Source organism: Virgibacillus sp. M23, assembly GCF_034190895.1.
Taxonomy (GTDB): Bacteria; Bacillota; Bacilli; order Bacillales; family Amphibacillaceae; genus Virgibacillus; species Virgibacillus salarius.
In genome coordinates this window covers 57,672-111,382 of sequence record NZ_JAWDHA010000010.1, presented here as the reverse complement: position 1 = coordinate 111,382, position 53,711 = coordinate 57,672, and the positions used below count along the sequence as shown (strand labels likewise).

The 53,711-nt window shown below is 36.4% G+C and carries 51 protein-coding genes, 1 tRNA gene and 2 riboswitches (1 of these 54 only partly in view); of the genes, 18 read left to right on the top strand and 34 right to left on the bottom strand.

The features are described 5' to 3' along the window. Positions 1–423: 423 nt before the first annotated feature. The 7 genes from panF to RVS70_RS06455 all read right to left on the bottom strand — a co-directional run bounded on the left by panF (position 424) and on the right by RVS70_RS06455 (position 6,742). Positions 424–1,857: a sodium/pantothenate symporter gene (gene panF / locus RVS70_RS06485; protein ID WP_321132762.1), complete on the bottom strand. Its 1,434-nt coding sequence runs from the start codon at positions 1,855–1,857 to the stop codon at positions 424–426. Further along, a complete protein-coding gene (locus RVS70_RS06480) occupies positions 1,854–2,120 on the bottom strand; it encodes a YhdT family protein (protein ID WP_026682494.1) in 267 nt (88 codons plus the stop codon). Before RVS70_RS06480 ends, panF begins: the two co-directional genes overlap by 4 nt. Positions 2,121–2,376: 256 nt before the next feature. Further along, positions 2,377–2,574, bottom strand: a complete 198-nt coding sequence (locus tag RVS70_RS06475; protein ID WP_121603754.1) for a hypothetical protein — start codon at positions 2,572–2,574, stop codon at positions 2,377–2,379. A gap of 327 nt (positions 2,575–2,901) precedes the next feature. Continuing rightward, the gene (locus RVS70_RS06470; protein ID WP_121604447.1) at positions 2,902–4,395 is read right to left on the bottom strand and encodes a peptide MFS transporter; all 1,494 of its coding nucleotides are present in this window, start codon (positions 4,393–4,395) and stop codon (positions 2,902–2,904) included. Positions 4,396–4,692: 297 nt separating this feature from the next. After that, the gene (locus tag RVS70_RS06465) at positions 4,693–4,827 is read right to left on the bottom strand and encodes a hypothetical protein (RefSeq protein WP_255637704.1); all 135 of its coding nucleotides are present in this window, start codon (positions 4,825–4,827) and stop codon (positions 4,693–4,695) included. A 203-nt stretch (positions 4,828–5,030) separates the two neighbouring features. Beyond that, positions 5,031–5,570 carry a transcription repressor NadR gene (locus tag RVS70_RS06460; protein WP_026682492.1) on the bottom strand — a complete coding sequence of 180 codons (540 nt, stop codon included), beginning with the start codon at positions 5,568–5,570 and terminating at the stop codon, positions 5,031–5,033. Between the two features lie 53 nt (positions 5,571–5,623). After that, positions 5,624–6,742 (bottom strand): IscS subfamily cysteine desulfurase, encoded by a 1,119-nt coding sequence (locus tag RVS70_RS06455; protein WP_121604446.1) that lies wholly within the window; start codon positions 6,740–6,742, stop codon positions 5,624–5,626. 112 nt (positions 6,743–6,854) lie between these two features. Here RVS70_RS06455 and nadB point away from each other — a divergent pair, with 112 nt between their 5' ends. The 3 genes from nadB (at position 6,855) to nadA (ending at position 10,496) form a co-directional block, all read left to right on the top strand. Further along, positions 6,855–8,393 carry an L-aspartate oxidase gene (nadB, locus tag RVS70_RS06450; protein WP_121604445.1) on the top strand — a complete coding sequence of 513 codons (1,539 nt, stop codon included), beginning with the start codon at positions 6,855–6,857 and terminating at the stop codon, positions 8,391–8,393. A gap of 137 nt (positions 8,394–8,530) precedes the next feature. Continuing rightward, the gene (gene nadC / locus RVS70_RS06445; RefSeq protein ID WP_026682490.1) at positions 8,531–9,373 is read left to right on the top strand and encodes a carboxylating nicotinate-nucleotide diphosphorylase; all 843 of its coding nucleotides are present in this window, start codon (positions 8,531–8,533) and stop codon (positions 9,371–9,373) included. A gap of 19 nt (positions 9,374–9,392) precedes the next feature. Then, the gene (nadA, locus tag RVS70_RS06440; RefSeq protein ID WP_026682489.1) at positions 9,393–10,496 is read left to right on the top strand and encodes a quinolinate synthase NadA; all 1,104 of its coding nucleotides are present in this window, start codon (positions 9,393–9,395) and stop codon (positions 10,494–10,496) included. A 432-nt stretch (positions 10,497–10,928) separates the two neighbouring features. Here the strand turns inward: nadA and RVS70_RS06435 are convergent, their stop codons facing one another. Continuing rightward, entirely contained in the window at positions 10,929–14,624 is a 3,696-nt protein-coding gene (locus RVS70_RS06435; RefSeq protein WP_321132761.1) for a 5'-nucleotidase C-terminal domain-containing protein, read from the bottom strand. 235 nt (positions 14,625–14,859) lie between these two features. Between RVS70_RS06435 and RVS70_RS06430 the strand changes: the two genes are divergently transcribed. The 3 genes from RVS70_RS06430 to RVS70_RS06420 all read left to right on the top strand — a co-directional run bounded on the left by RVS70_RS06430 (position 14,860) and on the right by RVS70_RS06420 (position 16,352). Then, positions 14,860–14,932, top strand: a tRNA-Ala gene (locus RVS70_RS06430). Positions 14,933–15,295: 363 nt separating this feature from the next. After that, positions 15,296–15,511 (top strand): hypothetical protein, encoded by a 216-nt coding sequence (locus RVS70_RS06425; protein ID WP_026682488.1) that lies wholly within the window; start codon positions 15,296–15,298, stop codon positions 15,509–15,511. 445 nt (positions 15,512–15,956) lie between these two features. Next, complete coding sequence (locus tag RVS70_RS06420) at positions 15,957–16,352, top strand: spore coat protein (RefSeq protein WP_051388425.1); 396 nt, start codon at positions 15,957–15,959, stop codon at positions 16,350–16,352. A 277-nt stretch (positions 16,353–16,629) separates the two neighbouring features. Here RVS70_RS06420 and RVS70_RS06415 read toward each other — a convergent pair whose 3' ends face one another. The 3 genes from RVS70_RS06415 to RVS70_RS06405 form a co-directional block, all read right to left on the bottom strand. Next, positions 16,630–17,340 (bottom strand): ABC transporter permease, encoded by a 711-nt coding sequence (locus tag RVS70_RS06415; RefSeq protein ID WP_026682487.1) that lies wholly within the window; start codon positions 17,338–17,340, stop codon positions 16,630–16,632. After that, a complete protein-coding gene (locus RVS70_RS06410) occupies positions 17,337–18,185 on the bottom strand; it encodes an ABC transporter ATP-binding protein (protein WP_321132760.1) in 849 nt (282 codons plus the stop codon). Before RVS70_RS06410 ends, RVS70_RS06415 begins: the two co-directional genes overlap by 4 nt. Before the next feature lie 111 nt (positions 18,186–18,296). Next, complete coding sequence (locus RVS70_RS06405; protein ID WP_205389504.1) at positions 18,297–19,334, bottom strand: LytTR family transcriptional regulator DNA-binding domain-containing protein; 1,038 nt, start codon at positions 19,332–19,334, stop codon at positions 18,297–18,299. 370 nt (positions 19,335–19,704) lie between these two features. Here RVS70_RS06405 and RVS70_RS06400 point away from each other — a divergent pair, with 370 nt between their 5' ends. Then, positions 19,705–21,024, top strand: coding sequence for a glycosyltransferase family 2 protein (locus RVS70_RS06400; RefSeq protein ID WP_051388420.1), 1,320 nt, complete (start codon positions 19,705–19,707; stop codon positions 21,022–21,024). A gap of 188 nt (positions 21,025–21,212) precedes the next feature. On the opposite strand, the gene RVS70_RS06395 is transcribed toward RVS70_RS06400, so the two are convergent. The 5 genes from RVS70_RS06395 to RVS70_RS06375 all read right to left on the bottom strand — a co-directional run bounded on the left by RVS70_RS06395 (position 21,213) and on the right by RVS70_RS06375 (position 27,378). After that, the gene (locus RVS70_RS06395; RefSeq protein ID WP_034679479.1) at positions 21,213–22,340 is read right to left on the bottom strand and encodes a DegT/DnrJ/EryC1/StrS family aminotransferase; all 1,128 of its coding nucleotides are present in this window, start codon (positions 22,338–22,340) and stop codon (positions 21,213–21,215) included. After that, positions 22,340–23,662, bottom strand: coding sequence for a nucleotide sugar dehydrogenase (locus RVS70_RS06390; protein ID WP_121604441.1), 1,323 nt, complete (start codon positions 23,660–23,662; stop codon positions 22,340–22,342). The genes RVS70_RS06395 and RVS70_RS06390 overlap by 1 nt, the downstream gene beginning before the upstream one ends. Positions 23,663–23,772: 110 nt before the next feature. Beyond that, positions 23,773–24,780: a glycosyltransferase family 4 protein gene (locus RVS70_RS06385; protein ID WP_121604440.1), complete on the bottom strand. Its 1,008-nt coding sequence runs from the start codon at positions 24,778–24,780 to the stop codon at positions 23,773–23,775. 154 nt (positions 24,781–24,934) lie between these two features. Beyond that, positions 24,935–26,152 carry a glycosyltransferase gene (locus tag RVS70_RS06380; protein ID WP_121604439.1) on the bottom strand — a complete coding sequence of 406 codons (1,218 nt, stop codon included), beginning with the start codon at positions 26,150–26,152 and terminating at the stop codon, positions 24,935–24,937. Positions 26,153–26,184: 32 nt separating this feature from the next. Beyond that, positions 26,185–27,378, bottom strand: coding sequence for a glycosyltransferase (locus tag RVS70_RS06375; RefSeq protein WP_121604438.1), 1,194 nt, complete (start codon positions 27,376–27,378; stop codon positions 26,185–26,187). Positions 27,379–27,527: 149 nt separating this feature from the next. On the opposite strand from RVS70_RS06375, the gene RVS70_RS06370 reads away from it, so the two are divergent. Together RVS70_RS06370 and RVS70_RS06365 are read left to right on the top strand one after the other, a co-directional pair. After that, complete coding sequence (locus RVS70_RS06370) at positions 27,528–28,283, top strand: SDR family NAD(P)-dependent oxidoreductase (protein ID WP_121604437.1); 756 nt, start codon at positions 27,528–27,530, stop codon at positions 28,281–28,283. A 25-nt stretch (positions 28,284–28,308) separates the two neighbouring features. Beyond that, positions 28,309–29,286: a dTDP-glucose 4,6-dehydratase gene (locus RVS70_RS06365; protein WP_121604436.1), complete on the top strand. Its 978-nt coding sequence runs from the start codon at positions 28,309–28,311 to the stop codon at positions 29,284–29,286. Between the two features lie 14 nt (positions 29,287–29,300). Here the strand turns inward: RVS70_RS06365 and RVS70_RS06360 are convergent, their stop codons facing one another. Continuing rightward, positions 29,301–30,518, bottom strand: coding sequence for a glycosyltransferase (locus RVS70_RS06360; protein WP_240455823.1), 1,218 nt, complete (start codon positions 30,516–30,518; stop codon positions 29,301–29,303). A 150-nt stretch (positions 30,519–30,668) separates the two neighbouring features. On the opposite strand from RVS70_RS06360, the gene wecB reads away from it, so the two are divergent. Continuing rightward, positions 30,669–31,742, top strand: a complete 1,074-nt coding sequence (gene wecB / locus RVS70_RS06355; protein WP_121604435.1) for a non-hydrolyzing UDP-N-acetylglucosamine 2-epimerase — start codon at positions 30,669–30,671, stop codon at positions 31,740–31,742. Between the two features lie 419 nt (positions 31,743–32,161). Here wecB and RVS70_RS06350 read toward each other — a convergent pair whose 3' ends face one another. Genes RVS70_RS06350 through RVS70_RS06340 form a run of 3 tightly spaced genes read right to left on the bottom strand, consistent with a single transcriptional unit; the run spans position 32,162 to position 34,820 of the window. Then, positions 32,162–33,187 carry a D-glucuronyl C5-epimerase family protein gene (locus RVS70_RS06350; protein WP_321132759.1) on the bottom strand — a complete coding sequence of 342 codons (1,026 nt, stop codon included), beginning with the start codon at positions 33,185–33,187 and terminating at the stop codon, positions 32,162–32,164. Positions 33,188–33,192: 5 nt separating this feature from the next. After that, the gene (locus tag RVS70_RS06345; RefSeq protein WP_240455822.1) at positions 33,193–33,882 is read right to left on the bottom strand and encodes an acyltransferase; all 690 of its coding nucleotides are present in this window, start codon (positions 33,880–33,882) and stop codon (positions 33,193–33,195) included. Between the two features lie 14 nt (positions 33,883–33,896). Continuing rightward, the gene (locus tag RVS70_RS06340) at positions 33,897–34,820 is read right to left on the bottom strand and encodes a glycosyltransferase (protein ID WP_121604432.1); all 924 of its coding nucleotides are present in this window, start codon (positions 34,818–34,820) and stop codon (positions 33,897–33,899) included. 132 nt (positions 34,821–34,952) lie between these two features. Between RVS70_RS06340 and RVS70_RS06335 the strand changes: the two genes are divergently transcribed. Next, positions 34,953–35,879 carry a Gfo/Idh/MocA family oxidoreductase gene (locus RVS70_RS06335; protein ID WP_321132758.1) on the top strand — a complete coding sequence of 309 codons (927 nt, stop codon included), beginning with the start codon at positions 34,953–34,955 and terminating at the stop codon, positions 35,877–35,879. 1,303 nt (positions 35,880–37,182) lie between these two features. Here RVS70_RS06335 and RVS70_RS06330 read toward each other — a convergent pair. Continuing rightward, the gene (locus RVS70_RS06330; protein WP_121604430.1) at positions 37,183–37,380 is read right to left on the bottom strand and encodes a hypothetical protein; all 198 of its coding nucleotides are present in this window, start codon (positions 37,378–37,380) and stop codon (positions 37,183–37,185) included. A 13-nt stretch (positions 37,381–37,393) separates the two neighbouring features. Then, positions 37,394–37,588: a DUF2642 domain-containing protein gene (locus RVS70_RS06325; RefSeq protein ID WP_121604429.1), complete on the bottom strand. Its 195-nt coding sequence runs from the start codon at positions 37,586–37,588 to the stop codon at positions 37,394–37,396. A 268-nt stretch (positions 37,589–37,856) separates the two neighbouring features. Beyond that, positions 37,857–37,968, top strand: a riboswitch (TPP riboswitch). A 204-nt stretch (positions 37,969–38,172) separates the two neighbouring features. On the opposite strand from RVS70_RS06325, the gene thiW reads away from it, so the two are divergent. The 5 genes from thiW to thiE all read left to right on the top strand — a co-directional run bounded on the left by thiW (position 38,173) and on the right by thiE (position 41,709). Further along, complete coding sequence (thiW, locus tag RVS70_RS06320; RefSeq protein ID WP_026682469.1) at positions 38,173–38,670, top strand: energy coupling factor transporter S component ThiW; 498 nt, start codon at positions 38,173–38,175, stop codon at positions 38,668–38,670. Further along, positions 38,659–38,761: riboswitch (TPP riboswitch) on the top strand. (Overlaps the previous gene by 12 nt.) 64 nt (positions 38,762–38,825) lie before the next feature. Beyond that, a complete protein-coding gene (tenA, locus tag RVS70_RS06315) occupies positions 38,826–39,512 on the top strand; it encodes a thiaminase II (protein WP_026682468.1) in 687 nt (228 codons plus the stop codon). Next, complete coding sequence (thiD, locus tag RVS70_RS06310; protein WP_121604428.1) at positions 39,512–40,318, top strand: bifunctional hydroxymethylpyrimidine kinase/phosphomethylpyrimidine kinase; 807 nt, start codon at positions 39,512–39,514, stop codon at positions 40,316–40,318. The genes tenA and thiD overlap by 1 nt, the downstream gene beginning before the upstream one ends. Next, entirely contained in the window at positions 40,315–41,088 is a 774-nt protein-coding gene (gene thiM, locus RVS70_RS06305; RefSeq protein WP_026682466.1) for a hydroxyethylthiazole kinase, read from the top strand. The genes thiD and thiM overlap by 4 nt, the downstream gene beginning before the upstream one ends. Positions 41,089–41,091: 3 nt before the next feature. Continuing rightward, positions 41,092–41,709 carry a thiamine phosphate synthase gene (gene thiE / locus RVS70_RS06300; RefSeq protein ID WP_318279843.1) on the top strand — a complete coding sequence of 206 codons (618 nt, stop codon included), beginning with the start codon at positions 41,092–41,094 and terminating at the stop codon, positions 41,707–41,709. 341 nt (positions 41,710–42,050) lie between these two features. Here thiE and RVS70_RS06295 read toward each other — a convergent pair whose 3' ends face one another. The 6 genes from RVS70_RS06295 to RVS70_RS06270 all read right to left on the bottom strand — a co-directional run bounded on the left by RVS70_RS06295 (position 42,051) and on the right by RVS70_RS06270 (position 46,655). Next, positions 42,051–42,194, bottom strand: a complete 144-nt coding sequence (locus RVS70_RS06295) for a hypothetical protein (RefSeq protein ID WP_161629286.1) — start codon at positions 42,192–42,194, stop codon at positions 42,051–42,053. 244 nt (positions 42,195–42,438) lie between these two features. Continuing rightward, positions 42,439–43,176, bottom strand: a complete 738-nt coding sequence (locus RVS70_RS06290) for a MerR family transcriptional regulator (protein WP_121604426.1) — start codon at positions 43,174–43,176, stop codon at positions 42,439–42,441. A 269-nt stretch (positions 43,177–43,445) separates the two neighbouring features. Beyond that, entirely contained in the window at positions 43,446–44,084 is a 639-nt protein-coding gene (locus tag RVS70_RS06285) for a hypothetical protein (protein ID WP_240455821.1), read from the bottom strand. Between the two features lie 13 nt (positions 44,085–44,097). Continuing rightward, positions 44,098–44,496, bottom strand: a complete 399-nt coding sequence (locus tag RVS70_RS06280; RefSeq protein WP_321132757.1) for a permease prefix domain 1-containing protein — start codon at positions 44,494–44,496, stop codon at positions 44,098–44,100. Then, a complete protein-coding gene (locus RVS70_RS06275) occupies positions 44,493–44,822 on the bottom strand; it encodes a PadR family transcriptional regulator (protein ID WP_026682462.1) in 330 nt (109 codons plus the stop codon). Before RVS70_RS06275 ends, RVS70_RS06280 begins: the two co-directional genes overlap by 4 nt. Before the next feature lie 402 nt (positions 44,823–45,224). Continuing rightward, complete coding sequence (locus tag RVS70_RS06270) at positions 45,225–46,655, bottom strand: MDR family MFS transporter (protein WP_121605845.1); 1,431 nt, start codon at positions 46,653–46,655, stop codon at positions 45,225–45,227. Between the two features lie 120 nt (positions 46,656–46,775). Between RVS70_RS06270 and RVS70_RS06265 the strand changes: the two genes are divergently transcribed. Together RVS70_RS06265 and RVS70_RS06260 are read left to right on the top strand one after the other, a co-directional pair. Beyond that, on the top strand, positions 46,776–46,931 hold the full coding sequence (locus RVS70_RS06265; protein WP_321132756.1) for a hypothetical protein: 156 nt from the start codon (positions 46,776–46,778) through the stop codon (positions 46,929–46,931). 239 nt (positions 46,932–47,170) lie between these two features. Next, a complete protein-coding gene (locus tag RVS70_RS06260; RefSeq protein ID WP_321132755.1) occupies positions 47,171–47,653 on the top strand; it encodes a hypothetical protein in 483 nt (160 codons plus the stop codon). A gap of 298 nt (positions 47,654–47,951) precedes the next feature. Here the strand turns inward: RVS70_RS06260 and RVS70_RS06255 are convergent, their stop codons facing one another. The 6 genes from RVS70_RS06255 to RVS70_RS06230 form a co-directional block, all read right to left on the bottom strand. Beyond that, on the bottom strand, positions 47,952–48,653 hold the full coding sequence (locus tag RVS70_RS06255; protein WP_026682459.1) for a LutC/YkgG family protein: 702 nt from the start codon (positions 48,651–48,653) through the stop codon (positions 47,952–47,954). Next, complete coding sequence (locus RVS70_RS06250) at positions 48,653–50,077, bottom strand: LutB/LldF family L-lactate oxidation iron-sulfur protein (protein ID WP_321132754.1); 1,425 nt, start codon at positions 50,075–50,077, stop codon at positions 48,653–48,655. The genes RVS70_RS06255 and RVS70_RS06250 overlap by 1 nt, the downstream gene beginning before the upstream one ends. Beyond that, positions 50,074–50,811, bottom strand: a complete 738-nt coding sequence (locus RVS70_RS06245; RefSeq protein WP_026682457.1) for a (Fe-S)-binding protein — start codon at positions 50,809–50,811, stop codon at positions 50,074–50,076. Before RVS70_RS06245 ends, RVS70_RS06250 begins: the two co-directional genes overlap by 4 nt. A gap of 43 nt (positions 50,812–50,854) precedes the next feature. After that, entirely contained in the window at positions 50,855–51,568 is a 714-nt protein-coding gene (locus RVS70_RS06240) for a FadR/GntR family transcriptional regulator (RefSeq protein ID WP_321132753.1), read from the bottom strand. Between the two features lie 83 nt (positions 51,569–51,651). Next, complete coding sequence (locus tag RVS70_RS06235; protein ID WP_121604422.1) at positions 51,652–53,238, bottom strand: L-lactate permease; 1,587 nt, start codon at positions 53,236–53,238, stop codon at positions 51,652–51,654. Positions 53,239–53,467: 229 nt separating this feature from the next. After that, a protein-coding gene (locus RVS70_RS06230; RefSeq protein ID WP_205389488.1) for a citrate synthase/methylcitrate synthase crosses the window boundary here: on the bottom strand, positions 53,468–53,711 show its 3' portion. Its footprint extends 851 nt past the window's final position; 244 of the gene's 1,095 nt are visible here — the last part of the coding sequence; its start codon lies beyond the right edge, outside the window; it ends in the stop codon at positions 53,468–53,470.

The window sequence follows — 53,711 nt, the reverse complement described above, 5'->3', positions numbered from 1 at the left end:
GGCCGTGCCCGCGGAAAGCGAAGTAATTAGTCGGAGCATTGCCAATATACATCAAACATTTCAAAATAACTACTTGGCTTAACGCAGTCATTGCACTGATTTTATACTTTCTTAACTTAGAACAAAAACGCAAGCGCCAATTAGAAATGTAGTAACTGGAGCGAGTCCAACGGAGTTAAACGAATCACGGTGAGCTTACGAGCCAATAATGACTTAGATGAGGGAGATTCGTGAAGACACCTAGTTTCTGGGCCTAGGAGCTAGACGTAGCTCAACACGTCCATATTTATACACAGGCTCAAATTTTATCATTTCTTAGACTACAAAAAAGGAGCGCTTCGTTACTCGTCGATTCGCTCCTTTATCTTATACCTCTATAATTACCTTTCCGATTCAGGCTTTAGCAATGAAAAGAGCAGGGCATCATGTGACGTTTGTTTTTGATTGCGTTTGTAAGCTTATCGTTACATAGACTATTAGCGAGACAACAACTGGAAGGACGACAGAATGGAGTCCAAACGGCTTAGGAAAAAAACTGTCTGATAAAATATATAAGCCTACTCCTGCTATCATGGAGGAAATCGCCCCATATTTATTTCCTTTCTTCCAATATAGACCTAGTACAATCGGCCAAATAAAAGCAGCTTCCAAACCACCAAATGCAAAAAGGTTTAGCCAAATGATAAGATCAGGCGGGTTGAGTGCCATCATAAATACAATGATGCCTAACAATGCTGTTATTCCAATACTTAAGCGTTTAATAGTTTGATGGGAGGCGTCAGGTTTTACATAGTTTAAATAAACATCCTTTACAATGGTCGAGCTGACTAGTAATAATAACGAATCCACCGTAGACATAATAGCTGCCATCGGTGCAGCAAGTACTATCCCTGTCAACCAATTCGGCATGACTTCCAAAGCAATTAACGGCATGACCTTATCACCAACTTCGATACCTGGGAGAATAGGTCGCGCGAAAACACCAATTAAATGCATATTTAACATAATAAAACCTACAACAACCGTTCCAATAATGATAGCTCGATGCATTGCTTGTGAACTTTTATATGACATTGCCCGTACTGCAATTTGTGGTAATGCAACCACACCGACTCCAACTAATATCCAGAAGGATGATACATAAGTTGGCGTCAGCTGTCCTTCAGATCCATAAGGGGTAATTAGATTCGGGTTCTCTGCAGTTAAATCAGCAATAATCTTAGGTATACCACCACCAGCTATGATCACAGCAATAAGAAGAATTAATGTGCCAACGAACATGATGCTTCCTTGGATAGCATCCGTTAAAGCAACTGCACGAAATCCTCCTACAGTAACATAGATTAAAACAGAAACAGCAAATATAAATAGTGCAGTTGTGTAATTGATTCCAATCAACGATTCAATTAATCTTGCTCCACCAATCCATTGAGCAGCCATTGCTGAAAATAAAAAGATAATAATACTGACTGAAGAAAAGATAACAACCCATTTTGATTGATATCTTTCTTTCAAAAAATCCACCATCGTTAGTGCATTATATTCCCTAGTTACGATAGCAAATTTCTTCCCTAGGATCATTAGAACAAAATAGCCAGTAGCAACCTGAGACATGGCTAATAAAACCCAGCCTAGCCCTTCATTATAAGCTGTCCCTGGTCCCCCTATAAAACTACTAGCACTTCCATAGGTTGCTGTCATTGTCATAGCTAGCACAAAACCACCGAGGCTCCTACCGCCTAAAAAATAATCCTGAACAAAGTTGGTAGAATTCTTTAAATAGCCACCGGCCCAGATTCCTGCTCCAAATATAATACATAATATTGCTATTAACGGTATTAGCGATTCCCAATTCATTCTATTTCCTTCTCCTCATCAAATGGAATAGCAACAAAAAACTTTTTCACTACAATTGCCACCAATATGGCCATTACGATAAATCCCACTACACAGCTGTAGAAAAACCACGCAGGTAATCCGACAATATATGTATACTCTTGAGGGTCCTTACCTCCTAAACCGTAGGCAAATGCAAACCACCATAAGAAATTAAAGATTACCAGACCAACACCAATGAGCGCTTCACGATGAGCAACCTTATATTTATGTCCGTACTTCACAGACTCACCTCACTTCATAATGGAGATTTTGCTTAACAACAATATATCGTAAGAACTTCTTCACTGTAAAGAACCAAAGCGCAAGCGCCCGAATAGCAACGTAATACTGGAGTTGAACGTGGCTCAATACGCCCCATAATTATATAGGCTCAAATTTCATCATTTCCTAGACTAAAAAAAACTGAGCAAAATTCGCAGTCCTTATCACTAAATGCTCAGATTTACGCTTCCTCTAGTAGCTATTATGGAATAATAGCTACTGCTTGACCACCACTCCGGCTGCCCACTTCCCTTTCCGTGGGGTTTGTCCTTCAGCTAACTTTTTTAGCAAAACCCGCTCAAAAAAGTGGATCTTCAGGTCAAACATTTCCCACAGGAGTTGAAGTGGCCGGCCTTCGCTATTATCAGGCTCTACAACGCTAGCATGAAGTAACACAGCTGCTTTTATACTCACGGATAGCGATTTTTTGTAAAAAAAGTCAACCTATTACTTATGACAAGAATTGTTGCACCTTCTCATAGCGGAGACTAATTACGTAGACTCCTGCGGGAATTGCGCGAGCCGAAAATCCACTTTGCAACGTGTTCTTCTTTGCAAAGTTAGTTGAGGCCGTGCCCGTGGAAAGCGAAGTAATTAGTCGGAGCATTACCAATATACATCAAACATTTCAAATAACTACTTGGTCTTAACGCAGTCATTGCACTGATTTTATACTTTCTTAACTTATAAAAAAATTCGGCAAATCGTTGACTTTGCCGAATTTTCGTTAAAGTGCTCATTCTAACGAACACCTTTCATAAAGTGCTGAATTTTCGATGAAAGCATAAACAACATAGCACCTAATAGAATCGCAATTCCACCAATAACACCAAAATAAATGATTTCCGTTTCCGGTGTATATAGTTTTACAATTTGCGCATTAATTGCCTGTGCTGATGCATTGGATAAGAACCAAAGGCTCATAGTTTGGGCTGAAAATGCTTCAGGTGCTAATTTGGTTGTAGCTGATAAACCAACTGGAGATAAGCAAAGTTCTCCTATAACAACAAGTAAAAAGCTTAGCACTAACCAAACCGGACTAACTAGACTTTCTGTTCCATTCATTGACGCAGGTATGATCATTACTAAGAATGATAGACCGGCGAAAAGTAAGCCTAAAGAGAATTTTTTCGAAGTAGATGGTTGTCGTTCACCCATCTTTACCCACAATCCAGCAAAAAAAGGAGCGAGTACGACAATAAATAATGGATTTAAGGATTGGAACCAGGAGGACTGAAGTTCGATTCCTAAAAAGCTAAGATCTGTTCGTTTATCTGCGTATTCTGCTAAAATAATGGAACCTTGCTCTTGGATAGCCCAGAACATAATTGCCGCAATAAATAATGGAATATAAGCTAATAAACGTGATTTCTCATCCGCATCTGTTTTCGGACTCCGATACATCACAATAAAGTATAATGTAGGAATGATAATACCTAGAAAGCTGACCAAGTACGTAAATCGATTAATCGTTAGTATACCTGCAGGAATTGTAATGGCACCAACGATGATAATAGCTACTGCACCTAAGCCAATACGTGTAAAAACTTTTTTCTTCTCGTCTCTTTCTAATGGATTTGGAACATACGTACCGGCTAGCCCAAGATACTTTCTTTTCGTGGCTAAAAATACAGCTAGCCCAAGAAGCATACCAACAGCTGCTACACCAAATCCTAAATGATAATTATATTCTTGACCTAATGTTCCAACAATTAAAGGTGCTATTAACGCTCCCATATTAATTCCCATATAGAATATACTGAATCCAGAGTCACGACGCACATCTGAAGGGCTGTATAAATCACCAACAACACTAGATACGTTTGGTTTTAATAATCCTGTACCGACAACAATTAGAAACATAGAAATAAATAATGCAGTAGTTCCAGCCGGAAGCGCTAATACAAGGTGACCGGCCATGATTAACACACCACCATAGAACACGGTTTGCTGCGTACCAAGCAAGCGGTCCGCAATCCATCCACCTATTATCCCAGACATATACACTAAGGAGCCGTATATTGCCATTATTGATTTAGCTGTTCCATCATCAATACCAAGACCACCACTGGCCACCTCTGTATACATATAATAGAGTAATAGCGCTCGCATTCCATAATAGGAAAAGCGTTCCCAAAATTCAGTGAAGAACAGGGTAAATAAACCCTTGGGATGTCCAAAAAATCCCTTTTGCGGGACACTTTGTACAATTTCTTCTTTGCTATATCTTGACATGATAGTAAAAACTCCTTCGTCTTCCTTCAGAATAAACTGACAATTGTTTTTTTCGACAGAATTATGTTACTCCTCTTATTACCATTCGTCAAACGTCATAATTTAACAAATTTTAAGAAGTATTTCAGTATATACAGTATATGTCAGTCTTATGTAAAATTAAAGTAATAAAATGGAAATATTTCTTGATTATTATAATAATAAACAATACTCCATGACCCCTTAAGTAGATATAGTTAAAGGGAATAATGAAATAAGGGCGATATAGTTATAATGTTACACTTTATTAACATTTCATTATTTGTCTGAGAATTTGTTCATTTCCATGATAAATTCCAGCAATCCCTTTATCCCTTCCATATTCGCAAACAAAAGCATCAAAGCAACCGCATTTACTGCTAATCCAATAAATAACCACTTTAAGAAATACATATTCCCTCTCCTCTCTATTCTAAAAAACATAAAAACCTGACCGTTTACACCAAATAACAACGTGTACATGTCAGGAGAATATAATTGTGAGAAAGATATGGAATCCTCACACTTTATTAGTTTATGAATCACTATTTTTCAATTATGACAATTCTTGAGGATATATGTATTTCTAGCTTATTTGCTAAAGGATGAGATGCTATTCATTTATTTTCAATCAGAAAGCCTGCTTCTTTCAATGCATTTTCTGCTTCAACTAATTGTTGTTCGTTAGCTGCTATTAACGTATGAATATGAACCCCGTCAGTAAGTTCGGAAAGATATGCTGCACCAGTTGTTGAGATTTTTTCAATAAATTGGGCTACTTCTTTCCGATTTGATACCATAATAGATGCTGTTAAATCACCATAAACACTATGTTCAATCTTTACATCTTTAACGGTAATACCATGGTCAACAAGTAAGTGAAGCTCTTCTTCTGTTCTTTCGGGAGTATGTTGACACGCAACAGTTCGTTCTACACCACCAATAGAACTATGTGGAATATATACGTATCCTTGACTTGTTGCAATAATTGGTTCATTCCTTGCTTTTAATAATGTGATATCACTAACGATTACTTGACGGCTTACATTTGCTAATTTTGCTAGTTCCCCACCAGTCGTTGGTTCATTATTTGCTTTTAGCTTTGCTAGGATAGCTTTTCTTCTTTCATCACCAAGCATTTTTTTCTTTTCATTCAATCTGATCACCGTCCATTATCTCATTCATCCATGTTAACGATTCATTGAAAACACTATTTCGCCAACTTTCTTAATAGCTGCGCAAGTTGAATCACATCATCCAACGTAGTATCTTGTCCAAACGAGATTCGAATAAATTCTCTTTGCTTCTCTTCCATAACCCCCATAGCAATTATTGTCCTTGCTGGAGATTGAAGTTCCTGATGACAAGCACTTCCCGTTGATATATGAAACCCTCTACGATTACATTCTAACATAACCCACTGACCCTCACGTCCATTAACCGTTAGACCAATTACATGCGGAAGTTGAACATCAGAGGGTGACTCAAATATCGTAAACCGTTTCTCCCAATTGCTACCTAAGTGTTCAAAAAAGGTAGTTCTCAACTGATACATCTTTTTCCAATCTTTATTCGTTAATTTTAATGCTGCTGCTACAAAAGCAGCAATCCCTGGTGTATTAACGGTGCCTCCCCTGATTCCACGTTCATGCGTTTCGTTTGGAAATATTCCTGTAACTCGATATTCAGGTCGTATAAATACTGCTCCCACACCCTTTGGACCATATATTTTATGCGAGGAAAGAGACATTGCATCAACAAATGGACTAATGGATGCTATGTCTATCTTACCAAATGACTGAACACAATCACTATGTAAAAGAATGTTCTGTCCTCTTACCTGCTTAGATATTGCTTCAATTGGCTGAATGGAACCAATTTCACTATTAGCATGCCCAACTGAAATTAGAATCGTATCATTCTGAATGGCATCTGTTAAAGCATAAAAATCTAGTTGCCCATTTTGCAAGAAGGGAATTTCGGTTATTTTGAATCCCGCTTTCCTTAGATATGCTGTACTTGAAAAAACAGAGGAATGCTCCGCCATTGTTGTTATAATATGTTTCCCCCTATCTTGTCGGCTCAATGCTAGCGTAATAATAGCTATGTGATTGGCTTCTGTACCGCCTGAAGTAAAATAAATACCATCTGAAGAAACATGTAGTATAGACGCCAGTTTATCTCTACAGCTTTCCAATAGCCCTTTAGCTTTTGTTCCTTGATCATGAAGACTACTTGTGTTGCCCCAATAACTTAAGGCTGTCTCTTGGTATATTGCTAACACCTCTGGATCGATAGGTGTTGTAGCTGCATAATCGAAGTATTTCACATGAATCTCTCCCTTCTGTACGAAGTCCTACTATTCTATAACACTTGTAATTATTTTAATTATGTGTAATCATATATGTCAAGACACCTGTAAATTAACAGGAGGAAAGACAATGAATAAAATCGATGTCATTATTGTAGGGAGCGGGATTGCTGCATTGCAATTAGCTTATAAACTCAGTAATCACAAACATGTGATGATTATCACAAAAGGTCAAGTTAAGGACAGTAATTCTTTCATGGCACAAGGTGGGATTGCCGCCGCTATCGCAAAAACGGATTCTCCGCAGCAACATTTTCATGACACAATGACAGCTGGGGAGGGGCATGGAAATGAGTATCGTGTAAACGATCTTGTTGAAGAAGGTAAAAAAGTTATTGAAGAATTAATTGACGCCGGTGCTCCTTTTGATTTAGAGGCTGATGGATCATTGTCATTAGGTGTTGAGGGTGCACACCGAGTCCCTAGAATACTACATTCAGGTGGAGATCAAACAGGAAAGAAGCTTGTGAATTTCTTACTAGAATCATTACAAGCTTCTGATCACATCACATGGATGGAGAATGTAATGGTAATGGATTTGATTTTAAATAGGGATGGTAAATGTATTGGCATAAAAGCCAAGAACAGCAATGAGGAATTGCTGGAATTTTACGCTCCACATGTTGTATTAGCTTCCGGTGGTGCAGGTGGCTTATTCACGCAATCCTCAAACCACCCAACCATCTTAGGAGATGGAATTGCTTTAGCCTATCGAGCAGGTGCAAGCGTAGGTGACTTAGAATTTTTACAATTCCACCCAACACTTTTATCGGCAAATGGTAAAACAGTAGGACTTATTTCAGAAGCTGTTAGAGGGGCAGGTGCCATATTAGTTAATGATCGAGGCGAGCGAATAATGGAGGGAATCCATGACCAGCAAGATTTAGGGCCAAGACATGTTGTGGCCCATGAAATATTTAAACAGGTAACATCTGGGAAATACGTATTTTTAGATATAACTACTATTCATAATTTCAAAAAACGATTCCCTTCTATTTCGCAGTTATGTAAAGCACATCATGTTGATTTGAGTAAAGGAAAAATACCAGTGTTACCAGGGTCTCACTTCATGATGGGCGGTGTTGTTACAGATAGATGGGGATGCACATCAATAAAAGGGCTTTATGCGATAGGTGAAGTAGCATGCAGTGGCGTTCATGGTGCCAACCGCCTAGCGAGTAACTCACTACTAGAGGGCTTTGTATACGGAAGTCGACTCTCTATGTTTCTATTAAAAACGAAAGTAGAAGAATATCCTAAAGATTTTGTTCCTGCCCCAGATAACAAGAACCCACTTGAATCACTTCCTTTTACAAGGAAAGAGCTGCAGGAAAAACTGACACATTATGTTGGCATAATTCGAAATAATGATAGCCTTCAACACCATTTCGCTTGGTTAAATTCCTTTTCAATCGACCCTTTTGCAAATATTGATCAGTGTAGAAGAGCGGATATACAGACTTATTTCATGTGGATTAATTCCGTATTAATGACCCAGTCAGCTCTTATCAGAACCGAAAGCAGAGGTGGTCATATCCGTTCCGATTTTCCGAATAAAGACTACAAACGCTGGCTAAGAAAAAGTATTATCCATTACCGAAAAAAGTGAAACTTCAATCCATGGAGGTTTTGTTTATCCCCCACGGATTGTTAGTACCACAAGGGTATAACCTAAGGACTTTGAACCCATCGGACATTAATTGGCGGTTATATGCGAGATAAACGAAAACATGGAGGTTAATTATAGTGAACACCATGAAGCTAAAATCTATGCTTGAAAGCTTTTTTTTAGAGGATATTGGTAATGGAGATATATCGTCACAAGCTTTGTTTCAACCTAACAAAGAGGGGGATTTACATCTTGTGGCAAAACGCGCAGGAACATTTTGTGGAGAAGCGGTTATTGAAATAGGGTTCTCCATCATAAATCCTTTGATTAACTGCAACATTCACATAAAGGACGGAGAATTTATTACCGCAGGAACCGAAATTGCACACATTAGCGGTCCAATTATTGAACTGCTTCAAGCGGAAAGAGTTGTACTTAATCTGATTCAGCGCATGAGTGGCGTTGCTACCATGACAGCAAATGCTGTGAAATTAATAGAAGGAACAGAAGCAAAAATTTGTGATACGAGAAAAACCACTCCTGGATTACGCATGTTAGAAAAATATGCAGTTCAATGTGGTGGTGGTTATAATCATCGTTTTGGCCTGTATGATGCGGTAATGCTAAAAGATAATCACATAGCATTTGCTGGAACGATTACCGATGCAGTACAAACAGTTAAAAAGCGATTAGGACACACCACAAAAATTGAAGTGGAGATAGAAACAGAGAAACAGTTAATGGAAGCTATTACAAATAAAGTAGATATTATTATGTTTGACAATTGTTCACCGGAAATAATTAAAGATTGGCTACAATATGTTCCTGAAGGTATCATCACAGAAGCTTCAGGAGGAATACAAATAGAGCAATTACATGACTATGCAACAAGCGGAATTGATTATATTTCTTTAGGCTATCTAACTCACTCTGTCAAAGCGTTAGATATAAGTGCAACTGTAAAAATTAGAAACGTATAAATCGGAAGGGGAATTTTAAATGGAATTACTCCAAACGTTAATAGGTTCTCATACTATTCCAGAGAAGTACCTTCATTTATCTAAAGCAGAAATGGAGGAAAGCGTACAACATATTAAAAAAGACCTCGGGGATTCGCTATTTATCCCTGGTCATCATTATCAAAAGGATGAGGTCATTCAATTTGCGGATGCTGTTGGCGATTCACTTCAGTTAGCACAGGTATCCGCTAAAAATTCCAATGCAAACTATATTGTATTTTGTGGTGTACATTTTATGGCGGAAACCGCTGATATTCTTACAACTGCTAATCAAACTGTTTACTTGCCAGACATGCGAGCAGGTTGTTCGATGGCTGATATGGCTGATATTTACCAAACAGAAAGAGCATGGTCAAAGCTAACTGATTTATTTGGGGAATCTATTTTGCCATTAACATATGTTAATTCAACAGCTGCTATTAAAGCATTCGTCGGCAAAAATGATGGTGCTACCGTTACTTCTTCTAATGCGCATAAAATGGTACAGTGGGCATTTTCCCAAAAGGAAAGAATACTTTTTCTTCCAGACCAACATTTAGGAAGAAATACAGCAGCTGATATTGGCATCGAACCTCATGAAATGGCAGTTTGGGATCCTATTAAAGACGAATTGCAATTTACGGAAAATGTAGATGATATTAAAGTTATTTTGTGGAAGGGCCATTGCTCTGTACACGAAAATTTTACGTTAACAAACATTGAACAAGTAAGGAATTCCTATCCAGATATGAATATTATTGTTCATCCTGAATGTCGAAAAGAGGTCGTAGACGCCTCCGATTTTAATGGTAGCACGAAATCGATTATTGAAATCATAGAACGGGCCAAGTCTGGTACTTCATGGGCAATTGGTACAGAAATGAATCTTGTACAACGGATTATTCATCAACATCCTGATAAGCGTATTATTTCTTTAAATCCTCACATGTGTCCCTGCTTAACCATGAACAGAATAGATTTACCACATCTACTTTGGTCGCTAGAAGCTATTATCGAGGGACAGCCAATAAATAAAATAATTGTTCCGCAAGATGTGTCAACATATGCAACATTTGCGCTTCAACGAATGCTGGATCGTGCATAATGTTAAATAAGAAAGCGTGAACCTAGCAACGCATATGGTCTACAGGCGAATAATATTGTATGCTTTTAAATCAATCTGAAATATGGGTTGCTTTCCGCGAACCTAGCTAAAACTGTTAACCAAAAATCGCTTAGCAGTGTTGATCTTAGGACTTTCTGACTACGTAGGTATCACACATGATTTTTCTGCTAGGATAACTGTACGGCGATATGCGTTCCTTTTTGTAGGAATCAAAAGACAAAACTCTGAACTACGATCCACTTATAGCTTCACCCGATTATAGTTCAGAGTTCTCTTATCTCTACTTTCTTTTACTTCGACCTTCTTCTAGCATAACTAGAAAACATACTTTATCGGTTCAACCTCTTAATGAGCAAAAACACTCATTTTAGCGACTTCCGAGTATACTAGTTGCTTTATCTATACAAAGATTTACATTTCATTGTTTTTCACACAAACAAATAAAAATAGTTTGTGGTATGAAGCCATATCAAAGGTTGCTGAACCTGAACCATTCGTAACCACTAAGGTTACTTCTTTCTCCCGAAGTAAGTCAACCTGTCTTTTGGTTAAGAATAAGACTCGATATTTCCAACCATTTTCAATATTTATTGTTAAACGGACGCCATCGTCTAGCTCTCTTATCTCTCTCGTATAGACCGTAGCAACGCCAAAATCTCGCTTCGGTTCAATTTCTATCTCTGGTTGCTCTCCAGGATCGCCCGGTTCTTTATCTGTTTCCGAAATTCTCCCCTCAGAGGTATACGTAAACGGATGATCTGGATTACTGTTTAAGCTTTTTACAAAATCAACGGTTGCATCAATATCTGCCGGACCAGTAACAGGATTTTGTCCTAAATCTTTAATTGGCCCCTCAGAAGTCCCCATGAAATTATTTACTGTTAGTGTATATACTTCATCTCTGTCAATTTGGGTACCATCTGGTAAGGTTACTTTCACTACTTCATTTAATGTTGAATTCCATGTATAATGCAAGCCACTCACACTATAATCTGGTCCATACTGCGAAGAAATCTGTTCATTCAATATCGTGTAAATATCATCTCCGGTTACTTCAACAGTCATCAACGTATTCCCAAATGGCTGAATATTATATAAATCTCCCCATGTCACTTCACCAGCAAGAAGATCATCACGGATTCCTCCGCCATTCATCATTGCAAAGTCACTATCCATGGCCCAATTCATAGCATCAGCGAGTAAATTCCCTAATCCATGATCTCCATCAACAATGTAATCACCAGTTAAATCAGTGGCATTATATCCGATTACGTCATTCAAAATTGGCCCAATTTGATTTTGATACTTCTCCAATATCGCGGTAACATCTTCATCTGGCGTATATTTACTTTGATCAACAAATACTATCTCCGCCTCTTTTTGAATAATATCGCCAGTTTTACGATCGATTTCTAAATCAATATCAGCAAACGCCTTTCCATATTCTGAAGCTTGGACAATTAACTTATTATCTACCATACCATCAACAACTTGATGGTTATGAGCTGCAAGAATTACGTCCACAGCATCATCCACATTTCTGGCTAAATCAGCAGCCTCTCCTGTCGCACCGTCACCATCTTGCTCTGCTGGAATATGTGCGAGGATAACAATTGATTCGACTCCTTGTCGTTGCAACTCCGCAACCGCATCATTTACAGCAATCATCGGATCAGTAAATTCAATATCTTGGATTCCTTCAGGCATGACAATATTAGCTGTCTCCTCTGTCGTAACACCGATAAAGCCAATATCTACACCATCTACTTTTTCAATGTAGTATGGAGATAACATAGGATCACCACTTCCTTTATACACACAATTTGCACAAAGCAGTGGAAAATCCATACCGTCATATTCAGGAGTACCTTTTCCTTCAGGATGCTCTCCGCCATTTACCATTCTCAGCAGTTCCTCTGTTCCTTCATCGAACTCGTGATTTCCAACAGAGCCAACGTCAAACCCGATCGTCTCCATAACTTCAACGGTTGGTTCATCCTGTAATAAACCTGATACAGGTGAACTACCGCCTATCATATCACCTGCATGTACGACGAAAGAATTAGGGTGATCCTGCTCTCTTTCTTTAATAGCGGAAGTAACATAGTCGATCCTTCCATACATCTTTGATACGCCATCGCCATCAGGATCTAATTCATATTCCTGATCGATCTTCCCATGTAAATCATTAAATCCAAGTAACTGTACTTGTAAATTTTCATCTACTCGGTCCCCAGCAGGAGTATATCCATAGGATTCTGCCTCTTCAGGACTTGCAAAAAATACACGTTTTTCAACTGGTACATCTGCCCAATTATCTGGTACAACATACTCCTTTGTATCCGAATTACCTACATATCGTTGGAAGCCTTTCTGATCATCATTTGCTCGAAAAACAAACGGCAATTCCAATAAAGGTTTTTCTGGATTCCAAATACCAAGCCCGTTATCCTTTGCATCCTTTACAGCAGCCTGATATTCTGGATAAACCTCTTCATTAAATGGTGCAATAAAATACGTTGAAGCGAAACCCTGTTCAACCATTTCTAAATTAATATTCATTCCATCTTCTTTGCGAATAACCTCTGCTAATAATCTCCCATAATCGTCTGTTGGTGTGTCGCCAAGCCGAATGATTACCTCATCACCTGGCTGGATTAAATCATTCATATAAGCAGTCGCAGCATCCCCATGAAATTTTTGATTTTCATTTATCTCATCTCTAGCTGGGTCATCATTATGGGCTACATAGGTTTCCGGTGTATCCATATTAACAAATCTAACTCTTGTTTCACCTAATACTGGATTAGCAATACGAATAGTATCCCCATCTGTTACACGCTCAACTGTCGTTTCATACTCGCCTGCAGCAGATGGTGGATCAGGTTGTTCTGCAGCTAGTTGAAAATCACTTTGCTCCGTTGGAATCAATTGATAGCTGTTATATTGACTGACGATTCCTGTCACGTCATACCACTTCTCTTCAGCTATTTGAGTGACATCTAATGCATTTTCCATGACGCGTAAAGTTGTTCCATTAAAATCTCCATCAATAAAGGAGATATTATATCCTCCACCAGCCGGACTCTCTGGAATACTTGAAAGAAAGCCATTCACACGTACAAGCTCACCTTCAAGCGATTCTGCAGTAGTTTCATTTTGTAATGCTTCTAAGCTTACTTCTTGAATCTCAGGTAGTTGCTGATCTGTTCCCAATACTTCTACACTGGAAGGAACGATCTCTTTTAGCCCATTGTAAGAATCTAACTGGCCAACAACCTTGATTAGATCCCCCTTATTTACATCTGGTAATTCACCTTGTTCAAAAGAGAATAGATTAATGCCGCCAGTATCATCCTGAATGTATGTTGTAAATTGAGTACCATTACTAATAGCATCATTATTTACTGTAACAATTCCTTCTACAGTTACAGCTGTTCTATCATTAAGCTGCCTAGCTTCATCAATGGTAATTAAATCAGGATTCTCTGGATCAGGTTCACCTGGTTCACCCGGATCAACGCCATCTACGGTATGATCACCGAGATATGCAAATGTATCCTTGTCATAATTGGTCCACTGTCCCTCGTCATAGTTGGAAACAGGAGCAATAACGGATGAATTCCTTACTAGTGTTACATCCTTCGCAAAATTACGATCATCCCCAATTATACCAATAACATCCAAATTACTAGCATTTTGTTGCAAAGCAATGGAATCGTTCCCATTGAAATTAATTACATTACCATTTGTTTGATCTGCCACCTCTAATACTGCCTCATCTGCATTTGGATGAGCAATTACATATGCATCGTCATATGCCAACGTACCATCCAATGTCATTGTTTGACTAGGCTCATTAGCACCATTACTATAAAGCGCCAATTGATAGCCTGACAAATCCACTTCTTCCCCTGTACCATTATAAATTTCAATGGCCTTATTATAGGAGCTACCTTCGATATACTCTGATATAAACAACTCTTCCGTTGTTTCTCCGTCGTCTGTCGCGGCCACAGATGTACTTAATACTGGTGAAAAATTCATTAAAATCAACGTAAAAATAAGAACCAAATAAAAAGACTGTTTCACCCGTAATTTTCGCATCTTCTCCCTCCTTAAGGATAAATAATTTATTGTCATGTATTACGTTGACATGACACACTTTTACTATCGCATAACAAACATTGATAATCTATAATAAATTAGTAAATTTTTGGTAAATTCAAAACTATATTACTATTAATTCTCTAAAATAGTAAATAAGTACCATGAACACAGATTAACTGATGTTGATGGACTTGCAAAAACAACCATACTTATCTATAATCAATTTATGTACGGGGCATTAGCTCAGCTGGGAGAGCGCTTCGCTGGCAGCGAAGAGGTCAGCGGTTCGAGCCCGCTATGCTCCATTAATTTAATCATGATCCACATATAAAAAATACAAACTTAGCCAATTGGTGGATAAGTTTGTATTTTTCTTTATTTAGATACTATGCTACTTATGTGATTTAACAAACATAATACATCTGACATGCTCCTCTATTAGAGAACTGTACCTGCTTATTGTTTGCATTCCATAATCTTTCATTATCCATACAAACGCCCACCTGACTTAGCTTTCCTTATACAAGCACAGTTTTTGGGATATTCACTTTACAAATAGATAATTACATCCAGAACCCTTAGCTATATATATTAAATAGACTACTATCCTTAACACGATTACCCTTTCTAAGAATATACTATATAAAAATCGTATGGAGGTGATTGGATTGAGTAAAAACAGTGAAAAAAACAGTAATAATGCCCCAGGTCAAATTGTAGATTTCCTTTTAGATGCTACACTAAAAAAACATGGGGCATCGTTAAAGACAAAAGAATTAGATGAAAAGGATAAAGAAATGGTCAGAAATATGGTTAATCAATTAAGAAAAAATGTGGAAGAATTTACGCAAGAAAATAAAGATACCAATGAAAACAAGGAATAATAGTTATTAAACTATATTGGATACTAGACAAATAAACTATTTATAAAATTAACTTCCTTCCTATATATGGTATAGCATGCATAATGAAGCCTGGTAAATCAATGGATATGTACCGGGCTTCACCTCTTTCTGAGAAAAATATCTATCTATAGCAATAAATAGGTAGTATATCTTAGTACAATCACCCTTCCTATTTCCACTCTTAATCATAAAATATTCTAAACGAGAAGAAGGAGGAAATAATAGTATGCCTAGATCAAGAGCATTTGATGATGTAAGAGACCATAGGAGAAAATGCGATTGCCATCGATTTAAGGATATCTGTGATAGCTGCGATAGACGCGATAAACACCATCATTGCGATCGTGACAGATTCGATGATCGTTTTGATTCATGTGACAAGAGCTGTGGCGATGACAAAAAATGGAGAGCACTAGACACTTCCATGTGTCACCCATTTGATAAAGATTCCACGGTGGATCAGGAGGCAAGTGGAGAATTAAATAATGTGCAAAAGTCTCTCGAATCCATTATTATTAAGGATTCCTGTGATGTAGAGGTATCCTCATCAGATATCCAAGCTGCACTTAATCTCCAAGTTGCGCTTCAGGTAGCAATTGCTATCGTAATTAGCATTTCGATTGCAGATGGTCATAAAGCAGACGAAATAACTCAAGATCTGTTCGCAAAATTAAAATCTAGCCAAATTAACAAACAGCAAGTTTATATTGAAAACTCACGCGGAGTAGAAGTATCCACAACGGATACTGATATTGCTATTAACATCCAAGTTCTATTACAAGTATTGATTGCATTAGTAATTAGATTAGATATTTTATAGTTCTAATAAAAAATATATCACTCCTACAGAAACAAAGGCTATCCCAAATGTCTACGAAGCATTTGGGGTAGCTTTTTTTGTCACGGTAAAATGGCAATTTATAATTTTTTCACTTCGATTCCTGTAACTTATCGTACATAAGAAACCTAGAATCATACCGGAGAAATTCGCTTTCAACGAAATTACATCCTTCTTCACCTAAATCAATAAAGCTTGCACTTCAATTTACACAAATAACTCTAATACCAAGCATTCAAAATAATGTTTATCAGTCTTGCTATCCAGCAGTCTCCTTCTTTTTATAAAACCAGGTCGTTAACAGCCAAATTCCTATTCCCCATACCAAAATGATAGCTAAATAACCCCAAATATCTTCGATACCTGCCCCAAGCTGCACTTCTTTTGCCAATTCTGCCAGTTGAACATTTGGTAAGTATTCAATAAAGGACAGAATTGGATAAGTATTGATTAATGTTTGTAACAACGTACTAAAACCGAATAAAAAGATAATTGGTAACGTAATGACAGATGCTTCTACAACTGATTTCGTTAATAATCCCATTAGTGTACCAAGACCAATATAAAAAACAGATGAGATTATCAGTGCAATAGCAATGAGACTTATACTTGATGGCTCATAATCTATTAATCTTGCTGATAGTATGATGGTTAGAAGTGTCAATAAAAAAGTAACTAAGCTCTTACCACCAAATATCTCTAGAATAGTTGCGGGAGAAAGCATTAAACCACGCAAGGTATTTTTTTCTTTTTCTTCAGCAATAATGGCACTTTGCACAAATACTCCGATTGTAGAGAACGAAAGATTAATAACTAGATAAATCATATCTATAGAAAGCTCATCCATTCTCGAATATAGCACAGCAATTAATAGTGGCATTAGCATTGAGGAAGTAATAAACATATTCTTCGATAAATCCTTTAAATCCTTTAGAAAGATAGCGTACATTCTTTTCATTGAAAAAGTCATACCAGTTTCCTCCCTGTTAGTTCTACAAATATATCTCCAAGTGTTGGTTCATTGGAATGAATAGAGACTACTTGATCTGATGCAAAATAATCGTATATGTCCTTTGCTCCTTCTGGACCAGCTGGTACATTAATTTCTCTACCATCTTTTAGTTCAATGCATACGGAAGCTTCCGCAAATTGCCTACGAAGCTTTTTCGGTTGATCTAGCAACTGAATTCTTCCTTGATGAAGAAATGCTACACGGTCACAAATGTTTTCAGCTTCATTCATATCATGCGTTGTTAAAAAAATCGTTGTCCCCTCCTTGTTCAGTTCACGTAATCCTTGATGAATAAGTGCTGAATTGGCAGGGTCTAGAGCAGACGTCGGTTCGTCAAGAAATAAAAGCGCTGGCTTGTGCAGTAATGCCCTTGCCAAAATGACGCGTTGAAACATCCCCTTTGACAACTTAGCTATCTGCTTTTTTCGTTCTTCAGAGAGACTTACCATTTCCAATACCTCTCCAATCCGTTTCGTTGAAACTTGATACAGCTGACAATATAGATTTAAATTATCCTCAATAGATAATCGACTATATAGCCCACTATTATCTGTAATTACTCCAAATTCACGTCGGTACTGTGGTTTATTTAAAGATGATGCTGGTTTTCCAAAAACCGTGGCCTCTCCAGATGTTTGTAATAATTGGCCAGTTAAAATTTTAATAGTGGTCGTTTTCCCAGCTCCACTTGGCCCCAAAAATCCAAACGTTTCTCCTTTTTCCACCGTAAAATTTACATCTTCTAATGCAGCTTGATTGCCATAAATCTTAGCAAGTGATTTTACCTGTATAATATGTTCCATTCATTTTCCTCCTATGCTGATAACTGTTTCGTGTAACCTCAGCATAGGAAAAAATCTGCAATTTAGCAGTATTTTTACCGTGAATGGAGCCATTGAATGGATGAATGGAGTCTATTTCATTCCTAACATATCCTTCAATTGTGCCATTTTTGATTTGGACAATGGAATGGAGGTCTTTTCTTTATTATTTAGAATTAAACTATAACTATTACGTGTCCATGTTATGACTTCACGTACCTTTTGCAAATTAACTATATAAGAGCGATGGCAGCGAAAGAATCCAAAATGCTCCAAGCGGCTTTCCAATTCATTTAATGTAGATGCACTAGTGAAGAGATTACCATTACTGTATATGTGAGATTGTCCATCATTACTTTCAATATAATCAATCTCAGGAGGATCAAATAGCACGATTTTGTCATTTACTTTCGTTGGTATTTTATTTAACTGAAAAGGCTGTACTTCTGCTTCAAGCATTGGATCGTCTAATATCGAATCACTTTCTCCTTTCTCTGTAGGAATTTGTTGTAAACCTGATTCATCTATACGAAGAACTTGATCAGCAATAGTTAGCGCACTTTCCAAATTACCAGTTAGTATAAGAACACCCTTCCCTTCATGCTGCAATCTTCTCGTAATAGAAATAAATACTTGTCTTGTTTCAACATCGACGTTTAAATCTGGTTCTTCAAAAATATATAACTCAGCATGCTGAAGCAATTGTTTTCCAAAACGGACGCGCTGTTTTTCAGAATACGTTAGCGTTTTTATTTTTTGGTTTTGTTTATCTTGCAGCTGCGTGATACGCAAAAGTTGATCAATCGTTTGATTACTATCGTAAATTGCTCGATAGAATGAGAAATAGTCTCTTACTTTTAATCTGTCATATATCCCGTCCTCATAGAAGGCTAGGACCACTCCTGATAAAAATAGATTTCTATTTTCCATTATTGTAACGCCATTGATACGAATTTCCCCCTTCGATGCCAGCGTTTTACCAGAAATTATTTCTAACAGCACTTTTCTTATATTTAATGTGGAATAAACAGCAGTAATATCTCCTTTCTCTATAGTAAGATTAAATATCGGAAATATGATAGAATCTTTTGTTCGCTTTTCTAGACTATGTATTACTAATAGGCCTGCCATTCGATTTCTCCTTACGTTCTGTATTTTCGTTTATCCTTTTAGTAGTAGTATTAGTTTACTAGATTATGGCATTATACTCTATATTCTTTTCCCCATGACAAATAACAATAGATCATTAATCAGCCACTCGCTAAAACTTAATAACTTTAAAAGTTAATTGATTACTAGGACTTACAGAAATAATAATGACTATTAAATCCGCCAACGTCTTTATTTAGTTTTACCTCTTTGCTAAAAGTAATTTTGTTACTTCTATCCTAAATTAAGCCATGCACTTAAGCGACTTAAAAAGCATATACTATATAGATTTTCTGTATATGGCACCTACACTATTCGATTTTTTAATACTATGCAAAGGTGGCGGTCTATAATGTTGAAAGATATATCAGCCATTATCATCTTTCCTTTCAATCAAAAAGTATTCTATAAAATGATAGCTTCTTTACGTGCTCTTCATAAGAGAATAAATTCTGTTATTGTATTTCAAGAAGAAAATGTAGTTTTAGATAGTAGTCAGTTTAGTGATTGGTCTATCCATTTTGATTTTGTTCCTATTAAGAATGACTTAGAAAAAGAACTAAATAATGTGATAGATCAGATGATTACCCCCTATGCTTTATTTCTAAGTCACACACATTGTCTATCTCCACATATCTCCTCAGAAAAGCTTCAGCTTAAACAACCAAAGACAGTGTTAGCAACGTGCTGCCATGACCATCATAGTATTATTTATCTGCCACTTTTCGTATCGACTGCGTATATTAAAAAAATAGGTGGGTTCTCCAACGTTAAAACTCCATTTAAAGAAGCCTTTTTGCCTGCTTGGATTGCGAATATAGATAAATCATGTCAAGTTAACAAAGAAGGTTTGATTAAGCAAGCATGGCAAACAGTCACCTCTACAAATAAGGAAAAACAATTAATGATAGAAAAATACCAATTAGAAAAAAATAAACGAAGTTCTCCTTCTCTTACTGTATTAATCTCAAATTATAATATGGAAAAATATGTAGAAACCGCCGTTGCTTCATGCACTTTACAAATAGAACCATTTGATCAAATACTAATCATCGATGATGGATCTACAGATAACTCCTTAAATAAACTATTACAATGGGATAATAGAGAACAGGTAAGATTATTTACCAAAAATAATGGAGGCAAGGCTAAAGCCTTAAATAAACTACTACCTTATGTTACATCTGAATTTATAGTAGAGCTTGATGCCGATGATTGGCTAGATCCTAATGCAGTATCCATTGTAAAAAAGTACTTATTAAAGCTCTCGAAGGAAACATCCGTGCTCTACGGTAATTTTAGGAGATGGAAACAAGTAAATGAAGACATACTTTTTAAAGGAATAAGTAAGGGGAAAAGCGTTGACGGAGAAGCTGAGTTGATGTCTTATTCATTCCCTCTCGGACCGAGGATATATCGAACATCGATTTTAAAAAAAGTAGGTGGCTTTCCAGTAATCGATTTTGAAAGTGGAAGGCTGTATGAAGATGTAAGCATCTTATTGCAATTAGTAAAGCAATCTAAGCTACATTATCAGGATTTTACGATTTATAATATTAGAGAACACAAAGAAAGTATTACCAAAAATAACGGTAGCAAATGGAATGAGTTTATTAACAACATAATTCCTAGGATAAATAATAAAAGTCCTAAAATAAATGAAAAGGATTGAATAAGTATTACTTATATATAGCCGACTATAGCTTCTTCACTACTTGTTATTGTAAATTATAAATGATTAACTAATCAAAAAAATCATTAGAGCTTATTAATAGTCCTAAGAAAGCAAAGCATAAAAACGCCCATAAGACTAGTTCATTACTCCTCTACAATTATGGGCGTAATTAGTTTATCTATGGCTTATAGACCGCTATTTAAAAAGTTTAAAACCTTTTCAATCACATACTCTTGTTTTTGAATAGATAGCATTGGATATATAGGCAACGCAAGTATTCTATTAGCTACTTTTTCTGCTATCGGGAAATCCCCTTCTTTATATTCGAGATAATGAAAAGCCTGCTGCAAATGTAAAGGAATTGGATAATAAATAGCAGAGGCAATTCCATAATTTCTTAATTCTAGTGCAAGTTCGTCTCTTTTATCTAATTCAATACAATACTGATGGAAAGTATGCGCTTTGTTATTTGGTATTACTGGGCTTTTCACAAATTCCTTAAAGTTATCTGTATACCGCCTTGCAACCTCCCTTCGCTGATGCAGGAAAATATCTAAATAAGATAATTTAATTAATAAAATAGCAGCTTGAAATTCATCAAGCCTACTGTTCATACCAATTGATGAATGATAATATTTTTCCTTACTACCATGATTTCTGAGTTTACAAATTTGTTCATAAACCTTTTTTTGATTCGTAGTTATCATTCCTGCGTCACCAAATGCCCCGAGATTTTTTGAAGGAAAAAAAGAGAAGCAAGCAATATCTCCAATCGATCCTACTCTTTTTCTATCATCTTCTGCTCCAATTGCCTGACAAGCATCTTCAATCACCTTCAAGTTATATTTTTTAGCTATATCTATGATTTCTTTCATTCTAGCAATTTGACCATATAAATGTACTACAAGAATGGCTTTTGTTTTTTCCGTAATTTGTTCTTCAATTTTTGCAGGATCTATATTATATGTTTCTTCTTCAATATCTACAAAAACAGGAGTAGCACCGACTTGTGCGATGGCTTCACCAGTAGCAAAGAAAGTAAACGGAGTAGTAATTACTTCATCTCCGTCCCCAACATTTAAAGCTTTAAGGGACAATTCTAACGCATCAGTGCCATTTGCTACTCCGGCACCATACGATGCTCCTACATATTTCGCTATTGCCTTTTCTAATTTCTCTCCTTTTTCTCCTAGTATATACTCACCGCTATCTAAGACATCACCTAACGTCTCGATAATTGGACTTCTTATTAGATATAATTCTTCTTTTAAATCTACCATTGGAATAGGGGTTAATTTGTTATTGTTAAACATCATAACTCCTCCTTTGGCTTTTCATTACCTATACTCCTATAAGTAATCCCCAGACTACTGATCTCATTTTTATTTAGTTTATTTCGGCCATCTAAAACTAGCATACAATTTTTGAACTCTTCAAAACTTAAATCAGTATAAGCATCATGAAAAGCCTGAAGGATTACAACATCAATTTCAGAAACAAATTTATCCTGTAAAGATAAAGGCGAAGCTCCATATGATTTAATTTCTTCATTCGTAAATAAAGGATCATTTACAAATACATTTGATCGCATATTCGTTAGTTGGTCCATTAAAAGTAATGTTGTAGACTTAGTTGGTTCCTTTACATTTTCTCTATACGATAATCCTAGAATGAGAATATTTTTGTCTGTTAAGCTTCCAAGTTCCTTTTCAATCTTAGCAATAGCATAATTAGCCATACGATCATTAATTGTCCTTGCCAACCGTGTCATTCCTTGTTTCAAACCTTTATTAATAAAAAAATATGGATATATTGGAATACAATGTCCTCCAACACCAATTCCAGGTGTGTGTAAATGTGAATATGGCTGACTATTACTTGCTACTATTACTTCTGACATATTTACGCCTTTTGTTTCTGCAAACTGAGCTAGCTCATTTGCAAGTGCAATATTCACATCACGATATACACATTCTGCAATTTTAGAAAACTCAGCTGTTTCTATTGAGCTCACTTCAATCAATTCACAATGTAAAGCATTTTTATAAAATTTTACAGCTAATTCCAAACTCTTTTCATTAACTCCACCAACAACCTTTGGATATTTTTTTAAATCTTCTATTATTCGATTGGAATAAACTCTCTCTGGACTATAAGCGAGGTAGAAATCTTCTCCTAAGCGTAAACCAGATAGCTCTTCTATCTTTTTACCAAACCGATGTTGTGTATCACCAGGAGGAATAGTCGTTTCAAAAATAACTAGTGTACCTTTTTTAATCCCACTAGCTATATCTTTAACGGCAGCATCTATCAATTGATAATCTACATTGTACTGATTATCGATTAGTACAGGGACAATTACAACAACTATATCCGATTTCGTAACAGCTTCTGCTGTCACAGTGGTTGCAGATAAGTTCTTGCTTTTATGAGCTGTCAAAACCAACTTATCTAAGCCAGGTTCATTTACAATATGAGATTTACCTTGATTAATTGTAGCGACAACATCCTTATTTATATCCGATCCATAGACATTATAATTATTATTCGCAAATACTGCAGCCAGCGTTAATCCAATTTTCCCAAGTCCAATTACTGCCACATTCGCTAATGCTTCTTGTTGATCTGTTATCATTATTCACCCTCATTTCTACAAAGAAAGATACTATAACATACGAATCCACTTGTAGAATGACTGTACATTAGCACTTATAAGGATAAAATCAACTACCGCCTCTAAAACTACTACTTTAGTTCGTTATAAATATCAAGATAACGTTGTGCGACGATGGGAGAATCATGATATGTCTCAATATATTTTCTTCCTCTTTTTCCAAGCTTATTCCAGCTCTTTGGTCTTTGGATTAGTTCTTTTAGTACGCTTGTAATCGTAGAAGGATTCGCATTTATGATTGGGGTATTACCGGGGTATTTAGTCACTAGGTCTTCCCTTAAATAGCAAATAACAGGCTTTCCGAAGGCCATTGCCTCAGAACTAATATACCCGCTAGCCCCAATTCGTAACTGATCGATAACAATATCAGCTTGGGACAGCATATTCCTTGTCTCTTCATATGTAATCCCTTCAAGCAATTTAAACTGAAAAGGTATTCCTGATTCCTTTAAATCATGAACAGCTTGTAAAATAAATTCTGTCCCCTTAAGATCGCGCGAGGTAGGAGCATGAACAACAAGTGGAGATGTTTTTCGTGGGTCAGGGTACTTTGGCTTAAAATTACGGACATTAATGGTATGTGGAATAATATGTGTATGTTTATACATGTGTGAAATATACCCTTCCAATTCAGGGTCTTGGACAACGGCATGATCAATATAGCCTGAAAGCTTCTCTACATTGCTATATATTTTTTCTTCCGTCCATTCAGGTTTCACACGAACATATGGGTTTAAACGCTTTGCAACAGACAATACGCGAATATCAGAACCATGATGATGTACGATCATTTTCTTACCTGCTTGCTTTAACATGGCTAGATCCCTTTTATCAGAAAAAAAAGTTTCACCAAAATGAAAGTGAAAGATGTCATAGGTTTGCATCGCTTCTTCTAAAAATTCGTTGATTCTTTTTTCCCTTTCCGTAGGTGGTAATAAATTTAAATGTAGGCACATATCTGGTTGAAACTTGTATATATTGTCGTTAAAATGACATGCTGTCGCCTCGACTCCTTTTGCTCGTAATGCCCGACATAATTCAATCATAGGGGCACCATAAGGTAAATGTAAGACTTTCATTAGAATTCTCCTCGTATATTAATATTTAGGCGTTATGTTTTCGCCCATTGTTTCCTATTCATTCTTATTTCTTAAATATTTTACGTGCGTTAAACCCGTCGTTTTACACTACAAACGGACACTTTTCGATGGCTAATTCGTACTATTCTCCCAATTATCCATCCATTAATTTTTTATACACTTTAAATAGTCTTTTTTCCATATGCTCCCAACTGAACATAGACTCCATTATCTCTCGTGCATGATAACTCATCTCATCAAGCTTATGATTTTCTAAGTCGAGTAAAGCTTCTACATAATCTTGTGCATCAGCCTTTAGCTTGGGGACAACGTAACCACATCGATACGTTTGAATAAATTCAGCCATATCTTTACATTGATTTACTAAAACCGGAACACCATTGTTTAAATAACTAAAGAACTTATTTGGCATAGCAAATTTGTTATTTAAAGAATGACTGACGTCTAAATCAATCCACCCTATATCTGCATCTTTCATAGCTTTTGGTATGGAATCATAATGCTGCCACCCCACAAATTCAATATGATCATTAATATTCGTTAGGTTGTAATGATTATTATCGTATTTACCTGCCTTCCATCCCCCAATTATTTTGGCTTTTACAGGCATTTGCTTATTAACTAATTCCAATATATGAACAAATTTATTAAAGCTCCCTCTCTTTTTATTTACTGTGCCTTCATACACAAGCGTTAATTCGGAATTGTTCGTTTTCTTCGGTACATAATCCCTAGCTAACGGTGGAGAATTATAAATTATTTCTATAGGGAGATTGAGATTAAAGGATAAATACCACTCTTTAATTGATTCAGATACAGTTACCAAATAATCTAACTCTTTTAGCATTATTTTCAGCATCTGAATTTTTATTTTCAACGTTTGGATAGGCTGTTTTAAAAGGGGGTCAGGTTCTAATTCATGACTATCATAAACAAGTTTGCATCGTTTTCCTTGAGACATGAATGCACGTTTGATCAAAATACCAGAATATAAAGAAAAAAATTCATGTGCATGATAAATATCAGCATCCTGCTCAATCCCTAGTTGTGTTAACGGATCTGAAAACTGATTATTCTTTTTCGACTGGAGGTTATAATGCAATGTTTTTATATTTTTTTCCGGGAACATTTGCTCATATGTAACTATCTTTATGCCTTCATAATAAAACGTTTTTTCTAGAAAACGTTCAGTAAATGTACTACCGTCAATATCAAATAAATACCCCTCTATTCTGGGCACAATCATCGTTACACGATACCCTTGTTTTAACAGGCTCTTCGCTTCCTTTTTAAAAATACGAGCATCCAGAAAAGGGTGCTCCGTTAATAAAAAACAAACATCTGTATGCATTATTACCCTCCCAATAATAGCCTCAATTCATTCTATAACAGAAAATACGGTTGTCGGTTTCCAACTAAGGATTGATAAACCGCCAATAAACGTTTTTCCATATGACTCCAGCTATAGGTTTCTTGCATAACGTTTCTTGCATTCTTACTCATTATCTGCCATTCATTCGGATATTGGTGCAAATATTGTATCGCATCTATATAATCCAAATAGCTAGAATTTCGTTTATTAATTACCATTCCACAATAATACGTTCTAATAAATTTCTCTAGATCACTACATTTATTTCCTATAACAGGGATGCCATTGTTTAAATAACTAAATAATTTAGCAGGCATGGTAAAGGCATTATTAAGTGAATGTGATGGATCAAGATCTATTAACCCAATATCTACATCCTCCATGGCTTTCGGTAGATCATGATAATTAATCCAACCAAATAGCTCTATCCTTGATTGTAAATGTTTTGGTATGGAAAGTGTCTCCCCGTATCTTGGACCACCAATGATCTTAAAGTGAATATCAATATCTTCATTGTAAAAATCCGTTATTGCTTTTATTTTCTCAAAGGTTTCTTTTGATATATTTCCTTCATGTGCTACCACAAGTGAATGATTAGACCCATTTTTTTTCTTGATATTTGGTGTTAATGATGGCGCATTATACACGACCTCTATGGATAGCAATGGATCTATAGATAAGTACCAGGATTTAATCGATTCAGATACTGTAACAATGTAATCAACCTCTTTTAAATTATCTCGGAGTGTCCTCATCCATCTTTGCTTTGTTTCAGCATTAATTTTTAAAGAGAATGGGTCTGGAATTATTTGTCTGCTGTCATATATTAATTTAACCTTTTTACTATTCTGCTGTCTTAAAGCACACTTAATTTCTTTACCATATGTAAATGAATTCAACTCATGGGCATGATAGAAATCTGCATTCTCTTTCAATCCTAATTGATAAAGAGGATCAGATAAATAATTAACGGATCTTTTTTCACTATCATAGGTAACAACTTTAATGCCTTGATAATAAAAAACCTCATCACGAAATTGCTTGGAAAATGGTTTTCCATCGACATGAAATAGCAGACCGTCTTTTCGTGGTGCAATAATCGTAACATCAAAACCATGATTTAAAAGGCTTTTGGCCTCACATTCAAATATACGTGAATCTAGAAAAGGAAGGTAACATAGCAACATACATACCTTTTGATTCAAAAAAAATCCCCCTATCTTTACTGTCTGAATTGAATATAGTCCTTCTTTCTACTTAATAAAGTATTAACACTCTAAATAAAATATTCATACATATAATTGAAATATGTGATGTATTTTTCACCGCTACATGAAATATTGGAGGATACCTTATGGATTTACAATTACAAGGTAAGAAAGTACTTGTTACTGGTGGAACTAAAGGAATTGGTAAAGCAATAGCAGAAGCCTTCCTAAAGGAAGGGGCCAAGGTGGGTATTGTAGCTAGAAATAAGTTAGAACTAGAAGCAGTGAAAAAGGAACTTGGTGTCAAGATTTATACAAAAGATATCGCAAATAATCAGCAAAGAGAACAATTAATATCTGATTTTATAAACGATTTTAATACAATAGATGTTCTTGTTAATAATGCAGGGGCTAGCTATGGAAAAAGTATTTTAGAAACACCCCCCAATCTATTTAATGAAGCGATGAATCTCAACTTTATCGCTGCCGTTCATTTAAGTCAATTAGCAAGTCAGCACATGATTACTGAGGGGTCCGGAGTAATTATAAACATCTCTTCTATTTACGGAAAGGAATCAGGGGGAGTTCCAGCTTATAACGCTTCAAAATCCGCTTTAAATAGTTTCACAAAATCGTTTAGCTCTGAAGTAATAAAACATAATATTCGTGTTAATGGTATTGCTCCAGGTGCTATTTTCCACCCCAACAAGGAATGGAAACGACGAATTAAAAACGACCCACACTTCTTAGACAATTATGCACAAGCTAACATACCAGCAGGAAGACTTGGTAAACCAGAGGAGATAGGAAATACTGCTGTTTTTCTTGCATCAAATAAAGCTTCGTGGATCGTTGGATCTACAATTAGTGTAGACGGTGGTCAGTCACGATTGAATTATTAAATGAAACATGGAAGGGAAGGGCAACATGAAAAGGCAGTCACTTAAAAACAGTACTATTTTAGTCATTGGTGGAGCGGGCTTTATTGGAAGTCACTTAATAGATAAATTAATCGAAGAAAAAGCTAAAGAAATTATTATTTTAGATAATCTTTTTACCGGAAACAAAGAAAATTTAACCTCTGCTCTGGAAAAGAATAATACAACGCTTTATATCGATAATGCCGAAAACCAAGAAATTCTAAACTATATTATGGAAGAACACGACATTGACATTGTTTTTAACTGTGCAACCAAAGCATTGAACTATTCGTTTATGAATCCAGCCAATGCCTTTTTAACAAATGTTATAGTCTTGAAAAATTTATTAGAATTACAACGAAAAAAGAAATTTCAAACACTGTGTCATTTTTCATCATCAGAGGCATTTGGATCATCTCAGTATCAACCGATGGATGAAAATCATCCTTTAGCTCCTACAACAACTTATGCCGCCGGAAAAGCTGCTGCTGATTTGATGTTACAGTCTTACGTAACCATGTTTGATCTAGACGCATTTATTGTTCGGCCATTTAATAATTACGGGCCTAGACAAAATTTCACAGGACCTCTAGCTGGGGTTATTCCTACAACGATTAGAAAAATACTTTCTAATGAAATTCCTGAAATTCATGGCAGTGGTCAACAAACAAGAGATTATATATATGTGAAAGATACTGTCGATATCGTGACAACACTATATTCCGTAATTCCTCCAGGAGATTCTGTAAATATTACAACAGACCAACAGTTATCGATTGAATATATAATGGAGACGATCATTGATGAAATGAATTATCAAGGAGAGATCCTTAGAAAACCAAATCGAAAAGCCGATGTTACCAGCCATAGGGGATCAATGAAAAAATTGCAGAGCTTGATTGGCTCCTATAATAAAACTGACTTTAAGGATGGAATTGCATTAACGATAAATTGGGTAAAACAGCAGGTCACTGAAACGAACTAAAAAAGAGCTTTACGCTAGTTATTGAGTAACTCATGATATACATTATCTAATCGGTTCTCCATTTTCTCCCAGCAATACGTTTCTTCCATTACTTTTCTAGCGTTTAGACTCATTTGTTTCAATACCTTCTTATTATTGGCTAAATATAGCATAGCTTCAGCATAATCTGTAGCAGTAGCATCTCTTTTATTAATTACTAAACCACATCGATGGGTTCGTAAAAAAGATTCCATCTCATGGGAGCGGTTTACTACAATAGGAACACCATTATTTAAATAACTAAAGAATTTATTCGGCATCGCATAGGAACGATTAAGTGATTCATGTAAATCTTCATAATCAATCCAACCTACTTCTACATCTTTCATATGTTGTGTAATAGAATAATAATCTACCCACCCAGTTAATTTAATTTTATCCTTTAAATGATTGGGAAGTTTAAATGTATCACCAAACCTCGTTCCACCTATAATTTTAAATTGAAATTCGATGGAATCAGCACATTTTTCTGTAATTTGTATTATTTTATCCTTACTTCCCCTTTTATAATCAATGTTACCTTCGTAACAGGTAATCAGACCATTTCCGGTAAAGTCCTTTGGCTGAAATTCTTTAACCAATGGATGCGAGTTATATATGACCTCTACAGAAAATGTGGGATCTTGGGAAAGAAACCAAGACTTTATCGAATGTGAAATGGTAATGATTTGATCAACTTCTTTCAGCATAATTAAAAGCTTCTCTTTCAAGTTATTGCGATGACTCTCATGGTTTTTAGGATCGAAAGGGTCTGGTGTTAATTCATGACTATCATAAATTAACTTTACTTCTTTATTCCTTTGCTTTAATAACCTTTTTACACCAATCCCAGCAAAAAGCGATAAATACTCATGAGCATGATAAACGTCTGCATTTTGTTGTATACCAAGTTCTGTTAATGGGTTACTGAACCCTTGTTCCCACTTAGATACGGGAGCTACGACTTTGCTTAATGGTGCTCTACTTTCTTCAAATGAATAAGTGACTATCTTAATTCCTTCATAAATAAATGATGAAGAAGTAAATTTATCTTTTATAGGAGTACCATCTATGTCAAACAAATATCCATCCTTTCTAGGAACAATTAATGTCACATCATAACCTAAATTTCTTAAACTTTTGGCTTCCCGTTTAAATATTCTAGAATCTAAAAATGGGTGTTCTGCAACTAGCATGCATACCTTTTTAGACAATTTTTCATGCCCCTTTCCTGTATTAAAGTTGTTTTAGATATCTAACTCTTTTATTCTATTTTTTTACTTTTCAAATCATGTGCAGACTAGCGATAAGGATATAAAAATCATAATTTTATACTGAAAGCCTTATATAGAAAGGAGAAAGAAATGCACATTTTAACTATAGTAGGCGCAAGGCCACAGTTTATCAAAGCATCTATGTTATCTAAAGCGATCAATTCCCAATCCAAAATAAAAGAGATCATGGTACACACAGGTCAACATTATGATGATAATATGTCTACCATCTTTTTTGACCAATTAAAGCTTGCTAAACCAGATTATTATTTAGGTATAGGTTCTGGCTCTCACGGTGAACAAACTTCTAAAATGCTATTAGAATTAGAAAAGATTATGATGTCTGTTAAGCCTGATATTGTACTTGTATATGGAGATACGAATTCAACCCTTGCAGGAAGCATCGCTGCAGCAAAACTCCATATTCCCTTAGCTCATGTTGAGGCTGGTTTACGTAGTTTTAATAAAAAAATGCCTGAAGAGATTAATAGAGTGATTACAGACCATTTATCAACATTGCTATTTTGTCCAACGCAAACTGCTATTGATAATTTAGAACACGAAGGCATCAACAGAGGTGTTTATTTAACGGGAGATATTATGTATGATTCTATTCTTTACTTTAAAGATCATGCTATCCAACAATCTACCATTTTAGAAGATTTATCACTTACAAATAATAATTATTATCTTGCCACTGTTCATCGAGCAGAGAATACCGATCAACCCGAACATTTAAAACAAATACTAACTGCATTTCAACAATTAGCTAAAACAGTAGTCCTTCCATTACACCCTAGAACTAAAAGTAAAATTAAACAGTATAAGTTAAATGAATTAATTGATTTACCTCATATCAAAACAGTAGAACCATTACATTATTTTGATATGTTAGCATTAACTGCTCAAGCAACAGCAGTTCTAACTGATTCTGGTGGTTTACAAAAAGAAGCCTATATGCTACAAATTCCGTGTATTACATTAAGGCAGGAAACAGAGTGGATTGAAACTGTACAGACCGGCTGGAATCAGCTAGCAGGATATAATACGAAACAAATAGTAAATAATGTCAGGAATCTAAAGACTCCTAATCATTCTCCTCCACGGTTTGGTGACGGAAAAGCAGCCTACGCTATTCACCATATTTTAATGAATGACTTTTAATTTAAAATAGAAACCTGAGAAAATGAGACTAAATATACAGATACAATAAAAGTAAAACTTCAATCAGTTGGGGGTTTTTGTTTTCCCCCACTGATTGTTAGTACCACAAGGGTATGACCTAAAGGCACTGGAACCAATCGGACATTTACTGGCAGTTGATCCCACACTTATCCATATCGATTTCACTATTGCTTGAAGTGGGGATTTTACTGCCAGTTATATGCGGGATTAACGATGATCTTTCATTCCAGAGCCCCTTGATATCCCCAACTTAGGGGAAAACACAGACGCACTGCCCCTATTGTCTTACGCATCTCATAATAGGGGGAGCACTGCGATGTACAAGCCTACCTAGAATCGAGCTTCTATAACATTCTTTCCTATTTAGAGAATAATTCATTTGTATACTTTTATTTGAATTATACAGTAGACACTTTTCCGTCTAAATAGCCTTTCCATCTTTGTAATGCTTCGTTCATTTTTGCGTCCTTCTCTATCGAGTTTAATGCAGCTAATAAATGGATATGGGTAATATGATACCCCCACTTTGCTACATTTGGATAACCTCCATCCGTTGTATAATGCGTTAAATCATAAGCAGTGCGTGAACCCAAATCATATAAAGGTAACATTCTTTTTAGCGAAACAATTCCTTCTTGATATAATTTTTTTGTTTCCACATCGCCACTTTGTTTAGAAAGATCATATAACCCAATTAATGCAAACATGAAGCCATTCAAAATAAAACTAGGTGGATCTGTTGGACATTCTTCATAAAACATGTACTTGTCTTCAAACTTAGCTAGCACCCCATTGTTATTTGAAGGAATTTCAAACATTTTAGTGGCTTTTAATGCACATTGCTCATACTTTTTATCTTTGGTAAGCGCAGTAGCCCTAGATAAAACAGACATAGCCATACCTAATCCAATCGCAGAATACCATGGAGACTTGATTTTATTTAACCTATCAGGGTAATAGTGAAGATCAAATTGATACGGCCACCCTCCTTGTTCGTCTTGATGATGCATAAACCAATCAGCTACTTTTAAAAATTTTTGCTTACTTGCTAATTTCTTCTCTTTTAAATAAATGCTATAATGTTGCAGGCCATATTGAGCAATTGTAGACGGATTAAAATATTTTCCATACGTGTAAATTGTTTTGGGAATACCATTAATAAATTCGACATTCCAATTCTCTACACGATTTCTGTCATAATGTAAGTAATTACCTTGATAATCATATTGATCTATTTCTAAATAACGAGCCTTCGTAATGAAAATTTTCAACAAATTATCTGTTTCTAGCCACTCTTTTTCAACACCGTAGCCTTTTTCTAGTAAAGTTATTGGAATTAGAAATTCATTACCAATTCTCTTCCCAACTGCTTCGAATTGATTGTGCATCAAAACCATAATATCTTCTATCTGCTTTGTATCCATCTAAATCAACTCTCTTCTGATAAACCTATTATTTTTGCGGGTATGCCTACGGCTATTACACCATTTTCTAAATGCTTTGTAACAACAGAACCTGCACCGACTATCGTGTTGTTTCCAATATTGACCCCCGGTAGTAATGATGCATTATTTCCAATTTTGGCACCATTTTTAATAAAAGGTCCCTTTAAGCTATAACTTTGCGCTCCCATATACTTATCATTAGACATTGATACACAGGGACCAACAAATACATTATCTTCTATTATGGTATCCCCTGTAATATATGCCATTGTTTGAATGGTACAAGAGTCTCCAATTTGTGTATTTAGTTCAACTATCGCTGCTCTACCGATAACCGTTTTATCACCGACTATCGTATTTTCTCTGATACTCGCATGATCACCAATGAATACCTCTTCGCCAACTTGAGTACCAGCGTAGATAGATACTAGATGACCAATCCGTGTACCAGCTTTAATTACTAACTCGGTAATATTCGACGTTTTCCGCATTCTTTGGTTAATAGCTGGCTTGATACCAAGAACACAATTACAGCCAATCGTTACATTGTTATCAATTTTTGTTCCCTCTAAGATCACAGAGTTATGGCCAATTACAACATTCTCTCCAACTGTGACGTCATCCTCAATTGTAACATGATGACCAATCTGCGTGCTTTCAGGTATAGAAGACAAACAAAAACCTCCCATTATTGTGATTGAAGTATCTTTTCTATTTTCTTAACTAATTGCTGTGCTCGGTGTTGAACAGTATGGTGTTGATGAATAAACCGGTATCCTTGTTCAATTATTTGTTTCCGTTCCGTTTCATGAGCTAAAAAATATGCTGCCTTTTCTTCAAAATTAATTTCATCGATTGCTACAAAATGTACTCCTGGAGTAAAACCTATATCTTCTAATTCTTTAAAGGTAGGGGCTAATAGCAATGTTTTACAAGCAAGTGCTTCAAAATATTTCAGAACTGGATAATTATGTCTAGATGGGCAAGTAAAAAATAGCTTGGATCTGTTCAACTCTTTTGCATAATTGTGCTCCATCATCTTTTCTTGTTCTTTTTCTCTGAAACTTTGATAACCTGGATGCCTGTGATAAATAAAATCAGCATTCCCCTCATACGTCTTTATGATTTTTTGCCTTAAGGGATACGTATCACTTACAGCTCCCATCAGTAGTAAGTTGATATCTTTTTTTAACTTATAGTCTTTACATACATCTATATTGACGAAATGCGGAAACCATTCCATTTTATCTTGAAATTCAGGATATAATGTTAAAAATTTATCTCTAATGATAGAAAACAAGTAATCTATATTATTTTTATTAATAAAATTTCGTCTAAGGCTTATAAAGCGATGGACATCATTTACAAATAAACCAGTTGGTATATCAATATGAGCAAGGCCGTTTATCTTTGGTGACATATGTCGATCAATATCATTTAAAAGTACTATAAAATCGGGTCTAGTTTCTAGTTTCCTTAATATATAGTCAATGTGTCCAGACTGTCTCCATAATGTTAAATGTACCATATTTTTAAGTTCCTGCTCTAAATAATAAAAATTCCTATTGATCAATTTAGAAGTGTCTTCTGCAATTAAGAGCAATTTGATCATGTTGACACTCCTTCCTATCATTCGCGCACAGGCCAATTGCCAATTTTAAAATTTGTCGTTATGACAGTCTACCTCACTTTCTAGCTAATGCATAACATGTAAATAATTCGTATTCAAAGTGAGGAGAATTATATGAGAGTTGGTGTAATTGGAACTGGTAATATGGGAGAAAATCATATACGAACGTATTCGTCTATGTATCATCACTGCCAACTAATAGGTATATATGATATAGATGAAACGAAAAGAAATGAAATTGCTAAAAAATACAATATGAAGCCTTTCCCATCATTGGATAATCTCTTAAAAGAAGTTGACGCTGTTAGTATAGCTGTCCCAACTAAGTTTCATTATGATATTGGTTTAAAGTGTATTGATAATAAAGTACACATGTTATTAGAAAAACCTATGACCAGTACAGTAGAACAAGCAAAAGATTTGCTTTATAAATCTTTAAAATCAGGGGTCATACTTCAAGTTGGCCACATTGAGCTTTTTAATCCCGTAATTCAGGAACTTCTAAAGGTATTAGAAAATAAAAAAATAATTGGCATTGAATTTCAGCGTATGAGCCCCTACCATAAAAGAATTAAAAATATCGATGTTGTAGAGGATTTAATGATCCATGACCTTTATATTTTGCAAGAGATTCTTAAGGATAAACTCATGGAAGTTAAGGCGTTAGGAAAAATAATTGACGGTACAATTAAGCATGCTGTGGTCATTGCCAAGTCTTCACAAGAGACAATCGTAAAGCTGTCAGCTAGTTTTAAATCTAAAAATAAAATTAGAACCATACAAATTCTCACCGAAGATGCTTTTATAGACGTCAATTTATTAAAAAAAGAAATCAACATACGAAGCTCTATTCTCACCAAAACTATTAAGGTGGATGATTCTATACATCCACTACAAGTACAGCTAACTGATTTCATAAACTGTATTAAGGTCAAAAGAGAACCTTCTGTATCAGGAAATGAAGGAATAAAAGCATTATTAATTACCAATCAAATTAGTAAGGAAATTAGTAAAATAAACAACGAGAACAAATATTTATAGGGAAAATTCAAATACCAACCAGTCTTAGAAAGTATGAATAATTAGTGTCTAATTTTATTTATATTCGCTGGTTAATCATATCATTCATATAAATATTTATTTTCAAACTTGGGTACCGATGATTATTAAAATTAAAACCACGCCATTACAAGAGTTAAAACCAAAATCGCAATGGGATTATTTAAGTGTGGTTATTATTGGTCAATTTAAAACAATTGTTTCTTCTTTATTAGTCATTCAATTTAAAATCATGTAATACGTTCTTTTTCCCCCTAAACTCTAAGAATTTTTGTTTATCTAAATATTCTCTGAAACAGGCAATCTACTCCGCCTGTTTCAGAAATTATATGCTGATTTTTCAGTACCAAGTCCCCTCTAATAAAAAAACACCAAAAACGTCATTAACCTATTTGAGCCGAATTCAGTTGGTCTACTTTACTATGAATTCTTCTTAGACCTTATTGTAATGAAGATAGAGATTTCCTTATAACTGATTTGTTACAGGAACATCATGGACAATCTGTATTATTACCATCCTGTAGATACTTAAACTACTCTTTCTTCACCATGGTATTATAAGGATCTGTCCCTCTACCGAACGGACAGTAAACAGGTTTCTTCCGAACTGATCCTGAGTAAATGACTTCCCCTCAGTTTGATGACTTCTATACACTTTCGATACTTCCTCAGTGGTTCAATGGTTTCGTTTCCATAATATTCACCTGACAGACTCTCGTTCTGCCATTTCCCTAATGCTCAATACCATAACTTTTACCTATACATCTGATCACACAACATACCCGCCCCCCCTGTTGTACCTTTATTTCTGACTACTTGAAGATAAGCTTAATTGAGATTATTTCTTGAAAGAATCCTCTCTAACAGATCAGATACACCATCTTGGTTGTATCGGCTCGTTATCCTATAACTCTCACAGCCCCCTCATAAGATCTCTACCTGTTAGAATGAAAACTTTCCTCCGATATAACTGCTAAATTTACTGTATGGGCAGTATTGGACTTTGTCTTATGTCGCAGACTTATCTGAACTAATCAAACCTTCTGTCTAGTTTCTGTTCGTCAGTTCAGAAGTTTACGCCCAGCTTCTTTCAGTCACTACCACACGATAGCCATTTCCATGCGCTAACAGTTCCTACTGCCAAGCTTGTAGCAGACTTTCAACGCCAAGTTTTCATCCATGCACGGTGCATAACTAAAAAAAGTATAACTCCTTCAAATCGAGAAGTTATACTTTTTAATCAAAAGTAATACTGTTAAACCAACAAAACCTAACTTTATTATTCTTAAGAAAATCGTACAAAATTAATAGCATTAAATGCTATATATATTTCTTGAGGCCCATAACCACTATTATCGTTAACGATTACCAATTGTGAAGTTACCTTTAGAAGCGTACCTTCTATTAAATTATTATCAGTAGCTATTTCAGCATCAGAGCCTATACGCGTTAAAAGTTCGGCAAAAAGATTTATTTGGAACATCTATATTCCTCCTTTATAGCTCACTAATAAGCTCAATTTTATACAGTCTCACCAAAACTTGGTCGCCAGATCCCTCGATAATGACAGTATAATCATTCTTAACCTGATCAACTGTTCCCGTTACCATTCCAAAAGCAGTAGTAATTTGAACTTGTTCATTTATTAAATTTAGAAGTACTTGTTTAATTTTAGAAGGAGTAAGTGCCAATTAGATTCATCCTTTCTATAATAAATTTCTATTTACCATATGCTACATTTACTAAGCTGTAAGGGCATTTATTTCTATGGATCACTAATTCCACCATTATCATATAAACATAAATAAAATAATAGATGATAACCTATCAAATAAGCCTATTAAAAAAAGGCGCTTTAAATGGTAGACGCTATATTCCTTTTTTCCCATGACAAATAACAATATATTTGTTATGCTTGATTCTGTTAGTTGCTGAAAGCATAATTAAATTCACAAGTTACTTAACTACTAGGGGTGCCCAATATGTGGGCTGAGAGGAAACACGTGACGTTTCTAACTCTTATGGACCTGATCTGGTTAATACCAGCGGAGGGAAGTAGTAGACGCAACGTCTTTCTATTTTCTTACACAAAGCCAGGTCCATGGAGGATCTGGTTTTTTTCATAAGAACAGAGTGGATGTATATTATGCTTTGCTGTCTACCTTTAGCATCCATAGCTACTGGGGAGAGGCGTGTAGGACGTAAGCTATACCGCATATTGTCGGTAATTCCTATTGTTGTCCTATGCTCACTTTTTATAGAAAGGAGGGAATAAGTGAGAAGAACGCACGTATTAACATTGATGGCAATTTTCGTAGCAATTGGAACATTAGGAGCACAATTCTTATGGTTTCCTGCTGGAATTGCTAAAGCGTATCCAGTGCAGCACGCAGTAAATGTAATGGCGGCAGTAATACTGGGACCTGGTCCAGCCGTAGTCATAGCTTTTATGATTGGAATTTTACGAAATATGCTGGGGATTGGTACATTACTTGCTTTTCCGGGAGCAATGGTTGGTGCTTTCCTTGCTGGGCTTTTTTATCAGTGGTTTGGTAGAAAGCTGTGGGCTGTGATCGGAGAAAGCATTGGTACTGGTATTATCGGATCATTCATAGCGGTTCCATTTGCTAAATTGTTTATGGACAGTGCTGCTGGCGCTTTCATTTTCATGCCATCGTTTTTGGTAAGTAGCATAACTGGCGCATTTATTGGCTGGTTCATTTTATTACGAGTAAAGCAAGAAGATACGATACGCGTACAAGGAAACTACTAGGGGCGCTTTGTTGCTGAGATAAGGACTTTTCCTTTGTCCCTTTGAACCTGATCTGGATAATACCAGCGCAGGAAAGTAGTGGGGAACATATTATTATCCTCTATTTATCTACTTTTACACCTCTAGTGGCTTCCCATAATAGAAGGAGGCTAAATATGAATTTCACTGATCAATTAAGAGAAGAAAACAATGATATTTTCCAGCTTATTTTTAATCATCCCTTTGTTCAGGGGATAGGGACTGGCGAGATTTCTAAAGATGCGCTCGCACATTATATTAAAGCGGACTTTGAATACTTAAATGCCTTTATGCAAATTTATGGAATAGCGCTATCCAAATCAAAGAAACGTGATGATATTGCTTATTTCTTTGATCAAATAAATTTTATATTAAACGATGAAATCCACCCACATCATAACTTCTGCAATCATATCGGTGTGGACTATGCGTCCTTACAAGGACACCCTTTGCCACCTACTGCAGATCATTACATTAAACATATGATGTATCATGCACAAATGGGAACGTCTAGTGAGATACTAGGAGCTCTACTTCCATGCCCTTGGACATACTTAGAAATTGGTAGGGAATTAATGGAGCAGTATAATCCTAATAAAGATCACCCTTTTTACGATTGGATTAGTTTCTATGCAAGTGGTGATGTAGATAATACCACCTTTGAATTGAGAAAACGGTTGGATATACTTGCAGAAAATGCTGCCAAGGATGAAAAAGATCTCATTAGAGAAGCTTTTCGAAAAAGCTGCCAGCTGGAGCTTAAATTCTGGGAAATGGCCTACACATGTGAATCATGGCCAAACGCAGAAAAGGTGAACAGCTAATGGCTAGCATACCTTGCGCGCTGACTATTGCTGGAACAGATCCGAGTGGCGGTGCTGGCATACAGGCAGACCTAAAAACATTTCAAGAACTAACCGTATATGGAATGTCTGTAATCACCTCTGTTGTGGCACAAAATACAACCGGTGTGCAAAACGTACACCATCTACCTGTTACGATGATAAATGAGCAACTAAACTCAGTTATATCAGATATGCCTGTGCATAGCATAAAAACAGGTATGATTGCGAACAAAGATATGATGCAGGTTATTGCAGAGCACTTGTCCAAATCAGTTGTGAACTATGTCATGGACCCTGTCATGGTTGCAACTAGTGGCGATCCATTAATATCGGAAGATGCTCGATCGTTTCTCAAACAGCAGCTATTACCATTAGCGACTGTAGTTACTCCTAATATTCCTGAAGCACAGTATATTACAGGACAATCTATTGATAATACAAGTGATTTGCAAGAAGCGGCTTTCGAGATCGTCAAAAGCTTTGGAGCACGCGCAGCACTTGTTAAAGGTGGCCACCTGCAAGGTAAAGCCGTCGACTATTTATATGATGGGAATAAGCTTTACACGTTCGAAGCAGAGCGGTTTCAAACAAAGAATACACATGGTACAGGTTGTACGTATTCAGCGGCAATTACTGCTCATCTAAGTAAAGGTCTACCACTTTACGAAGCTGTAAAGCAGGCGAAACAGTATGTAACAGCTGCTATTCAATACTCCTTTTCACTTGGTGCCGGTAACGGACCTACAAATCATTGGGCGGTACGCAAAGAAAGGGTGGAACAATGACACAATCCATTATTCAAGCAGTTAGAGAACAAAAACCATTGATCCATAACTTAACCAATGAAGTAGTCATGAATTTTACAGCTAATGGTCTGTTAGCCTTTGGTGGAGCACCGATAATGGCAAAAGCAGAACAAGAGGCTAAAGAAATGGCTACCGCTGCGAATGGTGTACTTATTAATATTGGTACAACAACTTTAAACGAGCTATCAGCTATGAAACTAGCAGGAATAGCCGCAAATAAAAAAGGTATCCCTGTCGTACTTGACCCAGTTGGCGTAGCGGCTACAACCTTTCGCCAAGAAGCTGTAAAGCATTTGCTACACGAAGTACAGTTTACCGCAATCAAAGGTAATGCTGGCGAAATGGCACAGCTTGTGGAGATCCCTTGGAAAACAAAAGGTGTTGAGTCAATTGGGGACGGTAATCTAGAAGAAATTGCCGTTAAAGTTGCCAAAGCCTATCATACAACTGCTGTAGTTACTGGTGAGACGGATGTAATTTACAGTGAAGGGAAAATAATTCACAACACGACTGGTCATGTATGGCTAGAAAAAATTACTGGTGCAGGCTGCTTATTAGGAGCTATTCTAACTGCATGCTTAACAACTAATCATGCTCTAGAAGCTAAGGCATTGGCAGCAGTACAGTTTTATGGACTTGCTGCTGAACACGCGGCTTCTCAAGAATATGTGCTTGGTCCTGGAAGCTTCTTACCAGCATTTATAGACGCCCTTTCCAAAGACTTAGATCAATTGAAAGGAGTTAATTAATCTTTGCAGCTAAAGGATGCTCTAAGAAAATACTTTATTATGGGTAGTCAGAACTGCCATAACGATCCAAAGCATATTTTGGAACAAGCAGTAAAAGCTGGTATAACAGCATTTCAATTTAGAGAAAAAGGAAACGGGTCATTAACTGGTTATAAAAAATTTATTTTAGGAAAACAACTTCGGAATATCTGTCAAAACTATCGTATACCTTTCTTCGTTAACGATGACATAGAACTTGCTGAAATATTAGATGCAGATGGTATCCATGTTGGTCAGGATGATGTATCTGCTCTGGAATTACGTAGGCGTTTTCCAAATAAATGGGTCGGCCTTTCTGTATCAAATAAAACAGAATTAGTAAATAGTCCCATTTCCTCTGTTGACTATTTAGGAGTGGGGCCAATATTTTCTACTACAACAAAAGAGGATGCTAAATCAGCGATTGGACCGAATTGGATAAAAGATATTAAACAAGCTTATCCCTCCCTGCCAATTGTGGGTATAGGTGGTATCACTACAGACAATGCAGCTTCTGTTATCCAAGCGGGAGCGGATGGGGTTGCGATCATATCCGCTATAACCCTTGCAGAAGATATTAATAAAGCTGTTCTACAATTATAGTAGTAACAATCTATATTCAAAGAGTGCAGAAATAGCACACAAAACAATTAAAGCTGTGCCCAATAAAAAACAATCGGCACAGCTTTTTTTACGCTTGCTTTTTCGTCAATCCTGCGACTCTTTATACGAATAAAAGCAAAGCGCCCGATTAGAAACGTAGCGACTGGAGCGAGAGAAAGAATCATGGTGAGCTTCCGAGCCAATAATGACTTAGATTAGAGCGATTCGTGAAGTCGCATCGTTTCTGGTCGCTGAAGCTGGCCGCGGCTCAACACGCCCATATTTATCCACTTGAATAAAAAGAACCCGTAGCTCCAAGCTACAGGCTCATCAACATAAATCTATAGTTCATATCGCTTACAATGGTGTTTACTCCCCGCTTTACACCCATTCACACCGGAATCTGGTGACACTGCTGCCGATGCTGAAATAGACGAGAAAAGAAGCATGGTAAGAATGGAACTACCCAGCAATAACTTTTTCATTGTTTTATCACTACTCCTTTTATAATAATCTATCTACATTTTACTATACACTGTCACTCTCTAATTGTATATAAAAATCAGAATTTTGGTAATATAGTAGCAATCCTATTACATAAAGTAGCCTTTAGAACTACCATAACGACTGCAAGGGAATAAGCACATAGCTCTATAGATAATAAACTGTTCGTAAAAACTTCAGCATGATTAACCGAAAAGAGACTGAAGCATTCCTGCCTCCTTCTATTTATTGAAGATTATCAGCATAGGCAGTCATCGCATCTCGCATGAATACAGCTAAACCATTACCATATTGATCGATATTTTTTGTGAAACGTTCATCATCTACATATAGTTGGCCTAGTCCTTTAAAAGCTTCTAGTGAATACGTTCCTATACGATTTAAGAATTGATACCATTCAGCAATTCGTTCTTGAGCAATTTCAGAGGCAGGATCTTCATGACGAACTTCGGCTAATTTACGATAAATCGCATGGAACGTTTCCTCAAACTCTTTTTTTTCAGCTTTTGTGAAGCTATTAAGTTTTGCATTCGATTTATTAACTGCTTTATCCCCCCAACGCTCTCGCGCTTCCTGTTCATAAGGATTATGACTAAAGTCAAATCCGGCAAATTTTTCTTGATTACTCATTACAATCTCTCCTTTTTTATACTTTAATGTTTTATCAATCGTTCCAATCATTGTATTGATTCGCCTCCTTTTATCAAGCAGCATTTTGCGATGCATCTCTAAGGCCTCAGCTTGATTAAAAGAAGGGCTGTCAATAATTTCTTTAATTTTCTTCAAAGAAAAATCAAGTTCCTTAAAAAATAAAATCTGCTGCAAACGTTCTAGATCATTCTCTGAATAAATGCGATATCCTGATTCGGTTGTTTGTTCGGGAGTCAATAGCCCAATTTCATCATAATGATGTAGTGTGCGCACACTAATCCCAACCAAATCAGCTACTTCCTTTACTTTCATAGCTGTTAACCTCCCTGTAAACTTACTATAAAGTATAACGTAACGTTAGAGTCAATAGAAAAATTAATTAACAGCATATTTAAATTCTAAATACAGGTTACCAATCGCTATATCCAAACAAAAAGAACTGGAACAAAGAATTTCAGTAAAAAAAAGCAGAACTATCATTCGAAATGTTTTGGTAACATTCGAATCCATCCTGCTTTTCTAGTTCTAAACTATTTGTTGCTGTATTGAAGCACCATTCAGCGGCTGTTTACACGCTTGATTCATGATTCCGTATTCCGTTTATATACAAAAAAATACAGGCTTAATGGCCACCAAAGAATGGCGAAAATCGGATAAATGGCCCAAATGGTACCTGGTGAGTAAATAATATTTACCATTATAAAAAATAAACAAAGAAGTAATGACGCATGGAGTGAAAAAGTAAAATACGTACTTCTTCTCACATGATACACAGATAGCGGCCACCATAATACAGCAAAGGCGGGAAATATAACCCAAGGAGTATGCGGAGAGACTATTACGTTTAGTAAAAAATAATAAAGAATAGCAACGCCACTACCAACAACTGCAACTCGTAATGTCTTGGCTTTAGCCCCTAAGAACACAAGAATCGGCCAGTAAACCAACGGAATAACTGTATACGAAACCCATGGATACGTAGGAGTACTTCTTATGTTCTCAATGATGAGAAGAATTAATAGTAATGTACTAGTAATAATAGCAAATAACGTCTGTTTCTTCTGCTTATAGCAATACAACCCTAACGGGAAAACTAACATTACAACGGCTGGGTACATAAACCAAATATGTTCTACACTTGTTAACATATTTACAATAAATAGAAAAATAATTGTCATTACTGAGCCTGTAACTAAAAAAGCCAAATCAATTTTTTTCACATTGTGTTCCTCCTCACTTTTTACGCTTCCAAGAAAAGTACATTGTTAGCGGCCACCAAAGTACTGCAAATGTTGGATATACAAACCAAATGATATCTGGTGTGTAGTAAAAGTTAATAAATACGAACAAGGAAATAATCAGAAGACTACTCCATATGGAATACCATAAATTAAGCTTAGGCAAATTCCTCTTCACAGGTTGTTTTGCGCTTAATTCTTGCTTTAAATCTTCAATATCCCCAAAATCAACAATAGCTTTATTTATCGCATCCTCCTCTGCCTTTCCTTGTTCCATCAAATCCCAGACCTTTTCTTCAAGGTTTTGGGTTATTTCTTGCATAACTGCGTTTTTTTGTTCACTTTCAGGAATGTTTTTAAATAATTCCTCAACATATCCAATAATTTCTTTCAATTTAATCCCTCCATAAATAAATCAATAATTTCCTTTGTTTCCTTCCATTCTTGAACAGTTTCTTTTAAATAAGCTTTTCCAAGAGTCGTTATGCGGTAATACTTTCGTTTTCCACCTCGGGAAACACTCCCAAAATAGGACTCAATTAGATCCTTTTTTTCCAGTCGCTGAAAAACTGCATATAAAGTAGCTTCCTTTATTTGAAATCTGTTATCTGTTCTGGAACTGATCTCTTTCGATATTTCATAGCCATAGCGATCCTCTTCACAGACTAAACGTAAAATTATCGATTCCAAGTGACCACGAATAATATCACTTCTTATCATTATCACACTTCCTTATTTTACAACTATTCTATCTGATAGAGTAATCATACGATAAATTACTCTATCTGTCAAAGTAATTTTTCAACCTCCTACATTAAAAAAAGACTGATAAAAAAATAAAGAAACAATAAAAAACGAACACCTAATTAGTTGAAATTAATTATTGTTCGTTTTTTTGATTAGGATCATTCATTTAGTACCTAAAATAAGCGAGAGTCCGGCGGGAACAGCACGAGTCTGAAGATCCACGTGGTAATGTGTTTTTCTTTACCAAGTTAGCTGAGGCCATGCCTGCGGAAAGCGCGTATGTTTTCACGGTGCGGCGATGATACTCCTATTGATAACCAGATTATTCGTATTTTGAGTAAAGAAGTTGTGTTTTGTCCCAGCCTCGCTAATGATTTAATTCTCTTCAGGCTGTTCTAATTCTTGTTTATCCTGATCTCTTGGAACGGCACGGTATACTAGAAAAGCCAAGATAACGGCAATAATTGAAATAGCAAAAGCAATGAAATAGACTAGCTCTACTCCAGCTACCATTGCATCACTAATTGTACCTGGGTCATCTGGGTTTTTAGATTGACCTAAAAAATGATTTTGTCTTGCATTTAAAATGCTAATGAAGACAGAAACACCGATGGCACCTGCTACTGGCTGTAAGGTCGTCATTACTGAGGTACCATGCGGATATAATCGTTTTGGAAGTTGATTTAAACCGTTTGTTTCAGCAGGCATCATAATAGCTGATACCGTAAGCATCAATAGAATATACCCAATAATAATCATCCATGGTTCTGTATCAGCATGAAGTCTACTCATCATAAACATTGTTCCACTTAATACAATCGAAGCAGGTATCATTAATAATCTTGGACCGAATTTATCAAATAGATGCCCCATAACAGGTGACATAAGTCCATTCAGAATGCTTCCAGGTAAAAGTAATAAGCCAGCTGTAGCCGCTGATAATGCTAACGGGCCTTGCATGAACACAGGTAATATGATTTCTGACGAAAACATAGTCATCATAATGATTAGAAACATCAATATTCCATGTGTAAACATCGGATATTTAAAAACACGTAAATCCATGACTGGATCTTTTAATTTAAATTGTCTTAATGAGAAGAACGTGATTCCTATTACACCAAGGATAATAAATGTGTAGACATTAGGACTTAAAAAGCCAGCCTCTCCTTTTCCTGCTGAGCTAAATCCATAAACTAGTGAACCAAAACCAATTGTTGAATACACAAGTGATCGTACGTCAACTTTTGGTTTAGTAACTTCTGATACATTTACTAAATATCTATAAGCAAATGCAACAGAAAATAAAGCAAATGGAATGACACAAATAAATAAGAAACGCCATCCGAGATATTCTACGATGATCCCTGACAATGTTGGCCCTATTGCTGGCGCAAACATAATAACCAGACCGACAAGCCCCATCACCTTTCCACGTCTATGTGGAGGAAACACAAGTAAAAATACGTTGAAAATGACTGGCATTAATAAACCTGTACCAGCTGCTTGAATAAGCCTTCCCGTTAATAAGATCGGAAAGGTTGGTGCTAATGCACATATTGTTGTTCCCAACGTAAACACAAGCATTGTTCCTAGAAATAATTGCCGTGTTGAAAACCATTGTAATAATATAGCTGAGGCAGGAATAACGATTCCCATAACAAGCATAAATCCTGTAGCCATCCACTGAACGGTTGGTAAAGATACATGAAATTCCCCCATTAATGTGGTTAAAGCGATATTTAATAACGTTTCGTTTAGAATGGCAAAAAAAGCACCAATAATTAACGATAACATGATCGGCATAACCTTAAAATTAGGATCATCAGCTAAATATTCATAATTTGTACCGTTATTTTTATTCAATTTGAAGCTCCTTTCTAATAAATATCTCGCACTTTATCTAGCAACTATAGCAGGAGAGGCTTGGCTAACCTGAAAATTACAAAAATTACCAACAAAAAAGAGAGAGAAGAATTCCCTCCCCATTTTCTTTATAGTTTTATTGAAACAGGTAGACCAATCCCGATAGATGCCACACAAATAGCATGTTATTTAGTTAAACAAGTAATTCGGAATTGATCATTCATCATTTCAGTAAAACCCCCGTTCATTAGATGAGTGTTCAAAGAACATTCACTATAAGTAAAATAATACTAACATGCAGCTTTGACATAAGCAAGGATTCAATAATTAATTTTTATTTATATTTGTGTAATAAACCTACATCGCTATCCGCCCATTATGGGAAATACGAATAGCAAATTAGACGATTGCCCCATATAGTGAAGGGAAAGATTTTTTAGAGGAGGAGATTTTTTATGTATCCTTATAACGATGAACACGCATATAACGATGACCAAAGAGTATTTAACCTACCTAATATAAGTGAAATAATCGGTCCTGTTTTACCTGGTGGCGGACCTCCTGGACCACCCGGATTCCCTGGGGGACCTGGCGGAGGACCTCCTGGAACGCCTGGATTCCCTGGGGGGCCTGGCGGAGGACCTCCTGGAATGCCCGGGTTCCCTGGAGGGCCTGGTGGAGGGCCTGGTCAAGCACCAACATCACCGCCCCCATCATTTGTGCCACAAAAAACACAGGCAAAGACCTTTGCAATTGATCCAGGCGGAATTCGCTTCTGCTTATACCGGTACACGTATATCTGGTTAAGACGAGATTCCTTTTGGTTTTATCCAACTTTTGTAGGTAGAAACTCTATAGCTGGCTTCCGATGGACCGGGTTTGGATGGGTATACTTTGGTATTGATCTAGACCGAATTGAATCATTCCAGTGCTTTTAACACAGTATAACTAAATTGACACTTTAATCATGTGGGGGGTTAGTTTATCCCCCACTGATTATTAGTAACACAAGGTTCTGACTTAAAGGCCATTGAACAAACTATACATTTACTGGAATTCGATCCCTCATTTACCAAATATCAATTTTTATTTATTACTGGAATTGGGTCTTACTACCAGTTATATGTGGATAAATTAGCTCTTCTTTATTTAGCCTGTGTATAATTTAAAAATAAAAAACTTCCCAATAGCAAGTCATCTAGTTGACCATCTAAAGAGAAGTTTATTTGGATACTATCAATCAACAACGATATAGGTTGCCTTAATTGGACCATGAACACCCACAATTAAGTTCATCTCAATATCAGCACTATTACTAGGTCCAGAAACAAAACTTACACAAGAAGGCACGTCTTCTCCTTGTATAGTAGCTTCGTGAAGCCGTTTAGCAGCCTGAGTCATCCTTGGCACAATTGTATTTTTCGGTATTATAGCAATATATGTTTTCGGCAGCAGACTAATAGATCTCCCATTATTCTTATTATTTAATAAGGTTATAGTTGCAGACTCTGCCAATGTTATATCACTAAAAGAGATACCTACATCCGCCCGCTCCGCAATTCTTTGATTTTCTTCACCTATCGTATGATCCCATATATGAACATCTAGTTCTTGATTAAACTGTTCATATATCTCGTCCAAACCGTAAATTTTGTTGCGCTTATCATTTGAAGCTATAATCGATTTCCCTTCATAACGATTAATTGTCTCCTTTAACACATTAGCTAATTTATTCCGCTCTGTTTGAATAAAATCCGTATGAATGACGTTACATTGTTCCTGTAAAACAAGAATAAGGTCTTCCGTCGAATATCCGTTTAACACCTCATATTGTGGTTGAACGCTATAGGTTGGTCTTATCACTTCATCTGTTCGGCGAGGACGTCCAAGGTTATTAGCTAGATTATTTAAAAACTTATCTCGATTATGGATTGCCATTATGCCTCACCTTCTTTCTGACGATTACTCCACCAAGCGCGAAACGATTGTTTGGGGGGCGCTGGAAAATCTCTAACATTTGTCCATCCTTTTAATGGTCCAGGGCCATTTTCGATATTTTCATCTTTAGTCCAAGGCCGCAATGCTGTTCGAGCCATTTTCGTACTTAATTTATATGCCGCTGGATTAGATGCCCATTGGGCAAATCCCTTCATCATGACTTTTTCCGCTAATGGGGATTTCTTTTCCTTTTCCACTATAATTTGACGATGACGAATTAACTGCTCATGTAGCGGTATCTTGACTGGACAGGCCTCTGTACAAGCTGCGCAAAGCGACGACGCGTATGGCAATTCCTTGTGATTTTCATAACCATCCAGTAATGGTGTTAGTACAGCACCAATTGGACCAGGATAAATCGAATTGTATGCGTGTCCACCAACATGACGATAAACCGGACAAACGTTAATACATGCAGCACAACGAATACAGTGTAACGCCGATTGAAACTCGGTTCCTAATATTTTCGATCGTCCATTATCAACAATAACCAAATGATAGTCATCTGGTCCATCAATTTCACCCTCAAGCCTAGCGCCGGTATATGAAGTGACATAACTAGTTAACTTCTGACCGACAGCAGCCCTTGTAAGTAAACTAACTAGTACCTCCATATCTTCCCATGTTGGGACGATTCGTTCCATTCCCATTACCGTAATTTGTGTATCGGGAAGGGCCGTTACCATTCGAGCATTACCTTCATTAGTTACTAGTGTGATAGCACCTGATTCTGCGATCGCAAAATTACAGCCTGTAATTCCTACATCTGCGGAAAGAAAATCCCTTCGCAGCTGTTCACGTGCGAAGGCTGCTAATTCTTCAGGTGAATCTGATTTATCATAACCACGTTTCTTTATAAAGGTTTCGCGAATTTGTTCTTTATTTTTATGCAATGCAGGTGTAACTATATGTGATGGTGGATCTTCGTCTAATTGCAGGATCCACTCTCCTAAATCTGACTCAACTACCTCTACCCCTATCTTTTCTAGGCTATGATTCAGACCAATCTCCTCAGTAACCATTGATTTCGACTTGACAACTTTTTTTGCTTTCTTCTTTTTCACCACATTTTCAATGTAGTCATTTGCTTCATCTGCTGTTTCTGCAAAAAATACATTTCCACCGCGTTTAGCCACTTGGTCACTTAACTGCTGCAAATAATAATCAATGTTTTCTAACGTATGTGTACGAATTTCCGAACCAAGCTGCCTCCATTCTTCCCAATTACCAAGCTCTTCTGCTTGTGACAACCGGCCTGATCGAAAACGTCCTTGGGCAGAAGAAACAGCTTGACGCATAAAATCATTTTCGATTCCCTTATTAACACGATCTTTATACGAAGCATCTCCAATTTTTATACTCATGCTATTCCTCCCCCTTGCTCATGCGTATTTAAAATTTCTGTAATATGAACTACTTTCACGTCCTTCCCCTCTCGCCGCATTCTTCCACCAATATTCATTAGACAACCCATATCTCCGCCGACTAGATATTCAGCTTTTGTTTCTGAAACATGCCGCGATTTCTCTTTTACCATTTCTCCAGAGATTTCAGGGTTTTTAACTGCGAATGTCCCACCAAAGCCACAACAGTCCTCTTTAACCGGTAGTTCAATAAACTCCACACCCTTAACGTTTTTTAAGAGTGTTTGCGGGGCATCCTTCGCTCCTAATAACCTCGTCATGTGGCAAGATGGATGGTAGGTAACTTTTCCTTTAAATGTTGAACCCAAGTCTGTTACACCTAAAACTTCTACCAAAAATTGAGTGATTTCATAGCTCTTGTGAGCTAGTTCAATGGCTGTTTGTTCCCATTCTGGATCTCCCTTAAAAATAGCAGGATATTCTTTAAGCATACCGACACAAGAACCTGACGGGCCTACAACATACTGCGAATCTTTGAATGCTCGCATCATTTGTTTCATTGATTTTTTTGCTTCTTGCAAATAGCCGCTATTATAAGCAGGCTGACCACAGCATGTCTGGGCGGCAGGGAAATCTACTTCACATCCCACTCTTTCTAGAATTTCTACCGTGTTTTTACCAACATCAGCAAAGATAATATCACTTACACAAGTAATGAATAATGATACTCTCATTATCTTTCACCTCTAACTATTTTCTCTATGACCGAGGCTATTCTTAATCCAAATCAAGATTTTTAAATAACAGTTTTTCGACCTTCTCTAAATGATCATACATATAATCTCTGGCTCTATCAGGCTGTCTGTTCTTTATTGCTTGATAAATTCGTTCATGCTCTGCTAATAATGCATCTGCTCGATCTTCCGAATAAAGCAGAAGACGACGTGCCTCACGAATTGTCTCGGACATCAATTCAGAAACACTTCCCATTAAGTTTATTAACAGATCCATGTGTGTAGCTTGTGCAATAGCTATATGAAAATCAGTATCAGCACTTTCTGCTAAGACATCATTTCCCTTTGCATTTCTCATCACATCTAATGCTTTTTGCATTTGGATTAGATCAGCTTCCTGATAACTGCTAGCAGCAAAACCTGCTGTACCTACTTCAAGAATCTTTCGGACCTGGTACAATTCTTTTACATCGTTTTGTTTCATTAAAAATGCAGTACTTACTGGTAAGGTAAATCGCCTAGGATCAAACGTTTTTACATATGTCCCCTCACCTTGATGCATCTCAACTAGACCCATTGACCGCAAACCGCTTAGTGCTTCACGTATCGCTGACCGCCCCACATCAAAATTTTTCGCTAGTTGTTCAACCGAGTCTAGCTTATCACCTGGCTTTAATTGACCACTTTTAATCATATCTATTAAAGAATCAGCTACTTGCTCGTAGATTTTCTTAGTTTTTATACGTTTATATTCCATGCTTTCAGCTCCTCATCATTTGAACCCATTTTACTGGATAGCTATGCTTTTGAAAAGCTGACCAAGCTAGATATAAGGTAATGTTAGAACAATTGAAGCATGATAAAACTAGCGGCACCCACTAGTAACCCATAGATGATTGCTGGTGCCAATGTTTTTCGTATTATTTCTCCTTCTTTCCCTGATAATCCAACAACAGCACTGGCTGCAACGACATTATGAACACAGATCATATTACCAGCTCCAGCTCCAATTACTTGCGCTGCAAGGACAGCGTTTACATCTAATCCAACCTGATTTGCTACATTGAATTGGATCGGAGAAAATGTAAGCGTTGAAACAGTTGCACTACCAGTAATAAACGCTCCGAGTTCACCTAAAAATGGTGCTACTAAAAACCAAATAGACCCAAGTGAACTCGCAAATGATTCTGCTATATATTGTGGCATGCTCACTAAATCATTTACATTTAAGCCAGAGTTTGTAAACACATGAACCATCGCAAGCGTCGTTATTAATGATATTGCTGTCGTTTTCATCGTTGATAAGGATTGCTTGGAAGCATCCATAAAGGTTCGAAGTTTATTACGATGAATAATAACAGATAGCATTGCCGCAATAGCTAGGATTGTCCCTGGCGAATACAAGAACTCCCAACTTGACTCAATTCCCGCTATTCCAAAAATAGTCGTCCACGAGAGATCAATCGCCGTTTGTGTAAATTCTGTTAGCCAAGGTACGATACGAGTTAGTAATAATAAAGCTACAACGATGATGTACGGAAACCATGCAGCAACTATACCCATTTCTGACTTCTTAGTAGAAGGTTCAAATCCTTCTTGTAACGCATCCTGCCATTTATTTTTCGGCAATAACCACCCTTTTTTAGCTGTTAAAGTAGCTACTATTAATGCGGTCAATGACGCTAAAATTGCTACAAATTCCTGCCCAAATGTTACAGCATATAATAAGGCAGATCCTGTATAGGTTATACCTATGAGCAATGTCCATGGCAACATAGGAAATGCATCCTTGAAACCTTTACCTTTTCCAAAAAATACAGTCATAATCACGATTAACATAAACGGGATAAAGGTTCCCGCAAATATATCAAGTGTTGTTATCTTTATTCCTATCTCTTGAAAGAAGGTAGAATTCGCGTTCGGGATATTACTTAACCCCACAGCTACAGGAGTTCCCACAGCACCAAATGCTACGGCAGAACTATCTGCAATTAAAGCTAAGGTTGCTGCTGCCAACGGCTGAAATCCTAATGCTATCATCAATGGCCCTGTTACCATCGCTGGAGTCCCAAATCCTGCTGCCCCTTCAATAAGAGATCCAAACAAAAAAGCCACGATAATAACCTGCACGCGCATATCCCCAGAGATGTTTTGAAAACCTTGATTAATCCGATCAACTGCCCCAGTATTTCGTAGTGTATTTAATAACACTAATGCACCAAATAAGATCCATAAGATCGTAAGCGTTTTATGTGTCCCCTGAAGGATAGAAGAAATAATAATCTTCCCTTCCATTCCCCATACAGAAATCGCAAACAATATAACGATGAGTGCACTCCATGTCATCCCTTTAGTAGCTGGAAATCGTAAAATAACAAGAAAAATAAACGGTGCAATGATTGCACTTAATGCAACTAGTAAATACATCAAACCCCTCTCTCCCAATAAAGCGATTACATTACACAACTAGTAATAAGGTCATCAGATGACCTTATTACTAGTTTACTTAATATTTGATAGGGATTCAATGTTTTTTTGTCACGATAACACGATTTTGCACTTTTAAAGCCTAGTCTTTCCCATTTAACGGGAAAAATTAGGCCTATGATCTTCTACCACCGCTTCTTTCATATTATTTTTATTGTAACCAAGAGTATTACTGTTTGATTGTTTCCCCAGTATAGTGAGATTGAGGTCTGAATAAGACGTTATTTTCTGATTGCTCTAGAATATGTGCCGTCCAACCAACGACTCGACTTGCGGTAAATGTTGGAGTAAATAAAGCAGGTGGCATATCAATAGCTTTCATAATAGCTGCTGCATAAAATTCGACGTTCGTATATAAAGATCGACCAGGCTTTAACTTATTTAATACACTAATCGCTGTTTCTTCGATATCA

Excerpts from the sequence above, each read along its gene's own strand:
- panF (WP_321132762.1), bottom strand. The coding sequence starts at position 1,857 with ATGAATTGGGAATCGCTAATACCGTTAATAGCAATATTATGTATTATA.
- RVS70_RS06470 (WP_121604447.1), bottom strand. The coding sequence starts at position 4,395 with ATGTCAAGATATAGCAAAGAAGAAATTGTACAAAGTGTCCCGCAAAAG.
- RVS70_RS06465 (WP_255637704.1), bottom strand. The coding sequence starts at position 4,827 with ATGTATTTCTTAAAGTGGTTATTTATTGGATTAGCAGTAAATGCGGTT.
- nadB (WP_121604445.1), top strand. The coding sequence starts at position 6,855 with ATGAATAAAATCGATGTCATTATTGTAGGGAGCGGGATTGCTGCATTG.
- nadA (WP_026682489.1), top strand. The coding sequence starts at position 9,393 with ATGGAATTACTCCAAACGTTAATAGGTTCTCATACTATTCCAGAGAAG.
- RVS70_RS06435 (WP_321132761.1), bottom strand. The coding sequence starts at position 14,624 with ATGCGAAAATTACGGGTGAAACAGTCTTTTTATTTGGTTCTTATTTTT.
- RVS70_RS06420 (WP_051388425.1), top strand. The coding sequence starts at position 15,957 with ATGTGTCACCCATTTGATAAAGATTCCACGGTGGATCAGGAGGCAAGT.
- RVS70_RS06415 (WP_026682487.1), bottom strand. The coding sequence starts at position 17,340 with ATGACTTTTTCAATGAAAAGAATGTACGCTATCTTTCTAAAGGATTTA.
- RVS70_RS06410 (WP_321132760.1), bottom strand. The coding sequence starts at position 18,185 with ATGGAACATATTATACAGGTAAAATCACTTGCTAAGATTTATGGCAAT.
- RVS70_RS06405 (WP_205389504.1), bottom strand. The coding sequence starts at position 19,334 with ATGGCAGGCCTATTAGTAATACATAGTCTAGAAAAGCGAACAAAAGAT.
- RVS70_RS06400 (WP_051388420.1), top strand. The coding sequence starts at position 19,705 with ATGTTGAAAGATATATCAGCCATTATCATCTTTCCTTTCAATCAAAAA.
- RVS70_RS06395 (WP_034679479.1), bottom strand. The coding sequence starts at position 22,340 with ATGTTTAACAATAACAAATTAACCCCTATTCCAATGGTAGATTTAAAA.
- RVS70_RS06390 (WP_121604441.1), bottom strand. The coding sequence starts at position 23,662 with ATGATAACAGATCAACAAGAAGCATTAGCGAATGTGGCAGTAATTGGA.
- RVS70_RS06385 (WP_121604440.1), bottom strand. The coding sequence starts at position 24,780 with ATGAAAGTCTTACATTTACCTTATGGTGCCCCTATGATTGAATTATGT.
- RVS70_RS06380 (WP_121604439.1), bottom strand. The coding sequence starts at position 26,152 with ATGCATACAGATGTTTGTTTTTTATTAACGGAGCACCCTTTTCTGGAT.
- RVS70_RS06370 (WP_121604437.1), top strand. The coding sequence starts at position 27,528 with ATGGATTTACAATTACAAGGTAAGAAAGTACTTGTTACTGGTGGAACT.
- RVS70_RS06365 (WP_121604436.1), top strand. The coding sequence starts at position 28,309 with ATGAAAAGGCAGTCACTTAAAAACAGTACTATTTTAGTCATTGGTGGA.
- wecB (WP_121604435.1), top strand. The coding sequence starts at position 30,669 with ATGCACATTTTAACTATAGTAGGCGCAAGGCCACAGTTTATCAAAGCA.
- RVS70_RS06350 (WP_321132759.1), bottom strand. The coding sequence starts at position 33,187 with ATGGATACAAAGCAGATAGAAGATATTATGGTTTTGATGCACAATCAA.
- RVS70_RS06340 (WP_121604432.1), bottom strand. The coding sequence starts at position 34,820 with ATGATCAAATTGCTCTTAATTGCAGAAGACACTTCTAAATTGATCAAT.
- RVS70_RS06335 (WP_321132758.1), top strand. The coding sequence starts at position 34,953 with ATGAGAGTTGGTGTAATTGGAACTGGTAATATGGGAGAAAATCATATA.
- RVS70_RS06330 (WP_121604430.1), bottom strand. The coding sequence starts at position 37,380 with ATGTTCCAAATAAATCTTTTTGCCGAACTTTTAACGCGTATAGGCTCT.
- tenA (WP_026682468.1), top strand. The coding sequence starts at position 38,826 with ATGAATTTCACTGATCAATTAAGAGAAGAAAACAATGATATTTTCCAG.
- thiD (WP_121604428.1), top strand. The coding sequence starts at position 39,512 with ATGGCTAGCATACCTTGCGCGCTGACTATTGCTGGAACAGATCCGAGT.
- thiM (WP_026682466.1), top strand. The coding sequence starts at position 40,315 with ATGACACAATCCATTATTCAAGCAGTTAGAGAACAAAAACCATTGATC.
- RVS70_RS06295 (WP_161629286.1), bottom strand. The coding sequence starts at position 42,194 with ATGAAAAAGTTATTGCTGGGTAGTTCCATTCTTACCATGCTTCTTTTC.
- RVS70_RS06290 (WP_121604426.1), bottom strand. The coding sequence starts at position 43,176 with ATGAAAGTAAAGGAAGTAGCTGATTTGGTTGGGATTAGTGTGCGCACA.
- RVS70_RS06275 (WP_026682462.1), bottom strand. The coding sequence starts at position 44,822 with ATGATAAGAAGTGATATTATTCGTGGTCACTTGGAATCGATAATTTTA.
- RVS70_RS06270 (WP_121605845.1), bottom strand. The coding sequence starts at position 46,655 with ATGCCGATCATGTTATCGTTAATTATTGGTGCTTTTTTTGCCATTCTA.
- RVS70_RS06260 (WP_321132755.1), top strand. The coding sequence starts at position 47,171 with ATGTATCCTTATAACGATGAACACGCATATAACGATGACCAAAGAGTA.
- RVS70_RS06255 (WP_026682459.1), bottom strand. The coding sequence starts at position 48,653 with ATGGCAATCCATAATCGAGATAAGTTTTTAAATAATCTAGCTAATAAC.
- RVS70_RS06250 (WP_321132754.1), bottom strand. The coding sequence starts at position 50,077 with ATGAGTATAAAAATTGGAGATGCTTCGTATAAAGATCGTGTTAATAAG.
- RVS70_RS06245 (WP_026682457.1), bottom strand. The coding sequence starts at position 50,811 with ATGAGAGTATCATTATTCATTACTTGTGTAAGTGATATTATCTTTGCT.
- RVS70_RS06240 (WP_321132753.1), bottom strand. The coding sequence starts at position 51,568 with ATGGAATATAAACGTATAAAAACTAAGAAAATCTACGAGCAAGTAGCT.
- RVS70_RS06235 (WP_121604422.1), bottom strand. The coding sequence starts at position 53,238 with ATGTATTTACTAGTTGCATTAAGTGCAATCATTGCACCGTTTATTTTT.